The following is a 57,671-nucleotide window of genomic DNA, read 5'->3' on the forward strand; positions in this document are numbered from 1 at the left end:
TCAAGGTTCATGTTTTGCTTTATTTTAGCGTGTCACCCTGGCGACTTGTATAATACTACACCCTTATTTTTAAAAGGTCAACACTTTTTAATAAAAAACTTTATTTTTTTTATTACCAAAGTAAAACTTCCTATATTAATAACTAACAAATCTATTCACAAGCTAGTTCAATATTAGACCATGAACTAGAAAATAATTTTATCATAATTTCCTACAAAAAAATAATAGATCTTTAAAAAAACAAAAAACTCGGTAAAGAAACCGAGTTTTTAAAATGGGAAAAAGAACGGGATGGCTATCATCATCACAATAAACATAACAAGCTGTAACGGAACCCCTATTCTTACGAAATCCATAAATTTATAGCCCCCCGCTGTCATTACCAGTGCATTCGTAGGGGAAGCAATTGGCGTAGCAAATGCCATACTTGCTGCAACTGCGACTGCAATCATAAATGTTGTGGGACTAACCTCCATTGCAATGGCTGCACTCATGGCAATGGGTGCAAACAATACAGCAGTTGCCGTATTACTAATAAATTGACCGAAAATAGCTGTCAAAATATAAACTCCTATGAGTACACCGTATGGTCCGAAACCACCTAAAGCATTAATAATACCATCAGATAAAATGGTCATGCCTCCTGTTTTTTCTAACGCTGTCGCCATTGGTAACATGGCAGCTACTAATACAATACTTTCAAAATTCATATTGCTATAGGCATCTTCCATGTTTCTCAAGCAGCCTGTTAAAATCATAAGTACAGCACCAATCATCACAGAAATGACAGCAGGAAAAACTTCAAATGCCATCAAAATAATCATGAATAACATAATAATCCCCGCAATTCCAGCTTTGCCTGTAGCTGCTGCCACACTTGCGTGTTCTTTCGGCTGTCCTACAACCACGACATCTTGCGTTTCTCTTGCTAACAAAAGAATTTCATCCCATGCTCCCTGTACTAATATTGCGTCCCCAAATTTTAATTTGTGAGACACCATATCCTGAAGCTTGTAACCACCCTTACGATTAATACCAATGATATTTAGATTGTATTTTTCCCGGAACCCAAGGGAACTAACCGTTTCATTGATAAAGCTCGAATTCGGGGTAAGCAATACCTCTGCAATACCCAGATGCTTCGATACCAATTCATCGGCTTCTCCTTCAACTAATCCTTGCATCTCAAGATGATAATCCTCAACAAAACGCCGAATATCCTCTATTTCTCCTTGAACATATAACTCATCCTTGGCATGAATGACACTAGTTGGTCCTGCCATTTCTTGATAAGTCATCGGTAGTAAATTAATGCCCTCCTGTGATTTCCTATGAATTTTCATCATACAAAGCATATACTTAGCTGGTAGTTTTAATTCCGCTAACGATGTTTCAATAATAGGTGACTCCTCAGGGACGGAGATTTTAAATAGACGATTATTTAAATCATATTGTTTAATAATTTTTTTCGGTGAAAGTTTATAGCCTTCATTAGTCTGTGTACGGTTTTGATCCTTTGGTAATAAAATATTTCTTACAAGTACTAAATAGGAAATGCCAGCAATCATCCCCACGATACCAATAGGAGTTACTTCAAAAAAGCCAAGTTTGTTATAGCCTCGATCAACCAATAACTGACTGACAATTAAATTGGTTGGGGACGCAATCAGTGTCATCAGACCAGAAAGACTTGCTACATAGGAGAGTGGTAGTAGAAATTTAGAAGGGCTGACTTTCATACTTATTGCTATACTTACAACGATTGGCATCATTAAGGCGACAGTACCCGTATTACTCATAAATGCACCAACCGATCCTACAATAATAAGCAGTAGCACAAATAACTTCAGCTCACTATTGCCTGACCATTTTAGTAAGAGTTGCCCCGCCATGCCTGCCAGGCCCGTACGTAAAATCCCTGCACCCACGACAAATAACCCTGCAATCATTAAAACTACAGAGTTTGAAAAACCAGCTAATGCCTCCGAGGGCGTCAAAATATCCATAATGACAAATGCTAATAGTGACACAATTGCTACAAGATCTGCTCGTATTTTATTGGTCACAAATGCGAAAATTGTTGCTCCTAAAATAAGAAATGTTAATGTAAGCTGCACATTCATGAATTCCTTTCTAACATTAATCATTATTAAAAATTGACAGCAAAAAATTGTACTTCATTACTATTTTTATTATAGCTTACCCTGAGCTCTATATGATAAAATTCACCATCTTTTCAAAATTAAAATAAGTGTGGTAGTCATCCACACTTATAATGATAGCTTCACTATTTTATTTTTGGTAAAGATGATGTTCTTTAATATAGTTGTAACAAGCAGTAGGCAAGAGGTATCTCGGTTCTCCTCCCATTGCGAATTCTTCTCGAATATAGGTAGAGCTAATTTCCATCGCTAGCCCTTTATCGATAAGATGAAATCTTCCATCATCATTATTTCTTAAAATCGGAGAACGACTAATGGTTGAGAGCATATCAATGCCGTGTCGTGCCATTACAATAAATTTATTCTCCGCTACTAATGCGTCGCCCTTTTTCCATAAACCCGCACCAATATCCACTAGTAAATCAGCACCCATAATAAAATGCACCTCATCCTCTGGGTTCTTCTCTCTAAAGTATTTCATAGTGTCATATGTGTAGATATTCCAGCCTTCTTGATCCATTTCATAGGAATCTGCGATAAAACGATCGTCCTTAGCAATAGCTAACTGAAGCATATTCCAACGATGTGTATCAGCTGTTTTGATGGTTTTATCTTTGCGTTTATTTGAACAAGGCAAAAAAATAACCTTATCTAACTTACACCGATGTGCTACAGTGCTTGCTGTCCAAAGATGGACATTGGTAATAGGATCAAATGATGAACCATAAATACCTATTCTCGCCATCGTCTCTACCTCCTAGCAGTTACTTTTAAATACGTTGTGAAACCTTTTCTTTTATTGCCTGTATGCTTGCCATTTTATTGTCCCAACATACTTGACTTAAATCGACAGGATATTCTTCAGGATTCATTGTTCGTTTATACTCACACCACAATAAATGTAAGTTTTCCTGTACATATTTTTGTATTTCTTGAATAGTTGGCTCCTCATAAACAATATTTCCATTTTCTATAATACTTTCATGTAACTCTTTCGCCGTAAAATTTGTAACAAATTTACTAATATACGTATGAATAGGGTGGAACATTTTCAATCTTTCTTCTTGCTGTATGTTTTCATTATCTAACGCAATATAATCTCCTTCAGCATGACCATTCTCTGCATTAATAATACGGTAAACACGTTTACGTCCAGGTGTAGTCACTTTCTCAGGATTTGCTGAAATTTTAATGGTATCAACTAGTTCTCCACTTTCGTTTTCTATTGCAACTAATTTGTATACTCCACCAAGAGCTGCTTGATCATAGGCTGTAATCAGCTTAGTTCCGATTCCCCAAGCATCAATTTGCGCCCCTTGTGACTTTAAATGCATAATTGTATATTCATCCAAATCATTCGAAGCCATAATTTTAGTTGCAGTAAATCCTGCATCATCTAGCATTTTCCTTGCCTGTTTTGAGAGATAGGCTAAATCTCCACTGTCTAAACGGATACCAATAAAATTAATTTGATTCCCTAGCTCCTTCGCTACGCGGATAGCATTCGGAACACCAGAACGTAGTGTGTCATAAGTATCTACTAGGAAAACACAGTCTTTATGGGCTGCTGCGTATTTTTTAAACGCAGTATATTCATCTCGATAGGTTTGAATCATCGCATGGGCATGTGTTCCTGACACAGGAATACCGAATAATTTTCCTGCTCTTACATTGCTTGTTGCAGAGAATCCGCCTATATAAGCAGCACGAGTTCCCCAAATAGCAGCATCAAATTCGTGTGCGCGGCGGGTTCCAAATTCCATTACAACATCCTCACCCGTCACTTGTTTGATACGTGAAGCTTTTGTTGCAATCAGGGTTTGGTAATTAACGATATTTAACAACGGCGTTTCAATTAATTGAGCCTCTGCTAATGGTGCTTCAATTCGCAGGATAGGCTCGTTTGCAAAGACCAATTCTCCCTCTCTCATCCCCTTAATTGTCCCTGTAAATTTAAGTTCTTTTAGGTATTCAAGAAATTCCTCGGGATACTTCCCCTCTTCTCGTAAATATTGAATATCGCTTTGAGAGAAACCAAAGTTATTAATAAACTCAATCACTTTTTTCAATCCAGCGAAAACTCCATAGCCATTGCCAAATGGAAGCTTTCTAAAATATAATTCGAAAACAGCTTTACGTTGATGAACACCATCTTGCCAATAAGTTTGAACCATATTAATTTGGTATAGGTCCGTGTGTAACATGAAACTATCATCTACATATTTCATATTTTCCCCTCCATTCATGTCAAATAATAGTGGCACCTAGAGTATGCTCGAAATGATTTAACGCCCACTCATGTCCAGCTTCATTAAAGGAGGCGACAGCATTTTTATGAATGACGATATCGAACCCTTTATTATAAGCATCTACTGCTGTATGAAGAACACAAATATCTGTACAAACGCCGATTAAATGCAGCTCAGCAATTCCTCTTTCACGCAATTTCAATTCTAAATCTGTTCCTGCAAAAGCAGAATAACGCGTTTTATCAATGTAATAGACGAAATCTTGGTCTTTATTTTCTTCATATAATGAGTTTAATGCACCATATAACTCTCTACCTTCTGTATGACGAATATTATGAGGTGGGAATAGCTTTGTTTCTGGATGATAAATATCTCCCTTTTCATGAACATCTATCGCAAATACTGTAAAATCCCCCCTCTTAATAAACTCCTTTGTTAAATCAACATTTGCACGTTCGAGCAATTGCCCAGGCTCTCCGCAAGTAAGAGCCCCATCCGTCGCAACGAAATCCACTGTATAATCAATATTAATTAATGCACGCTTTTTCATCATTTCATCACTCCACTCTTTAATTAGTAATACTTAAATTACAAATTACTTTCTTTAAAATAAACAGGAAAGACGGATCTTTCCTAATGATAGATAGACTCTACCATTTCGAAATCATTAAATGTATAGAGCTGGGAAGGCCGGAACGAATTTCTTTTTGTTTTCTTCGGTTTTCCTTCTTCATCCAATGCTTTTTCGATAAATGGTAATTTAGGTGCTTTTGTAAAGAATACGGAATCGTTAGAGATTCGTGGATCTTCTCCAACTGTTAGAAGTACTCGTTGCAATTCTGATAATGTAAACTCTTGTGGTAAAAAGTTTTTAGCAACAGTTGTCTGAATCATATCCCTTTTAATAAAATGCAACGCATCGGAAATGATTTTTCGGTGATCGAAAGCTAATGGAAGCGTAAATACACTTTCTATATCAAACAGTTCTACATCGTCTGCATCATCATTCGCTTGACGTTGCTCAATATATGTCTCAGGAACAATGGCATAAAATGCATTTGAAATCATCCAACCACGTGGATCTCGATCGATCTCATCATAAACACCAAAATGTTGAACATGTAAACCTTCTACATTTGTTTCTTCTTTTAATTCTCTCTTTGCTGCGATAAAGGCAGTTTCTTTTTGATTTGCATCTACAAAGCCCCCAGGAAGTGCCCATTTTCCTCCTTCAATATTGGGATTTCCTTCAGCATCCCTAGTAGCACGCTTAATTAACATAATCTTTAGCGTCATGTTTGGCGGTGCTTTTTCCTCTGTTTTCTCTGAGGTAATTGTAAAAATAGCAATATCTGCGGTATATCCATCGGGTGTTTGATATTTTGAAGAATCATAATGAGCAAGCACTTCTTCTTCGGTACGAAATTTTGTCATTGTATAACCCCTTCTATAATTACAAGGTTCATGTAATTTGTAATTCGTTAATTACTATTTATTAGAATTATAATCTTTCATCAAAGCATTTGCAACTAATTTATAAAAAAAGCATAAATAAAGCTACTCCGCCTTATTTATGCCCATTATTATTATTGATCTTTCAGCAGAATTCCGTTTTGTACAACAACTTGCCCATTTTTGATTACTGTATGTGTATGATTCATGCCGTAGAAATATTGCAGTTGCTTGTAATTAGCAACATCAAGGATAAGTACGTCAGCTTTTTTATGTGCTTCAAGGGAACCAATTTGCTCGCCTCGATTTAGGGCATATGCTGCATTAATTGTTGTTGCCGTTAATACTTCCTCCAATGTCATACCCATATGCATGCAAGCTAAATTCATAATGAAGGGTAGGCTCATTGTTGGGGATGACCCAGGGTTAAAGTCTGTGGATATCGCCACAGGTACTCCCTCGTCAATCATTAGACGCCCTCTTGCAAAAGGTGCACGTAAAAAGAATGCAGTACCTGGCAGCAATACAGCAATTGTACCCGCTTCAGCCATTTTTCGAATTCCCTTATCAGAAGCAACTAACAAATGCTCCGCAGAAATGGCCTCTACTTCCGCAGCCAGCTCGGCGCCTTGATAAGGTTCGATTTCATCCGCATGTATTTTTGGCGTTAAGCCTAGTGCTTTTCCAGCCTCTAAAATGCGTCGGGATTGTTCGGGTGTAAAGACGCCTTTTTCACAAAATACATCATTAAATTCAGCCAACTCTAGTTCTGCTACTTTTGGCAGCATCTCATTGACCACCACATCCACAAATTCATCCTCACGCCCCTTATAATCACGAGGAACTGCATGGGCTCCCATAAACGTGCTAATGACATCAATATGATGTGCAGCTTGTAATTCTTTTGCGACCTCTAGCTGTTTCTTTTCCGTTTCCCAGTCCAAGCCATACCCTGATTTTGCTTCAACTGTTGTTACACCATGCTTTAAAAATACATCTAAATGCTGCATCGTTTTTTCATATAATTCATCAAAGCTTGTTTCTCGTGTACGCTTTGTTGTAGCATGAATGCCACCGCCTGCATTCATGATTTCCATATAGGTAGAACCATTTAATCTCATATTAAACTCTTGCTCGCGTGTTCCACCATGCACCAAATGTGTATGACAATCCACTAAGCCAGGCATAACAATCTTACCAGTAGCATCAATCGTTTCTGCCTTCTTTATTAATTCTGGGAAGTCAGCTTCTAGTTGCTCATACGCTCCTACTGCTACAATACGCTCTTCTTCAATTAGAACACTGCCATATTCTATTACTGCAATTTCCTGCATTTGTTCTTTTGTACGTGGTCCTTGTACATTACTTTTCAAGGTAATTACTTCATTTGCATTTTTTATTAGAATGGTCACTTCACATCACCCTTTAACATTGGTATATGGACACCTTTGTTTTTTGCTGTATTGATAGCAATATCGTAGCCTGCATCAGCATGACGAGCAACGCCCATTCCAGGGTCTGAAACCAATACACGTGCAATTTTTTCAGCGGCAAGCTCTGATCCATCTGCTACTAAGACTTGACCTGCATGCTGTGAATAACCCATTCCTACACCACCACCGTGGTGTACGCTTACCCAGCTTGCACCACTCGCAGTATTAACAAGAGCATTTAAAATTGGCCAATCCGATACCGCATCCGAACCATCTAGCATCCCTTCTGTTTCACGATTTGGTGATGCTACAGAACCTGAATCTAAGTGATCGCGGCCAAAGACAATTGGTGCTGATAATTCACCATTTGCAACCATTTCATTGACCTTTAATGCAAAACGATGACGATCACCATAGCCCAACCAGCAAATGCGTGCAGGTAGCCCTTGCCATTTCACCATTTTTTGTGCCATATCAATCCAATTGACTAGACCCTCATCTTCAGCAAACATCTCTTTTGCCAGTGCATCTGTTTTATATATATCCTCAGGGTTTCCTGAAAGCGCCGCCCAACGGAATGGGCCCTTTCCTTCACAGAATAACGGACGAATATACGCTGGTACAAAGCCTGGGAAATCAAAGGCATTTGTCACACCCATTTCTTTGGCATAGGCACGAATGTTATTCCCATAATCAAATACTTCTGCGCCTGCCTCTTGGAACTCTAGCATTGTACGAACATGCTCTGCCATTGTTTCTTTTGCTTTACGCTCATATGTTTTTACATCCTCTTTGCGAAGTTTTAGCGCTTCTTCAAAGGTCATGCCATTAGGTACATAACCATTAATCGGATCATGTGCAGATGTTTGGTCTGTCACAAAATCTGGAATAATTCCACGATTCAACAACTCACGATTAACATCAGCACAGTTACCAACAAGGCCAATGGACGCTGGCTCATTTTGGTCACGTAATTTATTAACTAATGCAATTGCTTCATCTACAGTTTCTACAATATAATCACAGTAACCTTCTTTGATTTTACGTTCAATGCGAGCACGTTCAACTTCAACAACTAAGATTACAGCACCAGCCATTTTCCCTGCTAATGGCTGTGCACCACTCATACCGCCCATACCACCTGTAAGGATGAATTTACCACGTAAATCAGCAGTGCCAAATACCTTTTTGCCTGCTTCTACAAAGGACAGATAAGTTCCTTGTAAAATTCCTTGAGCACCAATATAAATCCAACTCCCAGCAGTCATTTGACCATACATCATTAAATCTCTTTCTTCTAATTCATAAAAGTGATCCCAATTTGCCCATGCTGGTACAAGGTTTGAATTGGCAATCAACACTCGAGGGGAATGCTCATGTGTACGGAATACAGCTACTGGCTTTCCAGATTGGATTAATAGAGTCTCATCATTCTCTAATTCTTTCAAAGATGCAATGATTTGTTCATAGCTTTCCCAGTTACGAGCAGCCTTACCAATACCCCCATAAACAATCAGTTCATCTGGATTCTCTGCTACCTCTGGGTCAAGATTGTTCATTAACATACGCATTGCTGCTTCCTGTGTCCATCCCTTACATGTTAGTTCATTTCCACGTGGTGCACGAATATCTGTCTTAAATACCATTAAAAACACGCTCCTTTTCCTATTAAAAAAATGTGAATGTTGCTGTCTAAAGCTATTAATAACTGAATATTCAGACTTAAATACATATAAATATTTTCAAAGCAGAGGCTACTCGGTGTATAAACCGAGCGACGCCTTTGCTCTTTCATATCAAAACTTAAACCAATTTACACATACTCATTTACTAAATCATTACTTGATAGTAAATATTTCGCCAATGCTTCAATTTCATCGCCAATTGGTTGATCGGCTAGTAATGGTGGACAAAATTCACGCACTTTCTTTAAGAATTTACTTGTAGTAGGAGATAATTGCTCTTCTGCCTTGTCTAAATGAATAGCCTGAGATGCACAAATCAATTCGATAGCTATAACGCGAGCAGCGTTGTGAACAATCTGACGTACTTGACGTGCCGAAGTTGTTCCCATACTTACATGATCCTCTTGGTTACCTGATGTAGGAATAGAATCCACACTCGAAGGATGTGCTAAAACTTTATTTTCTGAGACAATAGAGGCTGCTGTATATTGAGCAATCATAAGCCCACATTCAATCCCAGGGTTTGTTGCTAGAAACGGTGGTAGCCCTTCATTAAGTTGAGGGTTTACCATACGTTCTGTACGTCGTTCTGAAATATTGGCCCACTCACATACACCTATTTTCAAAAAGTCCATTGCCAAAGCTATTGGCTGTCCATGGAAATGCCCACCCGATAAAACCTCCCCGCTTTCTAAAACGATTGGATTATCAGTTGTTGCATTCATTTCTGTTTGAACACGGTCCTGTGCGTAGAAAAATGACTGCCAAGAAGCACCATGTACTTGCGGTATACAACGTAGTGAATAAGCATCCTGCATGCGAATTTCACCCTGCTTTGTCACACGTTTACTGCCATCGAGCCACTTACGAATACGCCCGCCTACTAGTTCTAACTCTGGATGTGGTCTTACCGCTAAAAGTGCTGGATCAAATGCCGAGGTAATGCCCTTTAAAGCTTCCAGTGTTAAGCTAGCAGCCATATCCGCTGCAAGACCGATTCGTTCAGCTTCATTGACCGTTAATACACCTATACCCGTCATAGCTTGTGTACCGTTAACTAATGCTAGCCCCTCTTTAGCTTGAAGTCTAACAGGGGTTAATCCTGCTTGCTTTAGCGCGTCACTACCACTCATGATTTCTCCGTTAAACTCAGCCTTTCCTTCTCCCACTAACACTAATGCCAAATGTGATAAAGGCGCTAAATCACCACTTGCTCCTACTGAACCTTGTGACGGAACAATTGGATGAACACCTTTATTAATAAGATTCAACAATAGTTGGACAGTTTCCTCACGAATGCCAGAAAATCCTCTGGCCAAAGCATTGGCACGTAACACCATCATTGCACGTACAACATCTGTTGGGAATGGTTCACCAACACCGGTTGCATCTGATCGTAATAAATTTAGCTGCAATAGCTCAATGTCTTCTTCTTCAATTTTTATATTGCTGAGTTTACCAAACCCTGTATTCACACCATAAATTGTTTGGCCTTCAGCTAAACGCTTTTCGATACGCTCTCTACTTAAACGAATACGTTCCAAACTCTCTGTAGCAAGCGCAACTGTTGCTTGCCCCTTCACGATTTCCTCTATTTGTTGTCTTGATAATGTATTGCCATCAAGCTCGATGATCGACTTCACATGACATCCCCCTATTCCCTATATGGCTATGTAAATAAATTATCTTCATTCATATTTTCGTAATATGAAAACATCAGTCTCAAACTTTTTAAGCGTTTTCATAACAAAAGTTGGCTTCTGCTGATGATCAATTACTCTATTTACATTGTACTAACTACCTTTTTCAGAATATAGAGAATTTTAATAGAGAAAACAAGACTTTTTTCAGATTACTATGTTATTTTTATTAATATAACCGTACTTTTATAGGAAACTAGAATATTTTAAGAAGGGCTGATGGTATGAAGCTGTTATTAATTGATCGCGATCCAACCGACCTAGCAGGAATAAAGTGGTTTTTACATACATATTTCCCCGGAGATGTTTTTATTGAAATGTGTACAAGTATTTCAGAGGTGTCTCATAGCATTAGACAATTTGAACCTGATGCCATACTGTTAAATATCGATATATTTCCTAATAATCGCCTAGCAGCTCTTTATCGCGATATACATAAGCTTTCTGGTGCCATTTTAGCAATGACAACTGAGCCATTATTTAAAAATGCTTTGAAGGCAATTGATTTACAAGTGGCTCATCTTTTTGTGAAGCCTATTGATTTAGAGCTATTAAAGAAAAAACTCACAACCATTTCTCTTCGCACACCACAGATTACAGAAGATGCTCAAGAGACTACAAACGATTCCTTTTATAATCAATTATTTTTAGATAATAAATCAAGTTCAATTGAGACAACATTACATTTCACAATGATTGAACCCGAGCATACTGAAACCTTCAATAAGCTTTACAATTGGCTTCAACAAACACCGATTCACTTTCATATGAAAACCTATCCTCTATCTAATAGAATCGTATGTCTTTTTCAAACAAATGATATAAGGATTGTGGAAAAAGATGTACGTACACTTATGAAGGAATGGCGTTTGATTAGTAATAGTTCTTTAAATATCGGCATATATGATGGAACACCTACAACCATTAAAACTATGTATACATTAACAAAGCGTGCACTACATCAAAGTTTTTATGAGGGCTTTGGCCATATTTTTTATGCGAGCAAACAATATGAAACTCAGCCCTTTGATCCCTTACTGACACCAGAAGAGCAACAATTACTAATAAGTAGTTTGGAAGATGGAAACCTAGAGGCCGTTAAAACATTTTTATATCGGCTTTCTAATGAAGGCATATATTATGAGCAAGACGATTTACGCATTCATTTGACGAGTGTCTTAGCACAAATTAGACGCTTTATGCTGAAATATAAATTACATGAAAAAGCGGTTATCGAACAACACTACCGTCAGCTATTTCATTTAATCATTGAGCATCCTATATTTTATACGATACTCAATGGGATTATTTCTTTCACGCAGACATTAATTGAGTTAGCAAGGGAAGCTCGAATAGAGAAACGAGCTGATTATGTTGAACTAGCTATAGAAATAATAGATCAACAATTTAAAGATAGCGCACTGTCTCTTCCCTTTGTCGCTCATAAGCTTGGAATAAGCCCCAATTATTTAAGTACAATTTTCTCAAGAAAACAAGGCTTGCCATTTAAGCGCTATTTACAGCAAGTAAGAATTCATCATGCCACAAAAATGCTGCGAGAAACTGATTTTGCTATTAGCGAAATCGCTCATTTAAACGGTTTTGATGACCCAAATTATTTCATAAAATTATTTAAGCAACAAATTGGTATTACGCCTAACCGATATAGAAAAAATTAAAAGATTGATTTTCAATTAGTTGATTTTATTTTCAATAAAAGATTTTATCATGATGTCATTATCTTGATCTTAATATGACAATTATCTATAAAATTGAGATTAAATAAAATAAATTTAAGTTAAAAACTATGTATAAACCCTATGTCTAGCGCATATATTTATAGTTTATACTTAAATATAAAAATTCTTTAACGATAATTATTATAATGTACTAGCAATTCTATTTTATATTTGTTATAGTTATAGACGAAGAGTTTGACTCACATTTTTTTCAGGAGGTAAACTAATATGACAAACGCAAATGATCGTAGCCGTCGCTTTACAACAGCAGGTGGTGCTCCAGTAGTAAGTAACCATGACTCTATGTCAGCAGGTCCACGTGGCCCTCTTTTACTTCAGGATGTATGGTTAGTTGAAAAACTAGCAAATTTCAACCGTGAAGTAATTCCAGAACGTCGTATGCACGCAAAGGGCTCAGGTGCATTTGGTACTTTTACTGTAACGCATGATATTTCACAATATACTAAAGCGAAAATCTTCTCAGAGATCGGCAAGAAAACTGAAATGTTCGCACGTTTCTCTACAGTAGCGGGTGAGCGTGGTGCAGCAGATGCAGAGCGAGATATTCGTGGCTTCGCCCTTAAATTCTATACAGAAGATGGAAACTGGGATTTAGTAGGGAACAATACACCTGTATTCTTCTTCCGCGACCCGTTACACTTTACAGATTTAAACCATGTGGTAAAACGTGACCCACGTACAAATATGAAAAATGCCAACTCTAACTGGGATTTCTGGACTTCATTACCTGAAGCACTTCACCAAGTGACAATTGTTATGTCTGACCGTGGTATTCCAGCTGGTTACCGTAATATGCACGGATTTGGTTCTCATACGTATAGCTTTATCAATGCTAATAATGAACGTGTTTGGGTTAAATTCCACTTCCGTACAGAGCAAGGCATTAAGAACTTAACTGGTGCCGAGGCTAATGAGATTATTGGTCAAGACCGCGAATCTTCACAACGTGATTTATATGAAGCAATTGAAAAAGGCGATTTCCCTAAATGGAAAATGTACATTCAGGTAATGACAGAGGAGCAAGCTCGTGAGCTACCATACAACCCATTTGATTTAACAAAGGTATGGTATAAAAAAGACTTCCCATTAATTCCTGTAGGTGAATTCGAGTTAAACAAAAATCCAGACAACTACTTTGCAGAAGTTGAACAAGCTGCATTCGCACCATCTAACATTGTTCCTGGCATCAGCTTCTCACCAGATAAAATGTTACAAGGTCGTATCTTTGCATATGCGGATGCCCAACGCTATCGTCTTGGTGTAAACCACTATATGCTTCCTGTCAACGCACCAAAATGTCCATTCCGTACTTTCCACCGAGATGGAGCAATGCGCTTTGATGGCAATCTTGGTTCGACATTAAGCTATGAACCAAATAGCTATGGTGAGTGGGAGCATAATTTAGACCATAAAGAGCCTGAATTACGTATTGATGGTCATGCAGGTATTCATGATTTCCGTGAAGACGATAATAATTACTTTGAACAACCAGGTAAACTATTCCGTCTATTGACTTCGGAAGAGCAGCAACGCTTATTTGAAAATACCGCGAACGATATGGCTTCTGTTGAAGAATTCATCAAACGCCGTCACATCCTTCACTGCTATCTAGCTGACCCAGCATATGGTGAAGGTGTCGCTAAAGCGATGGGTCTTTCCTTAGAAGGTATGGACCTTACAAATCCATATGTAAAACAACCAACAAACGTTTAATATTCCACTTTATTATTGATATCCAAATCCAACTTTTACTCCATGTGAATCCACTATTCACATGGAGTTTTTTTATTAAGAAAAGGCCTATGTCTATTTTTTTGACATAAGCCTTTTCTTTCATTATTGGTAAATTTGACTGCCTGCTTTTTTAAACTCCTCAGCCTTTTCTTTCATACCTTGATGGATCGCTTCAGTCGTATTCAAATCCTTATCTTTCGCATAATTACGAATATCCTGTGAAATTCTCATGCTACAGAATTTAGGCCCACACATAGAACAAAAGTGTGCTGTTTTTGCTCCCTCTGCTGGCAGTGTCTCATCATGATATTCCACTGCACGCTCGGGATCTAGTGACAGATTGAATTGATCACGCCAACGGAACTCAAAGCGCGCTTTAGACAGTGCATCGTCTCGTTGTTGTGCACCTGGATGACCTTTTGCTAAATCAGCAGCATGTGCAGCAATTTTATAAGTGATAACGCCCACACGAACGTCCTCGCGATTCGGTAAACCAAGATGCTCTTTCGGTGTCACATAACAAAGCATCGCTGTACCAAACCAGCCAATCATGGCTGCCCCAATGGCTGATGTAATGTGGTCATAACCTGGAGCAATATCTGTCGTGAGTGGTCCTAATGTATAGAAGGGCGCTTCCTTACAAACCTCTAATTGCTTGTCCATGTTTTCTTTAATCAAATGCATTGGTACATGACCTGGTCCCTCAACCATTACCTGAACATCATGCTGCCAAGCAATCTGTGTTAGCTCGCCTAGTGTTTCAAGCTCTGCAAATTGTGCCTCATCATTGGCATCTGCAATTGAGCCTGGGCGTAAACCATCACCTAAGGAAAAAGCAACATCATAGGCTTTCATAATTTCACAAATTTCCTCAAAATGTGTATACAGGAAATTCTCTTGATGATGATATAAACACCACTGTGCCATGATAGAGCCACCTCGAGATACAATACCTGTCACACGATTTGCTGTTAGTGGTACATAGCGTAAAAGGACACCTGCATGAATGGTGAAGTAATCCACACCCTGCTCAGCTTGTTCAATGAGAGTATCACGATAAACCTCCCACGTTAAATCCTCTGCTACACCATTTACCTTTTCTAAAGCCTGATAAATTGGCACTGTTCCCACTGGCACTGCAGCATTTCGAATAATCCATTCTCTAGTTGTATGAATATGTTTACCAGTCGATAAATCCATAATATTATCTGCGCCCCATCGAGTTGCCCAGGTCATTTTCTCAACTTCTTCTGCAATGGAAGAAGATACAGCAGAATTCCCGATATTCGCATTGATCTTTACATGAAAATTACGCCCAATAATCATTGGCTCTGCCTCAGGGTGATTAATATTAGAAGGCATTATAGCACGCCCAGCTGCAATTTCTGAACGTACAAATTCAGGATCCATATTTTCACGAATCGCTACAAACTCCATTTCAGGCGTTATAATTCCCTTTCGTGCATAGTGAAGCTGTGTCACATTTTTACCTTTTTTAGCACGCAAAGGCTTTCTCGCCAACTCAGGGAAGACATTTTCTTGAATACGCGGGTCATCAACATGACGAAAGCCATTATCCTCCGGTTTAATAGAGCGTCCCTCATATGCTTCTACATCCCCTCGCTCTTGAATCCATGCATTTCGTAAGGCAGGTAAACCTTTCGTAATATCTACTTGGTAGGCTGGATCTGTATAGGGCCCACTCGTATCATATACTCGAATAGGAGCATTTTCTTCATTTCCAAAACTGCCTGTTGTCGGACTTAATGCAATTTCTCGCATAGGTACTAGAATATCTGGGCGTGTTCCTTCCACATATACTTTTTTGCTTCCTTCAAAGCTGGACATAATGGTAATATTCTTTTCACTAATTACTGACATGAGCTACTTCTCTCCCTTAAATTTATTTTGATATAAGGACCGATTCTAGCTCACCCCAACAATCCAAAAAATAAAGGCCGAATCCAAAATAATTATTTGGATCCGGCCACGAATGTAAAGGTCTATTGATTGCATACTCTGCAATAGCTTCTTAACTTTCCCACGCTGGTATGAGCCAGATCAGGTCCAAAGGGTCAAGAAACTTCGTAGCGTTTCCCTCTCAGCCTGACTCATCAGACTCCCCTAGTTAATACTATTTAGTTTGATGCTAGTGTAGCAGATAATACTAAGAGATGGAAGTTATTTTTTATCTTACTAGGTAAATAATACTTCTGCAAAATAGATCACAATGGTTACAGTTATACAGCTTACAATGGTTGAAAATAAAACAGCTTGCGCGGCTGTTGCTGATTCTACATCATATTCCAATGCTAGACTAGAACTATTGCGGGATGTTGGAAAGGCACTAGCTATAAACAGTGATTGTGCGACGACTCCATCTAATCCCAATATATAAATAATGGCCAATGCAACAGATGGTCCAATAATTAGTCGCGTAAAACAGCTGATAAAGACGGTTTTATTAAACATTGATTTCATCTCTAGTTGTGATAATTGCGCACCTAAAGTAATTAGGGCCACAGCAATAAATCCATCTGCCACATGTTCTACTGGTATTTTGATAAACTGTGGAATACCGATATCAAAATAATTCATAGCGACACCTATAATCAGCGCATGAATAATAGGCATTTTAAAGAAATCCTTGATGATTGTCATACCTGACTTTGTAGAAGAAATTAAATTGTATAAACCATATGTATACGTAGTCATATTTTGAAAGATTACGAGCATGACCTGAATGGCTACTCCAATAGGTTGCGTGGCAAATATCATTTGAGCCACTGGAATACCGTAATTACCCGAGTTAATGAGCACAACACTATTTTTAAAGACAGCTGCCTCTGTTCTAGCTAAACCTAACCCTTTTGCCATAAAGTGACTGAGTATCATTTGACTACCGATAAAGAGTACAATAAATAATCCGACCTCTCCCAGTACAGTTAATTCCACATGTGTTTCATATAAATTTACAAAAACAGCTGCTGGCATAAAGCAATATGTAATAAGCTGAGACAATGCTTTTAAATTAAAGCGAAATTTCTTTTGTAGTATAGCGCCTATTACAAGTAACACTAAAATAGGTACAACAATTTGAAAGAAAATCATTCCGAGATACATCATATCAATGTCCCCCTTCCAGCGTTAATAGTATTGTTGAATTCCTTCTAGGTCAATTTCTCCGGCTTTCACCATAAAGAAGACTGCCTCTATATTGAAGGCAGCCTTTCTTTTTAAGCAAGCTTGAATCGGTTTACAACTTCTTGTAGCTCGTTTGAAATATCGTTCATATTTTGAATAGACTCTGCTACTTTTTGTAATTCTACTTGTTGATCCATTGCAGAAGCACTTACTTGTTCCGCAGAGGCTGCTGTTTGCTCTGAAATAGCCGAAATACTTTGGATAGCCATGATTGCCTGATTTTTATGCTCTAACATGCTAGATAGTTTATTCATTAATTCACTAATAGAATTTGCAATTGAACCCGACAAGTCACTGCTATCTTTAAATGCTAGTTGCGTGCTTTGTACGGACTCATTTTGAGATTGCATTAAATCTGCATTAGATGCAATCACAGCAACCGTCTGCTGAGAATTTTCAAGAATACTTTCTACTGTACTCTTAATAATTTCTGTTTCATTCTTAGATTGTTCTGCAAGCTTTCTAACTTCCTCTGCAACTACAGCAAATCCTTTACCATGTTCACCAGCACGTGCAGCCTCAATACTTGCATTTAAAGCTAGCAGATTAGTCTGCTCGGTAATGCTTTGAATCGAAGCAATAATCTGATTAATATTGGCAATATTAGAAGCTAATGATTCCATTTGCTGCTGGATACGCCCATTCATTTCATTTGTCTCCATATTACGTTCTCTTAAACTTTCAACCTCATGCAATCCTTTTTCCGTTGTTACACCTGTTTTATGAGATAGCTCATCCATTTCATTAGAAAGAGCCGTAATAGCATCAATCTGATCTGATAAATCCATCATTCGATAATTTGTTTCTTCTGTATCCTCTGATTGCTTCGAAGCTCCTTGTGCAATCTCGTTGATAGCTACGGAAACCTCCTGACTAGAAGCAACTACCTCATTAAATGCCTCATTTACCTGATTAGAAGATTGGTTCAATAACCTCGTGGAATTTAGTACAGTTTGAATCGCACTATTGGTTTTATCTAACATATTATTATAGGCCACAGCAACTGCACCAATTTCATCAGGCTTAATATATCGCTCTTCTACCTTTTGTGTTAAATCCCCTTCGGCTGCAGTTTCAATCGATGCACGTAAAAATTTAAGTGGTTTTAATTGTTTATAGATGAATAACACACTTGCAGCTGTCATCAAAACCACCATAATAATGGAAGCAATAATCGTAAATACAAATACATGATTATATGTTTCTAGAATCTTTGATTCAGCTAACACGACTTGAACAGTCCATGTTTCGTCAATACCCTCTAAAATCATTGGAGCAAAAACATTATAGGCCTTTTCCTTCAGTTGATTAGAGTCAACGTACATACTTGTTAGTTCACCATTTTCCATTGTCTTACTAATACTTGTCCAAGTAGGATCCTCTTGCATATTGCGCCCAACTAGCTCATCACCAAAGCTGTTAGCTGTTAGCACACCTTTATTCGTAATAATTGCCGCATAACCGCCTTCTGGGGCATTCGATTTTGTTAAATCATTTAAAAAATCTATTGATACATCGGCAGTCAATACACCGAAAAATGTCCCGGAAGCATTGATTAATGGCACTGAAATGGTTGTCATTAATACGGATTGACCGTTTACATTATAATCATAGGGCTCTGTCAAAACTGCACGTCTCTCTTCTTTTGGCACCCAATACCATTCAGAAATACTCTTATCATCAATACCTTCGATTAGAGCAGTCGTGATATCATTTCCGTTCTTATTTAAATAAGGGATAAAGCGATTTTTAGTATCTACTAAAGAAGCCTCAGTTGGTTCTAAAATAATAGATTCTTGCTCAAAGATTGCTCCTACTCCAAGAATGTCATTATTGCTAGCTAAATTGTTTTCCATTATGTCTATGACACCTTTGGTAGACAAAGTATTATTCTTCTCCATGCTTTCTATGATACGCTTTGTTGTTTGTAATGTCGTATTGGCTTTCTTAAATCTTTCACTCATAATAGCTGCAGAGGATTCAGCAGTTTGTAATGTTCCATGCTCTGCGTCTTCAACACTTTGCTTTTTTATAATAATTCCCGTTATGACAGTATAGGATAAAAATAAAATGAGAAATAATCCTATTATAAGGGAAGAAAGTTTTAAGGCAATTCCTCTTGATTTTTTCATAACTAACACCCCCACTTTTATACTAATAATAATGGATGGATGATTGTATCACAATAAAATATTTAGCGAATAAAGTAGAAAATTTACAGAATTATAGAGAAAAATACCGATACTTCACCAAATATTTATTTTTCAATACAAAGGACTAATGACTTATTTGAATTGAGATTCATAGTAAAACACTCTCTTCGAATTCTAAATTATAGAAGAATATGATATATTAACTATTAAATAGAATGATTGGAGTGACTTACATGAAAAATAAAGCGCTATCAACATTAATGGCCACGGCTATTACAGCGACACTAGTATTACCAATGTCTACTGCCAATGCCGCATCATCTCAAATTCAATCAAATTCATATGAGACACATGTAGCAGCAGCAAAAAAAGTAATAGGTGAATCCGTAACGATCAAAAACATTACAAAAGATACTGTAATAACATCTAACGGCACATTTAGAATTCAATCGGCATTAAAGCCCCTATTTGATACTTCAAATAAAACAGCATTAACCAATGCCCGAGCTACAATTGTAGTGAAAAATGGTCAAATTACGGACGTTACCTCATTAATTTTAAACAAAGCAGGTACAAGCAAAAAATCTGTCTATTTTGATGGAGGTGACGCACAAATCTCTGGAGACCTCACTGTTAACGCGGACTATGTAAAAGTTCAAAACGTTAGTGTGGATGGTCAGCTTATCATTACCAACCGAGTAAAAAAAGCCGTTACACTCAATGAAGTAGCAGTAGATGAAACAATTACACTAAAACCAATTGTCACGAAAAAGGTAAGTTGGCTATATGTTACTTTAATCGATATGAAATCATCAAACATCAATTTGGGACGTACTAAAGTCAATGTATCTTCTGACCAAACTCTTGCCAAAGTAGATCTGGTTGGTAAAGTGGAATCTTTTGAAGCAATGACTAATATAGAAAAGCTTACAATTGATGTAGCGAAAGATTTCAACCTTTATGGTGAGGGTAAAATTGAGCAAATCTTTGTAAAGGGCGGTACTAAAGTAGCTTTAGATTCAGGACATCTGGTAAACAATGTACAAGTAGACAATAAAAATGTCTCCGTGACACTACCTGTTATTGATAAAAAGGAACTTAATACATTAATCGCATCACCACCATATGTACAAGTATCTGTAAACGGCTATGATATTTTAAATACGGACAAATGGACAACACAAGCAGACCGTACAGTGTTTGATTCTGCTGTAGCAAGTGCGAGAGCTGTAGCAAATAATTCAAATGCCTCACAAGAACAGGTGAAAAATGCCATTAATCAGTATAAAAATGCACTAGCAGTCTACCAAGCTGCTCAGAAGAGTGGTACAAAATATGGTTATGGTGATAAAGCTTCTCTTCAATCTTTAATTAATTCTGTTCAATATGTTACTGTTTCTTGGGACGGGTCAAATGTACCTTATAATTCTCCTTGGACTACACAAGCAGAAAGAAACGCAATAGAATCTGCTGTTTCATCTGCCCAAGCAGTTGTTAATAATTATTATGCCACTCAAACGGATATTGCCAATGCCATCAATAATTTAAACAATGCTATTTGGACTTATAAGAATGCTAATAAGTACGGAAATAATGGGTATTATGTGGATAAAGCTAATTTACAAACAAGTGTTACTGCTGCGTATTATGAACTTCAAAATGTAACAGTTTCTACAAGCGGAACTGGGGTAGATGTTACTAACGGAATAAGATGGACAAAAGCTGTTGATCGAAGTAACTTTGAGGCTGTAGTTCAACAAGCACAATATATACTAAATGATCCTAATGTGTACCAATATCAAATTAATGACATGTATAACACCTTAAACCAAGCAATAGAAACTTATAGAAAAGCACAAAATGTAGGAACTATTAGCAATTAGGTTTTGCTATGTTGTCAACACCTAAATCTCTTTTAGTATAACGAAGGACTCTACCTATTGTAGAGCCCTTCACTATTTAATAATTCTTTTTTAACTAAATGAATTCATTTGCAACATTGTATTCATTTGCTTCACCTTCGATACCAATCCTCCACCTCCTCACTCGGTTCCACTGCCAAATGCTCTTGAGGCATCTTTTTTAACAGCCAATATTGCTCCTCAACGGCGGCTGTATTATTAAGTAGATCGTAAAGTTTCATTAAAGTAAAATAACCAACCTCTGCATCTTTAATCTATTAACTTCTTATATTATTTTTCCAAAATAACAAAAATCTCTATAACAATAGGCAATTTTAAATTATTCTACCATTCAGAAATATACATCTTCTATACCATACATCTAAAAACCTCTTCAATCTTATTTCATGGTAGATATTAAGCATATTTGCATATGGTATTTTAAAGCAAAGGTACTTGAAGAAGTTGTAATGTTCCCTTTGTCTCTCCAACCTTTTTCTACTTACTGAGCATTTGCAATATAAACAGCACAAGTTCAACTAATAAATACAAAAAAGATTCTAGACTATGTTAAGATTAAATCAACACCATATATTGTATATATTCCCTTCAATTAACCAAGAACATTAAACACAGGAGGATTCTACATTATGAAATCTAATAAGAAACTTGTCTTACTATCTTTAGTGGCAGTTCCTTCGCTTCTTTACACCGCGCCAGCATCGGCTACTGAAATATCAAAGCCAGCCTACATACTTGCTAACTACAATGCTAACGTGGCAAATGTTGTACAACTAATTAACAACATTAACAATACAACTGCTACCTTCCAAACAAATTTAGAGGCAGCTTTGAAGGCTTACAATGCTTTAACAGAAACAGAAAAACAGTATGTTACGAACTACTCCACATTGTCAGCACATCAGCAGACAAGAATTGCTTATCGTAAGCTTGCTACACAAATTGAAGAGAAATTGTATTCTGTGGATTCTACGGCCCCTAATTATTATCAAAATGTTACTGAAACAAAAGATTGGTATAATACCCTGAATGCAGCGCAAAAAACCTTTGTAAGTGCATCTGCGCAAAAAATTCTAACTTCCTACATCGCGCCAAATACATCTGTTGACAAGGTGGTCAATAAAATTCAATTGATTAATTCATCTCGTCTCTCGTTCCATAAAGATGTAGCCAATGCTCGAGCAGAGCTTAATGCATTACGTAGGTTTTCAAATATTTCTTTACCTGCAGGTATCGAGCAACAATTACTTGATGCAGAACAGTTGGTTGTAAAGGATAAGGCAGTAGCTAAAGAAGTTGAAAACGCTATTGCAGCTTTATCACCAAAAACATCGACAGCTCAGGATGTGCAGGCAGTCAAAACTTCTTTTGAAGCATTAACACCTGTTCAGCAGCAACTCGTCCCAAATGTATGGACTTTAGTGGATTTTGTACAAGGAACACATACACTTCCTACAAAAGATAACATCCCTAAAACACCTGTTTTATCTGATGTAGCAGCTGTCCCAGGGAAAACTACAGCTATGACAAAAAATAAAAATATCTATAAAGCCAAAATTAATGTAGCCTCATCAGAAATTGACACGGAACGTTATATTCTAACAACAGAAGATAAAATGACCATCATTATTCCTCCACTTTATACACTTATCGATGAAGATGAAGGGGTTATGGATATTCAAGTAACAAAAAAGGCAAACCGAATTACTCTTCAAGCTACATTGAATAAAAAACCAGTAACCTTTGATGCAAATATGGAAATCATAATTGAAGGCTTACCAGCTAATTCTACCTTCAATCGCTCAAATGGCTTTGGCAAGCAAGTTCCAGCTGACTTTATCATCAGTGGAAATCGTCATATTATCCAAACTACTACTCCTGGCACGTTCCAAATCGTAAGAAATTAAATTAAAGCACTAAAGAAACAATGTTGGTTTCTTTAGTGCTTTCTTTTTGAAAAATAATCTCTATTATTACAAGTGCACTTTAAAAAAGAATAGACAAAGTCAAATAATCAAACTTATCTCATCGTAAATAAAAATATAACCGATCCATAAATGTTATGTATCAATAAACATTTATGAGGTAAACCATCCATTTTTAACTTATTTAGTTGTAGCAACTAGTTGATCCACAATGAAATCTAGCTGTTTTGATAATGAATAAATGTCGTTGTAGTAACAAAAACCAAAATCCATTTCGATAAGCCTTCCTTCTTTAATGGCAGGAATATTAGCCCAAACTGGATGATCTGTTAAATCTACCATTCCTTCATAAGATGAGCGGAACACATAATCTCCTGCATAATCTGTTAATACTTCTAAAGAAACATCGATTGCCTCATTGGTGTTGTTTTTATCATCTATTTTCTTTTGAATAATATCTGGTGCTTTTATTCCTAAATACTCATAAATAGCTTGAGAACCACGTCCAAAGGTATAGCTTGTTACAACAGACATTTTTCCTTTGCCACCTTCCATAATACTAACCGTTCTATCTGAAATACCTGCCTCTTCTAGCTTCTCTTGGCTATCCTCTACTTTTGTATAGAAATTAGCTAAAAGCTCTTTTGCTTCTTTCTCTTTCCCAAGTACTTCACCAATCTTTGTTAAACGTTCATCTAGTGAGGTTGAGAAATCGATCATGACAGTAGGTGCAATTTTCTCCATTTGATCGTAAAGCTCATTCTTACTTGGGATAATGATGACATCAGGTTTTAATTGGATTACCGCCTCGACATTTGGTTCAAACCATTCACCTAAACTTTCAACTGTTTTTAATTCTTCCTCAAATGCTGCTCCCTCTTGTATTTTAGAAGAACCCACTGGTGTCACATCAAATGCTAGTACATCACCTGTATAATACATCACCACTACTCGCTCAGGGTTAACAGGTATTTCTACGTCTCCTTTCATAGTAGAGACAGTTTTTGTTTGTGATTCGCTTACTGTTTGAGTGGTAGAGGCTTGTTTTTCCCCGCCCTGTGTACTGGTTGATGCCCCACTACTGCAAGCACTTAATAAAAGCGTCAGACATAGAAAGAGTGTTGTAAAAGCTGATAATCCTCTTTTATTCATTGGTTCATACTTCCTTTCATTATATTGATAACCATTCTCAATATAATCTTGGAAGCTCCAATCGACAATGGAGTATCTTTCAGACATTGAAGGACTATCTTTTATCAGATCACTTACTTTTTGCTTTTGACGGAATTTTGTAGGAGAAACGCCTACTCTCTTTTTGAAAAGTCTACTAAAATAATAGACATCACTATAGCCCACACCCATAGCGATATCGCGTAAGCTAGCATTTGTCTTCTCAAGCAAAATAGAAGCTTTTTCAATCCGTAGTTGAATTAAATATTCAATCGGGCTGCAACCTAATTGTTGCTTGAATTGAATGGATAAATGAGATGGACTATAGCGCAATGCCTTCGCAATGGATTCTAAGGTCAATGGCTGTGCATAATTTTGCTCTAGATAGGCTTTAATCTGACTAGAGACATTTAGTTTTTGAATGTCGACATTGTCCTGATCTAGCTGCATGAAAATTTCATTTAATAATTGATAGAATAGCGATTTAACAGTAAATTTGCTGAGGCTATTGGCATTTTCCCACTTCTTATACATAAAATATATTTTTTCAAACATTGTAATAGGCGAGTTAGGAACAAGACTGTATTGATAGTTGAAAGGATTATTTGTTTGTAACGCCCTTGCTATCATTTTATTTGAGGTTAAAGGAATGGAAGCTCGATAAAATATTAAAAAATATTCAAAGCCTTTGTCTGTAGCCATTATTTGTAGTGTGGTGCCCTTTCCACCGTGAATAAGGTGAAAGCCCTCTAGTGTATAGTTTATTAAATCGATTTGAACTTCCGCACCACCACCTGTGGCATAAAGAAACATATTTGCAGGCAATTTATATGATTTTCCGATTTCCTCAGGTTTGAATAGCTCATATCTTATATCGAGCACTTTGATCGTTGCGTGATTCCAAAGAAATAGAAACTCCTCTTTTGGTAGCATCCTACATCATTCCTTCCAATTCTTCACTACCTACAAGTTTATTATAATTGATAATCATTCTCAATATAAACCTGTATAAGCATAGAAAAATCACTCAAACAATCCAATGCCTGAGTGATTTTATAGAATTTCATTTAATTTTGTTTAGTATGTTGTACTAGCATTTTCAATTATTTAGCTTATTTTTTATTCGTGAGCCAGTTTGTTAATTCCTCTACCTGAGCCAACACGGCTGTTGGGTCATAATACCATGAACGCTCCTCAGGCCAAACATAAAGATGATCATTTTTTACTGCTGGCAAGCTACCCCATATTGGATCTTTCTTAAAATCTTCAACTGTACGATCATCTGAAGTCAAAATAATGTAGTCTCCCGCATAATCTGCCAGCACCTCTTCGGAAATTTCAGCCCACTGCTTTTCCATCATTTCATCTGCTACTTTAGCAGGTGGTTTGCGACCAAGTGCCTGATAGACTGGTTGCCCACCACGTCCAAAATTATCACCATATGCATAATACGTTTTGCCTGCGTCCTCCATAATAGAGAAGCTTGCATCCTTTGGAATAATCGCATCTACCTGTGCTTTGGCATCGGCAATCTTTTGATCATATTGCGCCAGCCAATCCTTAGCTTCTTGCTCTTTGCCAAGCAACTCTCCGAAATAAGTAAGTTCTTCGTGCGCATCCTTTAATTCACCATAGGGAATGACAACTGTAGGAGCAATTTTACTTAAAGCATCATAATTTTCCCCATTGCCAGTAATAATCAAGTCAGGTTTGAGCGCGATAATCTTTTCAATCGACGGTTTCCCATAGTCACCGATTTCTTCTACATCTTTTAATGCATCCTTTAAATAATAGTTTTCAAGTGCTAACCCAGGAGCTCCCACAGGTTTCACATCTAATACAAGCAAACTTGCAATATACTCCTCTGCTACAATACGCTGAGGACTAGTCGGAATAACAACCTCACCATTTGTCGTCTGAACAGTTTTTGCCTCTGCTTCTTTTGTATCTTGCACTGTAGTCGGACTAGAATTTTTCTCCTTTTCTCCACAAGCCGTTAACAGAAGTAATATTAAAAGAAATAGTGGCGCTATGAATTTTCTATTTTGTGTCAGCAATTTTTTCCCTCCATACATGCCAGTTGATAATCATTCTCACTAATTGTAGAAGAATGTAAAATAACTGTCTATGTATGAAAGTGATTTGTTGCTCTGTATATTTATGATGTTAATACTTCCATTAATTTTTGTAATTGCATAGCTGTAGATAATGGGTCATAGCCATAAAATAATTCATACTGATTCAAAAAGTACACCTGTTTCTTTTGCACCGCTGTAAGTGACTGCCATTTCTCCGAATGTAATACCCTCAAGAGATGCTCTTTTCCAAAATCTTTTGTAGGAAGAGCAGTGACGAATATATAATCAGCTTGAAAATAAGCAATATCTTCAATATCTACTGTTAAGTAACCTGTTTGTTCAATATTTCGTGTGACAATCGCAGCTGGTCGACTAAAGCCCAAATCTTCGTACAGTATATGACTCCCTCTTCCATGACTACTATTTAAACAATATGCCTGATGACTACCTATTTCCCAAACAATAGCAGTCCCTCTTGCTCCATGTTGTTGGTCAAGAATTTCGTTACACTGCGCTATCTGTTCATCATATTGCTGGAGCCACCTCTTACATACTTCTTGTCTATCAACGATATGGGCAATCAACCCAAATTGCTCTCGCCAGCTTAATTCTCTACATGGTAGCTCGAATATAGGAGCTACTGAAAGTAATAATGGTTTTTCGTCACCACCACTGTAGTTAATAATGATATCAGGACAGGATGCGGTGATTGCCTGATAATTTGAAGCAATATCATACTCATAGCCTTTTAGTTTATGCGTATTAGGGACAGGCTTGATACCCTCTAGAAATGGAGAGTATACACCCAACACCGGCGTAATACCAAGAGCTAGTAAGCATGCTGTATGATTGGTATTGAGTGCAAGGACACGCTTCGATTTCTGATAATAGACTGTTGGTGATACACCTACTTTTTCTTTAAATTTCCGACTTAAATAAGTTCCTTCATTGTAGCCAACTTCCTCGGCAAGCTCATCTAATTTAGGCATTGTAAACAATAGCCTTTTCTGTGATTCTCGTATTCTTAGCCATGTTATATATTCACTATATGTATAGCCTGTGTGCTTATGAAACGTACGAGAAAAATGCTCTGGACTTACTTGTGCTTTTTTGGCCATCTGCTCTCTTGTTAATTCTTCACGGAAATGTAGATGAATATAATGAAGTACTTTATCAATCCATAGTCCTTCTTTTTTTTGATTATTTTCACGTAAAAGGCTGTATAGCACTTCTAGCATTTCACCAAATAATTTTTGTAAACGAAACGGATTATTGCTCTCAGTGTTTGCTTCTTTTTCTACTTCTTTAGCTAATTTCATCAGTCGATAGGAGCATTGCTCAATTAAGATAGAAGCTTGCAATAAACGATCAATTTTGTAGCCATAAACACGATATTGAATGATGATCCCTCTGCTTTCACATGTTTCTAGAAGATGAAAATCGTCAGTATTATCTAAAAGCATAACAGAATTTGAACTAAGCCTAATGTGCCTACCTTGAAGCGTACACTCTATATATCCCTCATATACTATGACCATAAATGGGTAGGTGAATTGTGTTTCTATGTCACTTAACATTTCATTTAATTTCACTATTTGTATAGGTTGATAAAAAATATGGGACAGTAGCTGATTGTCTTTGTACATTTAAACTCTATCTCCTAAACATCAAATTGATATTGATTATCATTTTCATTATAATGAAATAGAATGATAGAAATCAATTGAAATAGGAGGCTTATAGCTTTGAAAAAATTTATAAAAAAGAATGCCTTTTTAACTGGCATTTTATTTATTTCCATCCTTTTGGCTGCATGCGGAACTCAATCTTCTTCCACAATAGAGAAGGCAAAGGAAGAAAACTCCAATCGAGTATTAACAGATTCAATAGCACATGAAGTGACCATTCCTAAAAATCCCCAACGCATCATAGCTCCTTATCTAGAAGATCACCTTGTAGCATTAGGTTTAAAGCCCGTTGCACAATGGTCCGTAAAGGGTGGGACTTCTATCCAAGACTATCTCCAGAATTCATTAAAGGATATTCCAACAATTGAATTCGATCTTCCCTATGAAGTTGTGACAAGCTTTAATCCAGATTTAATTGTAATCGGTTCTCCTGAAATTGCTGAAGGTGAAAAATATAAGCAATATAGCAAAATTGCACCTACGTATGTGATGGGAACGGAGGATAATAATTGGCGCAATAAACTATTAAAAATGGGCGAAATTTTTGGTCAAACAGATAAGGCAAAGGAAGTTCTAGCAGATTATGATCAATTCGCTAAAGAAGCAAAAGAAGAAATTCACAACAAAGTCGGGAAGCCTTCAGCCACTGTGATCTGGAATATCAAAAATTCAATCTATATGGTAAGTGACACAGCTTCTAGCGGTGTTGTTCTTTATGAGGATCTTGGGTTACAAACGCCAAGCCTTGTGAAAGAGATGTCAGCTTCTGCTGCTGGTGATTGGTCGCAAGTTTCTTTAGAAAAATTCGTTCAAATAGATGCTGACTATCTTTTTGTTATTAACAGTGATAGTGCAGGTAGCTCTGAATTGCTAAGCGATCCTCTGCTAGCTAATATACCTGCCATTAAAAATGGTCATGTTTATGAATTCGAATCAAGTTCGAGCTGGTTATATTCAGGTGCTATAGCCAATCGTCAAATTATTGAAAATGTATTGGATAGCATAGTGAAATAAAAAAATCCCTTCAGTTTTGTTTAAAAGCTGAAGGGTATTATTGTGATCTGTATCTGATAAAGTCTCGAGGATTCAGCCCATATTTCTCCTTAAAAACCGCAGCAAAATGGCTCGGATTAGAATAGCCAACAGCATTCGCTACTTCCATAACATTCATTGTCCCGCTTTGTAATAAATAACATGTCTTCTCCAAACGTTGTTTTTCTGTATAGAACTTGGGAGCTTTATTGTACAAAACGCTAACAATACGACAATTAGTGTCAAAACTCCGAAAATTAGCCATGCTCCTCTCCAATTTAACTCAGGAAGTTGATAAGCAAGAAAGTACGATCAAACCTGATAAAAACATCCCTATCCCGGCTCCACTCATTAACAGTCCCATGACCGTGCCTCGTTTCTTAGGATACAGGTTAATAGCTATCGATAGTAGTGGCAATAGACAAGTGTACTCCCAGCACCTGCAAGGAACAGTGTGATGGCAGCCAAACCAGAAATTTGCAACAAACACCCGTCCTACCCTAAAATGACACAGGCTCCCCCTGCTAACAGAACATTTTTTGCACCAATGTGCGTTGTAAGTATTCCGGCACTGTTAGTAAATAACCTAAAAACAGCATTGTTCCTAAGTAACCAGATTGAGTGGTCGTGAAATTCATTCCCTCCTGCATAAACGGCAATATAACTGCATATACCATGCGACCAAATCCCGTAGTTGTAACAATTAATAGCATTCCTGTTATGACAAACATCCAATAATTTTTTATTTTTAACCCCCTTTCATTACACGAATCTTAGTCCAATGAAAAGTCCATTCTCCACCAATGGAAGGATACTTATACGGTAAAACGGATTTTAATTTAAGGTTACAGTTAGATTTTTGGATAAACCTTAATGGCCCTTTTTCATTTTATCCATTGTTCTAGGTCACTGACTAATTTATGCTAGCCTATATCGATAATGATTATCATTTACGGAGGAAGAGACATGAAAAAATTAAAGCGACATATGCTCATTTATAGCTTATTATTACTGGTTAGTATCATACTAGCTGCTTGTGGTTCTACCAATGAAGAAACAAAGAAGGAAGAGACAACAACATCAGCATCAACCACTCGTGTTTATAAGGATTATTTAGGTCATGAGGTTGAAATTCCTGTAGATCCTGAGAGAGTGGTTTATCATGGAGAAGGATTCGGTGATTTACTTGCATTGAATATCAAAACAGTCGGTGCTGGCTTCTCTTGGATTACAAATTACGCTTGGGAAGATCGCGTAGAAGATGTGGAGGACGTTGGTTTTCCTATTAATGTGGAAAAAACATTGTCATTAAAGCCTGATCTTATCATTATTGGTACTTCAGATGAAAAAACATATTCACAGCTTTCTAAAATCGCCCCTACTATCGTGTTTGATACTTTTGCGCCCTTAAACCAACGTTTAACAGAGTTGGGCGATATACTTAATAAAAAAGAAGAAGCAACTCAATGGATGGATGCTTATACAGAAAAAGCGGATAAAATGTGGGAGTCGCTTGTAGCTGATGACATCATTAAACCAGATGAAACGGCATCGGTTTTAACATATTATCCAGGAGATCGATTATTTGTCATGGCACGTGCTGGACTTTCTCAAGTTTTATACGATTCAAATGTGCTTAAGCCTGGCGACAACATACAAAAAATTCTTGATGATGGAACAGGCTTTGCTGAAATCTCCACAGAACTTCTTCCTGAATATGCTGGTGATCGAATTTTCATCCTCACACCAGTGGATGATGAAGCAAAACAATCGACAAAAGAAATGATGGAAAGTCCAATTTGGAAGAACCTACCGGCAGTGAAGAACGGTCATGTCTACACATTTGATATTGAAAAAAGTGATAGCGATGCCTCAACAAGAGAATGGCTGTTATCACAATTACCTACTATGTTAAAAAAATAACTAACAAGAGACATTTCATCTTTGTTGAAATGTCTCTTTACTTTTTATACAATACAGTTAATTGATAATCATTTTCATTTACTAAGGAAGTGAACAGATGGAAGACAATAAATCAGCTTCTATTAACAATGATTTACTATTTCATTTAGAAGATATTGACTGTATTTCGCAGAGCTATCCGTTTATCTCGACTTCTCATCATACGATGATACTTTTTACAAATGGCTGTGGGACATTAACGATTGATGATATACCCTATTTGGTGACGAAAGGAAAAATTTTTCTTGTTCAGCCCCATTCTATGATTGATTTATCGGATATAAATCATGGTTACCGTTTCTATAAAATTGCCTTTTCAGCCTTTCAGCTAAAACATAAGCACCCTTCCCCACATCTAGGATCTATTTTTTCTGATGAAGTGGAATATACAATTTATCCGTATACACGATTAATTCGTCTTAGCGAAAATCTGTATAATTTAAATCCTAAATTGGATTTTCTTAAACAACAAGGAGTCTTGTATGAACTCTTAAATTTATTATTTGAACATCAGCTTCATATGAACTACCAGTTGACAATGACAAAGGCGGTTGAAGAAACTATCGACTATATACATAACTATTTTCAACAGCCTTTAACAGTGAAAAAGCTAGCGGAACTCGCTCGTATAGCTCAATGGCAATATAGTACGATCTTCCAAACCTTAACTGGGAAGAAACCACTTGATTATATTACAGATTTACGTCTTACAAATGCCAAGGAATTATTACTACAAACAAATGAGCCATTAAAAGATATTGCGCAGCAAGTGGGATTTGATGATGAATATTATTTTAATCGCCGCTTCCGACAGGTAATTGGAATACCTCCAAAAGAGTTTGCACGACAATATAAACAAAAAACTGTTGTAAAAGATTGGACAGGACACGAGGTAGCCATTCCTCGTTCACCGCATCGTGTTATTTATCATGGAGAAACGTTTGGGGATATGTTGATTTTTGATGTGCAGCCAATAGGTGGTAACAAAAACTCTATTAGTAAATCCTTCTATAAAAACCATGTTCCTTATATTCAAGATGTTGCCTTTCCAATCAATCTTGAAAAATCTTCGAAGCTGAACCCTGATTTAATTATCTTTACAAATAATGACGAACAGCAATATCAAGCACTATCTTCTATTGCACCAACAGTTACCCTAAATTCGTGGGATTCATTGGAGGAACGCGTTCTTTTATTAGGGCAGTGGCTTAGCCAACAACAGCGTGCAGAAGATTGGCTAGAATATTTTAAAATCCAAGAAAATACTATGTGGCAGCAGCTACAAACAGTGATAGAGCCTGGTGAAACAGCATCTGTTTTGACTTTTGATCATGGCAAACGTCTTTTTATTATGGGCTGTACAGGTCTATCCCCTGCTCTTTTTCATCCAGATGGTTTTCAACCTCACCCACAAGTCAAAAAGCTACTTCAAGCAGGCGAAGGGTATAGAGAAATACCAATAGATCACTTACCTCAGTATGCTGGTGACCGTATCTTTATGTTGTTATCTGATAAACCCGAATCGCAAATGGCTACGATGGAATTGATTAATAGCGATATTTGGAAAGGACTCCCTGCTGTACAAACTAACCATGCTTATTTAGTGGATGCAACAAAGTGGAATTATGGAGATGCCTTTACAAGAGAGAAGTTACTCGGTGCATTACCAAAACTATTGGTTACTGCCAAGTAATTCTCATACTTATAATAAGGGGTGACATTTATATGAAAAAGGGAAGTATAACAGATACGACAACTCAAATATCATTAAAGGATATTCGAGATTATATTGCTAAAAACCATCATCAACCTCTCACGATTAAGCATCTAGCACTCATTTCGGGTCTGAGTTCCAGTTACTTTGGAGAGGCATTTAAAAAGGCATTCGGTCAAAGTGCCACAGATTATTTAACGGCGCTACGTATCGGACATGCCAAGCAATTACTGCGTGATACCGATTTATTACTTCGTGAGATTGCTAGAAAAGTAGGTTACAGTGACGAATTTTATTTTAGCCGAAAATTTAAAAAGGAAGTTGGGATTTCACCTTCTGCTTATAGTGAGATGGCTCGCCAGCGTATTTCTACTTTTTCGGTCTCGGCTACTGGAAATTTATTAGCGCTTGGTATCATACCAGTTGCGGCTCCGCTGAATGCTAAATGGAGTCCTTATTATTACAATCATTATCAAAAGAAAATTCCCGTGCATGTTAATATATTTGATACAGAATCAGAGGATAACTTCAAAAAATTAGCCTCCGCTAAGCCAGATATTCATATTTTTCAAGAGGAACCCTCCCTCTCCATGCTTAATTGGCTTCAAACTATTGGCATCAAAAGTGTCTTTATACAAGCGAAGGATTGGCGAACACAGCTGAGAGAAATAGCTGTAGCTGTTAAAAAGCAAAGCGTAGGTGAGCACTTCATTCAAACATATGAACAAAAGGTATTACAGGCGAGATTAGAAATTAATCAAGTTGCTGAAAATGATACGTTTGCTGTTCTTCGTTTATGCGGTGATCAATTATTTATGTATTGTAATAAAGGGATTCAGGATGTACTGTATACAGATTTACAGCTTCGCTCTGTCGATACTCACCAACAAACATATAATGAGCATATTACACTTGATCAGCTAGTAAATATAGACCCTGACCGTTTGCTATTTATCATTTGTCCCGATTCACCAACCCGAAATTATTGGCTTACTCTACAATACCTTGATCGTTGGAAAGAGCTCCGTGCTGTAAAAAATGGACATGTCTATGTTTTACCTTCGAATCCTTGGTTCGAATACTCAGCTATTGCTATAAACCGAATGCTAGATGAAATGTTACTTATGCTAACCGGAAAAAATCCAAATCCTTTTCCTGTCCCCGTCCATGGTAACGTATCAGACAGTGATTTATAATTCCATTTGAGAATGATTATCACTGGAAGGAGACTTTGATGAACAATGAAACAAAATTGTCCTATTCAATGTCATACAATTATAAAATCTGCCTATTTATCAGCGATGTTTTTGCTAACTATCGGCATACTTTCCGCCTGCAATACCCAATCAAGCAATAAAGTGGAACAGGTAGAAACGCAGGCATCCTCAGAAAGTACAAAGGAGCAAAGTATTTATCCGTTAACACTAAAAGATGAGGTTGGTAATGAGGTAACACTACCAGCTAAGCCTACTAAAATTTTTGCACCTGTCATGGAGGATTCATTACTAGCTCTTGGTATCAAGCCTACTATGCAATGGTCTAATGGTGTTAAGCCACAGCTTTATTTACAAGATCAGCTACAGGGTATACCAGAAATTAGCTTTGCAAGCGGTCCCCCATCAGCCGAAGCCATTATGGCAGATAAACCAGACTTAATTATTTTGCACAATTCATTTTATATGGAAAATGGCAACTATGAAAAATATGCAAAAATCGCACCAACCTATGTTTTTAATAATGCTGCAAGTGATTTAGAAGGCTCTATTAAAGTTTTAGGGCAACTACTTGATGAAACAGACAAGGCTGAGCAAGCCATACAGGATTATCAAGAAAAAGTAGATGTAGCAAAAACAAAGTTATCCTCTATAACAGAGGGAAAAAAATTGCGTTAATTCGCTTTAATGCAAAAGGTATGTTTTTCATGACAGATGAGTATTTTAGTGGGTATGTCTTAACACATGAATTAGGATTTGAACAAAGCAGCTACGTGAAAAATGGTGCCTTCGAAGTATCATTGGAGATTCTACCTGAACTGGATGCCGATTATATTTTCCTAATCAATGATGGTAATCTTGGGGATGAATTTTTAAATGAGTTGAAGAACAGTAAAATTTGGCAAAGTACAGCAGCCTTCAAAAACAATCAAGTATTTGAGACATCCGAGGATTACTGGCTAAATGGCGGTATTCATGCTCAAGCAAAAGTGATAGAAGATGTATTGGAGTTTTTAGCGCCATGATAACAATGACAAAGAAACCTTATACATCAGAAAACTACTTTGAAGTTGCCATGACATCTCGTCAACAGCTAGATTATCGCATTTTAATTGCAAGCCCAACAGATGAACCACCAGCAGATGGTTATACTGTCATCTACGCCTTAGATGGGGACGCCCTTTTTCCAACACTTGCAGAGGCAGTGAAATTACAAACACGTAAACCAAAAGGCTATGATCCTATTCTTGTTATTGGCATCGGTTATCCCTCAACGGAACCTTTTGATATGGAGCGACGCTGTCTCGATTTTACACTACCTGTTAACAAAGAACATCTGCCACCACGTCCAGATGGAACGCCTTGGCCTCCAAATGGCAAAGCTAATGAGTTCTTAGATTTTATTGAACATGAGCTCATGCCTGCTATAGCAAAGGAATGGCCTATCAATAAAAAGAAGCAAGCGATTGTTGGTCATTCTTTAGGCGGTCTTTTCACACTATATGCTTTATGTGCAAAACCTCACTTATTCAGTCACATTGTAGCTGGCAGTCCCTCTGTTTGGTGGGCTGACAATGCAGTACTAAAAGTAATAGACAGATGTTTTGATGATTGGAACGGTCAGCATGCTATCAATCTCTTACTCACAATCGGTGCTAACGAGTTGAAAGATATGTTAGAGGGAGCTGATCTAGCGGCTGAACGACTGAAGCATTTAAGCGACCAAAACATTCATACTAATTATGTGAAGTTTGATGAGGAGGACCATGTGAGTGTCCTACCTTGTATGCTCGGCCGGCTTCCCCGGTTTTTGGATACGTAGTAGAAAAAACCCAAGTGGTAATCATTCCACTTGGGCATTTTTATAACATTTACTTCTCTTTCTCCAAAAGTTCCTTAAGCATGCTAGCGATTTCTTCAACTTGTGATTCTACAGCAATTGGATCATAAGGCCAGAAACGCTCTGGGTTTAAGTTGAATACGCTATTATTTTTAACTGCTTCAATTGTCAATTGTAAAATTGTGAGGAACAAGTCATGTTAGTTCTAAGATCATTTAACCAAGAATAATGCTTTTTTAAACTAAATACCTTATTAATTTTTCGCATTCTTTATTTTCTTTTTACGGATAACCTTGAATAAAATGGTTACGATTATTATGATCATTATAAAACTTAAATACGGGATCCACCATTTAATAGTTTCAACTATTCCCTCCGATAATCCAAAACCCATTAGAAATTCAGTCATATTATCTACTCCTTTTATTTAAGTCTATTGTCTAAAATTACCTGTTTTGCACTCTGATAAGTTGCAATGAAATATATTACATATAGCAACAAAATAATACCAAAGCTTAAAAACATATTCTGTTTGATAGAGACTTCAAAAAATGGTTCTAATTTTTCTAATACAACCTTAGTAGTAAAGATTGATATGAAACTAGCTAAAATTAAAGGTGAAATAAAATAAAATCCAATTTGTCTAAATAACAACCTATTAATCATTTTTTTATCTGCACCAATTTTCGATAATGTTAGGTATCTTTCTTTGTTATCCTGGGTTTCTGTTAATTGCTGTAATGCTAGTATGGATAACGTGACAATCATTAAAATTATTCCTAAGTAACTGCTAATAAAAGCTATTACTCCAAATACGCCAAAGTAAGTGTCTTGTATCACACTCTTAGTTACATAATAAATCTTTCCATCAAGAGATTTTTCAACCCATTTATTATTCATTATTTTATAGACCGTGCCCTCTATTTCTTGAGAGGGAAAAACACCATTCAATAAGAAACTATCAGGATTCATATAATTTTTCATATTGTCTGGAACAACCACTGTTCCTACATCATTTGCCCTGGTTGAATTTGTTAAGTAAGTAATATTGCCAAATATTTTTTTGTTTGCAGGAGTGAGCTCCTTATCACCAATTCTTATTTTTCCTTCTTTATTTAAGAAATATTGAATATGTTTATTAAAGGGTTCATAGTTTGCATTAATAATGAATTTATTTTCTCCTAACTGAATTCCCTCTTCTCCAGATAGTTCCAATATTTTATTGTAATCTGTTTCAGTTATTAAAGTAACTTGTGACATAAGTATCTCTTGTTCTAAATCAGATAGTTTTACTTGTTGCTCTTTAAACAATTCTCCATAAGTTAAATCTGCATTAAACAACATTATCTCTACATAACTTTTAAGATTTTCTTTAAGTGGAATGCCATCTTGTTTTGCTGTTTCTAAAAGATTTTTGTTATCCTCATATGGTTTTACAATTGTTAAGTCAAATGGGGTTGCCGTGGTAACTTGTTTATTCATAGAACTTGTAACACTAAATCCTGTACCTAGAACAACTAGTGAAGCTATCAGTAATGCACTTAAGATACTTATTACTAGAAAATTGATTTGCATTTTACTTCCGAATTGTCGAAACAAAAATGAATTTAGTTCTTTAAAATACAGCTTTTTGTTTCTTTTAGCCAAGAACACCATCACACTGGAAATGGTATAATAAAACAAAATAATACCAACACCAAGAAGCGAGACTATCACAGTTAAATAATTCTTATCAAGTCCTAATTTCATTAACAATAGTATTCCAGTAGTTATTAAAGTAATTGCTAATAAAAAAAGGCTACTTGTCGCCCATTTGTTATAGACCTTTAACTCTTGATTTTTACGATTCGCAGTTAATAAATCGATAAGTTTAATGTTCATAATATTACGAGTATTAAAAAGTGCTACTATAATATAAATAATTGAAAAACTTATAATAGTTTCTTTTATAGCTTCTTTTGATAACAACAATTTATATCCTACAGCATCACCTACAAACATTTTTAAAGCTAATATCGAAATAACTTGTGACATTAAAAATCCTAGCCCAAGGCCTATAATTAAAGCAAATAACCCTACCAAAAAGGTCTCACCTACAAAAATAAAGGATATCCGCCATTTACTCATCCCTAATGTCATATAAATACCCATTTCTTTTTTTCTTCGCTTCATTATGAATTGATTGGCATATATGATGAGAAAAGCAAAAACAATTGCAATAAACCTTGTTAAAAGTCCAATATACGTAACTAATGCATCCCCAAAAATCTCCATAGAATAATTTAAATCATTTAAAGCTGGTTGTGATGATACTGAATTAAATGCATAAAATAGGCTGACACCTAAAACAAGAGTTAGAAAATAAATAGCATAATCTTTAATACTTCTGCCTACATTTTTATATATCAATTTAAAACTCATCATTGATATTTCCTCCTAGTAGTGCAACAACCTCCATTATTCGATTAAAGAAAGTTTTACGATCATCTTTTCCTCGTATTAGTTCATTAAAAATTTCTCCATCCTTTAGAAAAATAATCCTTCTGCAATAACTAGCATTATAAGGATCATGAGTAACCATCAAAGTTGTGGCATCTTGTTGCTGATTTAATATTTCTAAATTTTTCAGCAACATTTTAGCAGATTTACTATCAAGAGCCCCTGTTGGCTCATCGGCTAATAATAATGTAGGCCTTGTAACAATGGCTCTCGCTGCCGCAATTCTCTGCTGTTGTCCTCCTGACATTTGATATGGGTATTTGTACAATACTTCCTTTATATCCAAAGCGGCTGCAACTCTATCGACTTCATGTTCAATTTCATTCACTGGATAATTAATTATAGATAATGCCAAAGAAACATTTTCAAAAGCAGTTAGTGTATCTAGTAAATTATATTCTTGAAATATAAAACCTAACTTCTCACTTCTAAATTTTGATAATTTATGGCCCTTTAATTTTGTGACATCTTCGCCATCTATAAATACATGACCAGCCGTAGCAGTATCAATGGTTGAAATACAATTAAGTAAAGTCGATTTACCACTTCCACTTGGTCCCATAATTGCTATAAAATCGCCTTTTTGCACTTCAAATGAAATGTTTTTTAATGCATGGGTTACATTACCCTTATTACCATACACCTTTTCAATATTTTCAACTTTTAATATTGTATTCACTTCCCAATTTCACTCCTTTTATGGATGACTTATCCTTTTGCTACCATAATATTACCATTTAATGAATTAACAAAAAATCGATTATTGTATCATAATATTACCGTTTTGTAAGTTTACTTACTATGCACTATAATATAATGAAAAGGTATAAATTATGGAAATAAAACCATTCATTGGTTCGATTAAGGGGAGATTAAAAATGAAAATATTCATTATCGAGGATGATCCAATTATCAGAAAGGAACTTTTTGATTTTCTAGAGAGATATGGGTATGAATGCATAAGTGGCGACGATTTCACAAAAATTGTAGAAGATGCTCTACAAAGCATGCCGCATTTAATTATTTTAGATCTTAACCTTCCTTTTCAAGACGGTTTTCAAGTGTGTCGTGAAATTCGGAAAGTGTCTTCTGTGCCCATTATTATAGTAACTAGCCGTGACACTTCCTTTGACGAACTATTAAGTCTTCAAATAGGAGCAGATGACTTTATTACAAAACCATATGATTTACAAATCCTTTTAGCTCATATTCAATCCGTTTTAAAGAGAACTTACGAAATTTCCAAAAGTGCTATCCTTTCTTATAAAGATTTAACACTGGAAATATTAAAGAGCAAAGCTATTTATAATAATATAGAAATAGAACTTACAAAGAATGAATTATGCATTCTTAGATTATTGATGATGAATAAAGGAAACGTAGTTTCTAGAGATGAAATAATGAATGAGCTTTGGCAAAACGGAGATTTTGTTGATGAAAATACCTTAAATGTTAATATATCGAGGTTAAGGCGCAAATTGGAATCGATCGGTTTAAAAAAATATTTATTAACGAAGAGAGGACAGGGTTATCAGTTATGAGTTTAATTGAATTTTTTAAGGAAAAACAGTTAGCAATACTTTTTCATTTACTATCTTTGCTAATTATCTCTAGTGTCCTCTACTTGTATAATGAAAATGGAAGTTTAGTAATAGTAATAGATTTAATTCTTCTATTCTTCTTTTTCACACCAATTATAGTTAAATACTATCAATTAAGTAAATATTATAATGAAATAAAAAATATTTCAAAACAAATCAAAGAAAAAACATACATCGCAGATATTGTAGAGGAACCCCCTTTTTTTTCAGGGAAATTCTTCTACAACATCTTAAATGAAGCAACAAAATACATGAATGATTGTATGTTCTCTTTGAAAAACTCTCAACGTGATTATACCGACTACATTGAACTTTGGGTGCATGAAATAAAAACACCAATCACTGCACTAAAGTTAATTATAAGTAACCATAAGACACCTGAAAACATCCTTATTCAAGAAGAACTATTAAAAATAGAAGGTTATGTTGAACAAGCTCTATATTATGCAAGAAGTAGTACTTTAACTCAAGATTATAGAATAGAAACATTTACCCTTGATAAGGCTGTAAATTTAGCCATTAAATCATTATCTCTAAGTATTATACGTGCCAATGGTAGTATATATAAGGATAATCTTGATTTGAAAGTCACATCTGATTCAAAATGGATTATTTTTATTTTAAAACAATTAATAGATAATGCTATCAAATATCGTCATAATCCACTTAAATTATCCTTTATTGCTAAAAAAATAGAAAACGGTACTTTATTGTTAATATCAGACAATGGTATAGGTATAGCTTCATCTGATATTGAGAGAATTTTTAAACGTGGGTTCACGGGAACCAATGGTAGAAACTATGTTAAATCTACTGGTATGGGTTTGTACCTTTGTGAAACCTTGTGCAAAAAATTAGGGTTACGCATAAGTGTAGATTCTCAAGAAGATACTGGCACTACATTTAAAATATATTTCCCTGATAAACTACGATTATTCCAAGAAACTAAATAAAATATTATATAGAGTTTATTTATTTCAAATCTCTTTTTTTGATAATATAGAGACCTATTATATAAATTACTACTGAAAAGAAGCTTAAGTAAATAATATCATCAATATTGTAGTATAGAGTAGAAAAACCATCAGAAGCAATGTAAAATGGTGTATTCTCCATAATCGTCTTCATCCAACTGTCATCTCTTTCTACAATTTGTATACCAATGTTATATAAAAAAATATATAGAACATATCCAGTTATTAATGAGTAAACGCGATTAAACGTAATAGAAATTGTAAATATACCTACTGATAAGATAGAAGCGAAATAAACTATATATACAATCCAAACTGAGAATAGCGTACTTAGGATCTCCATACTAGAGAAATGTTTACCTATGATAAGTTGAACAGTTAATCCAATTAATATATTAAAAATGCCATATAAAGAAGTATAAAATAAAAATGAAACACTTTTAATATGAATTATTTGACTTCTACTGAACATACTACTAAATACCATTTTCGAAGTTCCAAAACTAAACTCGGATCCTATCATATTACTGCCTAAGTAAATAAAGTAAATTTGTATAATAAATAAGGAAATACCAATATTTCCGCTTAACTCTACGCTTTTACTTAAGTTCATCTGATAATAAAGAACATTATCAATAATTGTAGCAATAAATAATATTATTAAAAAAACGTATGTTGATGTATCAAATATTTTTTTTATTTCCATTCGGCTTATAGAAAACATACCAGTCATATTATCAATCTCCTAAATTTCTCTTTTATTAATAATTATTAAAGATACTAAAAATAATACTAAGCCTGTTAATGCTAAACAAATATTATTTGATATTGATAAATTATTATATTGCATTCCCTTATAAACCAAAGCCAGTGGATTCTCTTTAATCCAAAGAGCTAATTTTGTTGTAGAGTCTAATTTTATTAGAATAATACCTCTAATCATACTCTCAAATGAAAACATAGAAATAATGGAAACTATTGTTGCAATTTGACTGAACGTAATAAACCCAATGATGAAAGATAAACTTGAAACAAAAAAGGAAATAAGTAAATAATTTGTTAGATTAGTAAAAATATCGTGTGTAAGATTATTCAGAGTAAATTTATTATGTTCCCATACCCACAATAAATTGGCTAGTAATCGGTGAATAGTTCCAACAATACATCCGATTAAAATCAATGAAAGTAATTTTGATAGGACTATATTTATACGTGATAAAGATCCTGTGAATATTATTCTAGAAGTTTTTAATGAAAACTCTCTGGACATAATAAAAGAAGGCATAATGAGAATAATATAGTACGAAATATCACCAAAGTAATTGTAATATGTATCCAAATCCGAAGGGGATGGATACATGGGCCTTTTTAGATAAATTGTAATAGTGTATAAAACTGAAATAAATAAACTTGACCAAATGCCGTATCTTTTGAATAATTGTTTAACCTCTAATATTGATATTCTTAAAGTGCTATTCAATCTTATTTCCTCCCATTAACTCAAAAAATCTCTTTTCTAAATCTTTGCGAAGTGGATAAATAGCATTTATACTAATTTTATTTTTTACTAAATCTACTATAAGAGAATCAGAATCTTTATAAAGATATTGAAATTTTACTTTATCTTGATCTATTTCTATAAAAGGTATGTTTTGTATATCATTTAAATAGTTTTTTACCATTTCTATTTTTTTAGTTTCTATGATAAATTCATGTAGCTCTCTATCAGTCTGTTTTTCTGTTTTTAAATCAATATAATCTACTACTGTTCCCTTCTTCAAAAACAAAACTTTATCACAAACAGCTTCAATTTCTGATAAAATATGGCTGGATACAAGAATTGATATCCCTCTTTCTTTTGAAATTTTTCCCAATATTTCTCTTATTTCAGCAACTCCTTCTGGATCTAAGCCATTTGTGGGTTCATCTAAAATCAATAATTTAGGATTATTAACTAATGCCTGTGCAATTCCTAGCCTCTGTTTCATTCCTAAAGAATACCTTTTTACCTTCTTATGAACAAAACCTTCAATCCCCAATAAATGGATTACAGATGAAACATTATCTCTATCATATCCCCCTGAAACCTCTGCAAAATAAATAAGGTTATCCATTCCACTCATATGGGGATAAAAACTAGGGTATTCAATCAGTCCTCCAATACGTTTTATATGTTTTAAAGGCTGCTTTTCAATATCAAACCGAACCTCCCCCTCAAACTTCGTTATTAATCCCATAATTATTCGCATAAGGGTTGTTTTCCCTGCACCATTTGGTCCAACTAAACCTATTACTTCACCCTTTGGAACTGAGAAAGAAACATTATTAATTACTTTATTATTTCGATAACTCTTTGTGATATTCGACAATGTTAAAATATTACTCATTTCTTTTCCCTCCTTGTAATGCATCTTATCAATTACCCACAATAACGTTACTGATTTTCCATAAAAATGGTTTATATTTATATTTTATTAAAATAAGTATTTATTGTAAAATAATAACATTTATAAGAGATTACTCTTCATTAAAAAAGATATAGCAAATTGTAATTTAGTAGTCTTTCTCCCTAGCTGAAAAGAGGCTGGGACATAACTCATTTTATTGAGAAAAAGGAAAAAATGAATGTTAGTTTTGTGGTTTATTAAAGTATATGTATTCTAATAACGAAAAAAAATGTTAGACCAAACTTGTAAATGGTCTAACATCTTTTCTTTTGTCCCAGCCTTTTGTTGTAACTTTACTGTTTTCAGGAAAAACTAAGGTCTAACCTAGACTTTCCAATATGCTTATTTTGTTAGCATATTTGGAAATTCTTCTAGAAACATGTTACTCGTTGTCATATCATCATAATTCCATTTATCCTCTATGGAATGCACTTTATTATTCTTCACAGCAGGTAAGGAGTTCCACAATGGCTCTTGTTTTAATTCCTCAAATGCCTTTTGATTCTCCTTATCTCCCGAATTCAATTTGATTGAGCTGTACCTATACCTTTCCACGGTAAACAAAAATAAAACCATAAGAAGGCATCTTATAAGAGTGTAACGTTTCCCCCATTCTCCAAACTTGTTGCCTAACATCCAACACTTTGATAGCAACATCATTCCACAGGTAAATATGGTCCACAACATTCATATTGCACTTACTCTCTATCCACTTTGCTACTATCACTATAATTGAAAATAATTATCAAATAAAAACCAAGCTACGATAGATTGTAGTTTGGTTTTTGAAAGTTTCTATGCTATTTATTTTTTTGCATACTACTAAAGGCATCTTCTATAAAGTCAGGCTGTTTCTCTAATAAAACTTACAATAATTGTTTTTTGTATAAACGTTGGAACGAAAAATACATGATATTCGAATATCAATAGTTTTCGATTTTTCTTTTATTTCAATATAGTTAGAAAAATCAGCAAAGGTTAAAATTATATTTTACAGGCAAATTTATTATTTTTTACTGTAATTATTACCTTTTAATTAATGTATACTGCAATGAACCATTTTCATCCATTACTACATTTCCATACTTATCAACTGTTAATAGATAAACCCTTTGCCCCTCCATGAATATTGCGTTGCTTCCTGTAGCTTTCAAAGATAATCTGAAACTTGCTTCTGATTGATTTTGTTGTTGTGGACTTGTCGTTAATAACTTTTTACCAGCCTGTGTAATGCCTTGAGTCCATTTTCCAGTTTCAATACTATTAATAATATCTTCTTTTGTGAGAACTTGAGAAGCTGAGTTAGTAACAGCGTAATAATATGTTTGTTCCCATGAAAGCTCTGTGTTGATTTCAACACTTACTTCCATAGTTGGGGATGTTTTAACATCGCTTCCACCTAAAGTTCCTGTTAGATATGCTTCTATAATTTTATTGTTTGCATTTGGTTTTGGATATTGATACTTTGCAGCCAGCTTACTAAATTTCCAACCACCTTTATCTGTTGCAGTAGCATTTACTGTAATGTCGAAGCTTTGCGTTACTTCATTAGCAAACTTAATAATAAGTTGACGAGGCTCCCACTCTTTTTTAGCTGAGGTATCTTCCCATTCCCATGTATAAGTAGGTGAGATAGCATTGTCTGTTTCAGGATCAACTAATTTAAAATCAGAACCATTTAAATCAACTGCCTCAGAAAAAGTTACCTCAAATGTTTTACCATCGAGCTGTTTTACGATTGGATCTTCGACCTTTGGTGGTGTGCCATCAGAGAAGAATTTATATGCCATTATCCCCTTATCAGTTTCACCTTGTGTCAAAGTTATTGTTTTATTTTGGTTGTCATCATAAGTATAAACTTTTGACTCTGTTCCAACTTGAAGCATCGTTGCATTCTTATATCTATCCTGAACTGCAACATATAGCTCGTAGTCCTGATGAGGCTCTAGGGTAAAGCTAATTTCATTTGTATCCTTTCGCATAGTACTAGTGCTTCCTCTTTCAATAACCTCCTCCGCATTAGTTGGTACAGGAACTGATGTATCACCAACCTTTCGAAGAATATAATAATACGTACCCTCTTCATCAGACATAAATTTAAAGGTAGCCTTTTTATCGCCTTCAGCTATCTTAATAGAGGTATTTTCAATCTTTGGTGCTAATTTATCATTAATAACTTGCTTTGTTTGAATATCTGATATATTTCCTGAACGGTCACGCAATACCATATAAATAGAATAACTCTTAAATGAACTTAAAGGTGGATATTTATTTGGTAATGGAATTGGAACCTTTTGATCCCCCAATTGTGCTGGTTTATCGCCGCCTCTCCCGACAATTTCCACCATCTCTGATCCAACTTGAAAATTGGATGCATTTGATTGAACTGCCTCAATAAAGCGAAAACGATCTTCAGAAGTTAGATTTAGTCCTGATTCCATTATTAAATAATGATAGGTACCTGCCTTAGTAGCATTAAATGTGAGCAAGGTTAAATCCTTTGCAGCATTGATTTCAGGTTCCCCTTTAATAGTAAGGATAGGCAATTTACTATCTTTGTGTAAATATTCAGCCGTATTCCTAGGTGGATTACTATTAGGCGGTATATTATTAATATTTTCAAATTCAATATCAGCTAAATCTTTAACATTCGGTGAAATAGTTACAACTAGATTATCTCCATTAACAAAGCCTGTTAGTGATGGGATAGTAAAAATAAGTCTTTTTTGAGCTTTATTATAGACAACTTTTGTAGGGTGGATCGGTTGCTGTACTCCTTGGTTAACTATTCCAGTCCCTGAAAGATCATAGTTCTCTATTTTTTCGGCAGAAATAGAATCTAAATCTTCGCTCACTGTAAGATAAAATTCATTTTTAACTGCATCTAGTAGAACAAGCTCTCCTCCAACAACATATGGGGGAATATTATCAAGTGCAAGAGTTGTAAACTTTTCTACAACAGGTTTTTCAGAAAAATTACCTGACTCATCTTTCATAACAACGTAAAGCTGATATTCTATTTCTGCATCTAATCCAGTTAGAATGTCTTTTATGCCAAGTTCACCAGCTTTTGCTTTGCCTTTTCCTGTTGGGTTAGCAAAGATGTCAGCCGTTGTTGGGTCGGGAGCTGTTGTATATTTGCGAACATAGTAGTAATAGTCCCCAGGCTCAGTTGCTCTAAATGTGAATTCAGCACGTGTACCTCCATGTAAAGCAGATATCTTTAGACCTTCTACTTTTGGCGGAGTTCCATCTTTCATTTGGAATTCTTGAGAAACTATGTCCGATGCATTTTTCGAGCCATCCACAACCATGATGTAGATAACATATTCTTTTTTCTCACCTAAATTAGAAACCTTAATTGAGTTTGTTCCTTTGATGGCTGCCGCAGTTCCATGTGCTACGTTCTTATTTGAGAGACGGTTAACCATTTCACTTTTATTTGGTGCCTCTGCGCCCTTTTCACGCACAATATAATAGTACGTACCGACTTCATCAGAAGTGAAATCTGCTTGAATTTCGCTACCATTTAGTACTTTTACATTTGTAATACTAATGATTGGTTTTGTTTTATCATCAGGATTTTGATTCTCATTTTCCTCTTTATCAATTGGTTTGCCATCTGGATCAGTAATATTGCCTATATTATCTTTATCATCGAGGAAATCGTCGAAGATATTATTTGGTGATCCATCCTTAGGTAAGATGACCTTATCAATATACGTATAATCTCCAATATCAATTTTGCCATATGAATTATCAACAAATAATGTGCCAATTCGTCCATCAATATACAGCTCTAGATCTGTGTAGCTATTGTAATTGATCCAATCGATATTTCCTGAACCATAAATTGTAAGTTTTGTTTCTGTATTTAAATTTAACGTACCAATATCACCTTGAATTTCAAACTCACGCACATTTCCAATGATGTCTACACGTGGTAGTTTTGTATTTGTTTCAATTTTTGTACCTGTTTGAGATACTACTAGTCGAGAAACACTGCTGTTATAAAATTCTAGGTACTTCTCAACGTTTTTCATTTCCTCTTTTTCTTTAGACCAGTTAACAAATGGCTTATCATTTTCAGTATTTGGTTTTGTCCAATTTTGAAGATCGTTCGAATTGTTATTTGACGAATCATCGCCTTTATTGTTATCTGGGTTTGACCAATTAATAAATGAAATATTGTTACTTGCCACACGACCAAGAGCTAATGGTTGATTGTAAGTAGCCCCTAAATGCAATGGTGGGCGAACGGTTTCGTTGACAAACATTGTCCCTGTCAGCGTCATATTCGAGAATTCTATATAATTACCATTTACTACAATCGTTGCACCAAAAGAACCGTAATTTCCGTCAAAATCTAGAGAACGTGTGCTTGTCCCGCTTGCATTAAGGGTCAATTTTGAAATGGAGCGAATTCCCTTACTCGATAAATCCCCCTCAATGAATGCACCTTTTAACACCGGAGCATTATATTCGTTAAAAATATGAGCAAGACTCTCTGGAATTGTATATGACTGGCCATTTATATAAACTGCGTCATCATCCACATTTGTGATTTTGTAAGATGTTTCATTATTTTTCTTCTCTTGTGAACCCACTACAAACGAAGCAAACTGTCCGCGAGTAACAGGATCAAATGGAGAAAATGTAACAGGAGTTGTGCCCTTTGTAATATTCAAATCGATTAAAGTTTGAATATAGATGGCATTGTTTGTTTTGCTATTCACATCTTTAAAAATATTATTGTACGTAGGGGATACCTCTAGATGGAATCCAACTACAACCATTTTGGCTAGTTCCCCTCTAGTCAACACTTCATTCGGCATAAACATGCCATTTGAATAGCCCGACATAATACCTGCATTTTGCAATGCCGCTACGTATTTATAATATTGATTGCCCTTTGGAACATCCTTATAGTAAGGATCTTGGATATTTTTTGTATCCAATTTTAACGCCGTTGCCAGCATTTTCGCTGCCTCTCCACGAGTTACACTGACATCAGGACGGAAAGTATTATCCGCAAAACCGCTCATTACGCCCTGAGAATATAGTTTTAATATTTCATTATAATTGTCCGAGTATTGGTTAATATCCGTAAAGGGAGAAGTAGCCGCTGCTGCATTTGGTGGAGGTACTACAACAGCAATCCCACTTGAAGCAAATACTGTTGCAATCAAGGCTTTATTTACTTTTTGGATTTTAGATTTATCCATTCCACTCTTCCTTTCGTTTATGTATTTTGATACGTACAAATATCATTTGCTCATATCCTTTATATCGACCAAAGACTAGTGAACCTTCATAGATAAATCTAAAATAGTAGGGTAAATTTCTTCTAGAGTTAGAGACTAAAATACGATTTCTTTACTATGCGAGTCCATTAGCTTTCCATCACTGAATATTTAAAAATTCATAGTTTGCAATACATAAAAAAGAAGCCATTAAAGATAGATTCATAATTGGCTTCTCTTTATTAGATATTAATTTTGGACTTTTAAAAGTTCGGTTAGTTTAAAAACACTAAATTATTTCATTTTTATATATTACCTTGTTTACATTATGCCTAACAGTCTTATGACCTGCTTTTATACCTTTACCAATAGCAATCAGCATAACATCTAGATACCTATCAGAAATATTTAAGATCTCTTTCAATTTCTTAGAATCGTAGCCTGACATCGTAATTGTGTCAAAACCAGCTTCATTGGCTAACAAAACTAAGGACATTGAGGCAAGACTTACATCTCTAGTTAACTCTAACTTTAGATCTTCTTTTGTCTTACTTTCATAATAATTTATTGCAGCATTCGCAAGATAGTCTCTTAATGATTCATCAAAATAACCTGCCTGGTACCCCTCCTCATGAATTTTAATAATATTACCTTTGTTAAATGCCTGATAGTCGCCCAACATGACGATTAACGTTGAAGCTTCTACTATTTGCTGTTGATTAAAAGCTATAGGTAGTAATAAATTTCTTAAGTTCGCATCCTCGATTATTAAGTATCGCGTTGCTTGAATATTATTTCCGTTAGGCGACTTACTTGCACTTTCAACTAAGGCAGTCAATGTTTCTGAACTAATTTTATAATTTGAATCATAATGTCTAACTGAACGTCTTTTTTCTAAAATATCTTTTACACTCATTATGAACAACTCCTAAGTTATTATTGTATTGCGCCTCTAATTATAGTAAGCAATAATAAATAAGAAAATAACGCACAAAAAAGTGGTATAGCCACTTTTTTGTGCCTATTTAGGAGAGGAAGCACATGGTTAACTATAATACAGGAATCAATATTTTTATGGATATTGCAGGTGGCAAATGGAAAGGATTAATACTATTTTTCTTGAGTCAACAATCAGTAAGGACGAAAGAGTTTTATGAATTAATACCCGGAATTACGCAAAAAGTTCTAACCGATCAATTGAAGCAGTTAGAAAGAGACGGACTTGTTCGGAGAGAAATATTTAAAGAAGTACCACCAAAAGTAGAATATAGTTTAACAGATTTAGGAGAGTCATTTATACCCGTTTTAAATACAATGTGTACATGGGGAAATGATTATGCACGTTTAAAGGGAATTGCCAAGGAGCAACAAATTTGTTGTCATCAAAAGGAAAGCTAAGTTTTCCTTAATGGCTCCTTGTACTAATCACCTTTCTATAATTCGTATCAAAACCACAGCTTGTCACTTCGTTAGAATATCCCATAAAATGTAAAAAAGCCAAGGAGCATCGGTGCTCGCTTGGCTTTTGACGATATATAGGCATACATCTAGTCGTACTTGGGGTGTCATAAGGGAAAGGGGGATAACCTTACGTCTTGTCAAGTCGATCAAGAGATGTGGCCCGAGTTACATATCATTTGAACATAATTTAAAAGTCATGTGGCTGATGACTTATATACAGCTTGCCCAAATGATGTTTGCATTAATCATTACCCCAAAAATTAGGGTTGTAAGCTCTTTTGTTATATTTTTTTATTCCTTTTTTGAGACTCCAACTTTTACCTGATTTCGCCCTTCTTGTTTCGCAAGGTAAAGTGCGTCATCAGCCGCTTCAATTAGCGCTTCAGTTGTATGTGCCATTGCTGGATAGGCAGCTATTCCTGCAGATAATGTTATTGGTCTACCACATGGACTGACCGTATCGGCCAAAGTTTTTCGTAATTGTTCTGCGACTAGTGTGGCTTCCTCTATCGTCGTGTTCGGCAGAAGTATGACAAATTCCTCGCCACCGTAACGGCAACATACATCGCCTTCACGAGCTACTGATTCCATTTGTCTAGCCAAAAATTGTAAAACTTTATCGCCTACTGCATGTCCATATGTATCATTCACACTTTTAAAGTGGTCTAAATCTAACAAAATAATGACATGTGGTACCTTACTTGCTAACCATTCAGCAAGCATTGAATCCATTGTACGTCGGTTCGTAATCCCAGTCAGTGGATCAACAGTAGATTGATCTTTGAAAAAGGAGACCTGTCCATGTAGAAACGATAAACTTCGAACCAATGCATTCTTCAAAGAATAGGCTTCAAAGTACCATCCACTAACAGATTTTAAACCTTCTACATTTTTCTTATCTAAACTTTCTTCTGTTAATGATGCTAATTGTTGTAAGGGATTCGCAATACGTGTTGCAGCCCAAAGTACAATGATAATGGAAACAAACATAAGAGGCACAGATTTTATAATGACCTCCTGTACACGATCAAATGAAGGGGCTAATGCTACTTCTAAAGGTTTCTGCGCAACAACTCCCCACCCTGTCGATGCCACTGCACTATAGCCAGCTAGCATTTTCACTCCTTTTGTATTCTCAATTAGTTGGGCACCATCCTTGCCAGATGTAACAGCTTGAACGACTTTATTTTTTGTTACAATGTCATTAATACGACTTGGATCTTGATGATAGATAACTCGTCCTTCTGAATCAACTACATATACGTAAGAACCATCCTTACTATAATGTTCTCCCAACAAGGTTTTAAAGGCATTAGGTTCCTTTAAATAAATAGTGCCAGCAATCATTCCTAGATATTCATTGGACTCCGAGAAAATAGGATGCGATATAAAAATGATGAGCCGCCCTGTCATCGCCTCATATGGCTTAGAAATAATTGGTGTCTTTTTGGCTAATGCCTCTTTAGCGCCAATTGATGTTAAAATCTCTCCTTTAATTTCTATAGATGGCGGAGAGACAGATAAAACAAGTCCCTTTGCATTTGTTATAACCACCGAATTGAACATTTGATTTTGCAATCTCAAACGCTCTGTTTCCTGATTCAATACTTGTTCATCATCCATTTTCGTTCTCACCTGATCCGCGCTATAACCTAATATTTGGAAAGCTTCGTGTAGATAGGAATCAGCAGTTGAGGCCAATTTTTGAGCATAAACTCTATTCGTTTCTAGCGTATTTTCCTTAATGGAATCAATGTTCATCCTATAGCCGCCCCAAACACTACCTATGCTTGTTAAAAAGAATGCTGCCATTGCTACGCCCATTATAAGATGCTTTAATTTTAATCGGTGCGATTTCATTTTTCCCCTCCTATTTATGATTTTTTATATGTATATTTTGAGAGATTCTTAAACAATTAGTGCCTATTATAAGCAAAGACTCCTATAGGTAAAAGTAACATGTATTAATTGTGTAAGAAGAATCCAACACACCTCTAGGATTGTATCAATAAACGAGGTTGTATCATATAGAATCTGGCAAACAAAATTCCAACATTTTAGTTATTTAGATTAAAAATTGCAACAGCTGACGCTAATTATCTGAAATTTGATAGAAAATCTAAATTCTAAATTTTTTTACTTTTATTGTTATTCTGACATATAAAAGTTGAAACGTTTATTTTATAATAAAAATTAGCATAGGCAAGTTAAGATTTAATCTGTTATAATACTCATTAAAATATAATAAACTGTAATAATACAGTATATAGAATTCGCTTTTCACACAATGGGGATTATGAGAAAAGCGCTACTCGCCATCATCATCCAGATGGTTGTGTAGCCTACACAAAAAGGGGTTGGAAGATTTGGGTATTTTAAAGGGGTTAAAAATTCTCGATTTTTCTGCATTACTACCAGGACCAATGGCGACAATGATATTTGCTGATTTAGGAGCAGATGTCATCCATGTTGAATCTTCAAAGCGGGTTGATTTAACGCGAATTATGCCTCCCTATGACGATGATCACGAGGCATATATCCATCAACATTTAAATCGATCAAAAAAATCTATAACGCTAAATTTAAAATCACCAGAAGCTATCGACATTGTTAAATCACTTGTACAGGAGTATGACGTTATTATCGAAGGATTTCGACCTGGTGTAATGCAGCGACTTGGCATCGGCTATGAAGCGCTTAAAGAAATAAATCCTAAGGTTATTTATTGTGCGATTACTGGCTACGGACAAACAGGGCCTTATAGTAATCGACCAGGACATGATAATAACTATCTATCCTTAGCTGGCTTACTCGACTATTCCCGCCATAAGGATAAAAAGCCTGTTTCCATGGGCGTTCAACTAGCTGACATAGCTGGAGGGACAATGCATGCAGCAATAGGTGTGCTGGCTGCTGCCCTTCATCGTGAAAAAACAGGAGAAGGACAGTTCATCGATATTAGTATGACAGATGCTGTCTTTTCACTTAATGCTATGTATGGTGCAGCATTTATTGGAGGTGGACGTGTACCACAGCCAGAGCAAGAAATTTTAAATGGAGGCAGTTACTATGATTTTTACAAAACAAAGGATGGGCGCTTTTTCTCTGTCGGTAGTTTAGAGCCTCAATTTCGCAAATTGCTATGTGAAGCACTCGATATTCCCGAATTGATCGATAATACCTTCAATGACTCCTACTATACGCAAATTCGTTTTAAAGAGGCTGTTCACGATGCCTTCTTGTCCAAGACATATGAAGAATGGCTTGAAGTGTTTAACGAGGATTTTGAAGGTTGTGTAGAGCCAGTTCTAACATTTCCTGAAGCATGTGAACATCCACAGCTAAAGGCACGAGAAATGATTGTGACTATACCCAAAAGCGATGGCACTATGCAAAAACAAATTGCCTCTCCGTTTAAATTTGATGGTACGCAGCCTGAATACAAGCATGTTGGTGCTAAATTAGGCGAGCATAATGAGGAAGTTTTACTATCTCTGGGCTTTAATGCTGAACAAATCAAGGCTTTGAAGGAAAAAGGTGTTTTAGAGTAAAAAAAGGTGTCTAATACTGTGATGTATTAGACACCTTTTTTATACATACGCACTAATAAACATACGTAGGTTTTCAAAATGATCATCTATTAGTAGATATTTTTTGTAAATCTCCATTAACTTTTCAAAAAGCTCGTACTGCTCTGTTACAAACAAAACTCTTAAAATATTTAACATATGCAGGGAGGCACTTTGTGCTACAACATAGTATGGTGCATTTGGTTGACGATAATTGCGTCGCCACTCTTCCACAGACAAACCAATATGTTGTAGAGAGTTATTCACATGAAGTGCTATATCCTGTTGAACATATGCTTCAATTGCAATAAGCTGTTCACTACTAAAGTTTTTTTGTACTAATGAAGAATTAATTTTTTTATTCGATGCTAAAACATGCTCTTTTAATAAAAGTAAGCCATCCTCATAACGTGCCATTTTTACATAATGCTCTAGTAGAATGGCATATAAATTTTCTAAATAATTTAACTGATAATTTTTAATAATGGCAGGTGGTGTTGGTTTACGATTTGGTAATAGCTCTTTATACTCTAGTAATATTTCAATGGCATAATTATTTATTCGTTCATCCTCTAATAAATATTCACCATAATGTATAACCTTTTCACTCTGCTGTTCTCTATTTGCTATATGAAATAAAATATAGGCAATCAACACTTTTTCCTTCTCTGATAGTGCATACATTGAGTAGCGCCATTCCGCTTCAAATGAGGTAATAAACGATTTGACACTATTAAAATCACCTTCTGATAAGCAATAATGAGTAACAATTTGATAAAGACGTAACTGTTTCTTTGCCAAACAGCTAGCATTATGCTTATCCACATGAGTTATACACTTATCCAGTATCGCTTTATAGTTATTCACAAAGTTATCCACATGTTCACAATTTTCTCTCACAGAATGCTCGAAATGTCCCATTATTTCATAAAGAAATGTGAATTGCTCTAAAGGTTTGTGGATAAGCAGTGAATAAACTTTTTTTGTGAAAAGCCAATGCCAAAAAGATGCATGCTCTTTATACATCATATGCACTAAATATTCATCTTGAAATTTATATAAAATAATTGATTGTAGCTCATTAACTGGCATAGCTATTTGCATTCGTTTCCCAAAGACTAACCAAATTAATCGTTCTAAGTCTATTGTATGTTGTGCAAAAAGCTGCTCAAAAAAAGTATCTTTACCTTTTTGAGTATAGAAAAAAGTACTGAGACGCTCATTCACAAATTTTGAATCTAAACCATATTTGTCAAAATATATTTGCATTTCTGTTGATACATGACCCCAATATTTACGTGCTGTGGAAAAGGCAATATTCTTAGCCGTTTCTTCGTTTACTAAAAATAGATTGGGTGAAAGCGAAGTACCAAGTATTTTTGGATCTTCTTGCAGATTTAACTCTGCTTCCAACCAAGTTGCTAGTATATTTTCAGCACCCTTTTTACTTTTTTGTTTATAAGCCATGAATAATTGCTCATCACAGTCCAACAGCATAAAAATGGATCCTCCCATCAATTTCTACCAACAAAGATCTTCCCCTATCATTCAAATACATGATTTTTACACTCTTTCTTCAATATAACAAATCTTAACTAACATATGCTAAAAAAATATGGGTATGCATAGCAAAAACGTTAACAATATAAAAAACCACCTATATAAGTGAACACACTTTATAGATGGATATCATCTTTACCAAAACAACGGATATTTTCTTTTTTCTCGTAAATTATTGATCAACAAACCGAAAAATACAATTATGACTGCTCCAATTAATACAGGGGTTAGTAAATAACTCCAACCATAACCTCCTAAAATAATAATTATAGGATTGGCGCCTGCTGGAGGATGTATGACACCTAAAAAGGCCATAAAAAATATAGTTAATCCGACACCAAGACTAATAGACAATATATTGGAGCCTAGTAATGAATACATGGCCAACCCGATAAATGCCGAAATAAAATGACCTCCAATTATATTTCGGGGCTGGGACAAAGGTGCATTCCAGACGACAAATACAAGAACGCAGCTACCGCCTAATGATGCCATTAACCAAGGTGAATTGGTAATGTTAGTTAACCATAGCAACACAAAAATGCATATTAATCCTCCTATTGCTCCAGTAAAGGCATCAGCAAAATTTGTTCGAGATGGAGCATGACCTCCTCCTCTCATTTTTAATATAAAAGGTTTTATACTATTCTTTTTCTCTATTTTGTTTTCCACACCTATAATTTCTGTCATTAGACACCAACTTTTCTCTTCTATACTCATCTGTTTTATATAAGGTCCTGTTATTCATTTTTAAACTTTAACTATTATATCAACACAACAATAGATTTCAATCCAAACTTCAAATTTCAGACAAACATTTACTTATCTGACTTGTAGCTCATACAAAAAAGCAAACTTTTAAAAGTTTGCTTTTTCAAGAAATCATTATTAGTCATATTGTTTTTTAATAGTTTTATATATTCTTACCTTTTTCAATACAGTTTTAGGTACTTGGAAAGTGGCTGTGACAACCCCTGGATGGCGTCCGATTTCAATGGAGCCTGTGATAGTTGCTCTATTTAAAACCTCTGGTTCGCTCATCTCAAATAGCTTCGCAGCTCGACTAATCGCGTTATCAGTCGCCTCATTTAACGTTTTACCAGAACCAATCACCGACACTGGGAATGCATCCTCTACCTGTTTAACACCAAACTCCTCCGCTAGCTCACGTGCGCGACGTTTTTCTTCCTTGGTAAAGGGTTTTGCTGTATAAGGTAAGTCTTCTACATTTGGTAGTAAAATTGGGCCTTCCAAAGCTACTTTCTTCAATACCTTAACTTGAAGCTGCACAATACCCGCTACATCGGTTGTATGTCCTGCAATCTCGCCGTCCCCTTGCATAGCATGCATGTCTCCAATATATACACCACCGCCTGGTACCTTGACTGGACAAATAATAGTCGCACCTTCTCGTACTCGGCTGATATCCATATGTCCATCGGTACGATGTAAATCCAATTCTTCTTGAGTAAAAGCATATTCATGTGGTGCTCCAATTAAAAATGAACCAAAGTCACCTGCATTATGTGAATCAGGCATCGCTTTAGAAGGGGTTGTCCCAAGCTGACCTAAAAATGGTCGCATTCTCGCCAATACACCTACTAAGTCGCTTGGAGCCAATGCAACAACAGGATTTTGTACAGAATTTTCAGGTGTTCTCATGTAGTTTTTAGCATCAAGTGCAATTCGTCTAGCACCCTCTCGTCCAACAGTTACACCCATTTGCCCTTTATGATCGAGTGCCATCGTATAGCCGTTTGTCATTTTAAAGGGTGCCGTTTCTGTATCACATGTAGAACATCGAATTGCATGTGGGCCTATTCCTTTTACAACTGTGCTTGGATGAAGCTTGCCACAGCCTGGACATTTTACAGAAACAAACGGATCACCAATGAATCGATCTACAATTGCTTCATCATGGCCAGACGAAGTTGCAAGAGATGTGACCTGAATAGATTTAATTTTTATAACAATGGCGTCACCCACCTCTGCTCCTTCTACAAACACGGGCTTCGTTACTTCATGTCCTCCACGAATAGTAGGAGTAAGCATGGGTCCCCAACATCCAGGTGTTGTATTGGCAATAATCGTTCCACCATCCTTAAGCGGCCCTAACATCTTCTGTGATGGATCTAAAATACCATCAATAAACTCATTTACGAACAATGTTTCAGCGGCTTGAGGTTGCTGTATAAAATCATCACTTTCTACCTCTTCTTTTTCTAGCACATGCATGTCGT

40 protein-coding genes, 1 pseudogene and 1 riboswitch (1 of these 42 running past the window's edge) are annotated in these 57,671 nt (G+C 35.6%); of the genes and pseudogenes, 14 read left to right on the forward strand and 27 right to left on the reverse strand.

The genetic code is table 11. The annotated features are described in order from the left end of the window. Nucleotides 1–269 precede the first annotated feature (269 nt). From B3D98_RS15495 to hutH, 8 genes are all read right to left on the reverse strand, one after another. Nucleotides 270–2,123 carry an SLC13 family permease gene (locus B3D98_RS15495; protein ID WP_115673041.1) on the reverse strand — a complete coding sequence of 618 codons (1,854 nt, stop codon included), beginning with the start codon at nt 2,121–2,123 and terminating at the stop codon, nt 270–272. 169 nt (nt 2,124–2,292) lie between these two features. Next, complete coding sequence (gene nadD, locus B3D98_RS15500; protein ID WP_048390705.1) at nt 2,293–2,907, reverse strand: nicotinate-nucleotide adenylyltransferase; 615 nt, start codon at nt 2,905–2,907, stop codon at nt 2,293–2,295. A 25-nt stretch (nt 2,908–2,932) separates the two neighbouring features. After that, entirely contained in the window at nt 2,933–4,390 is a 1,458-nt protein-coding gene (locus B3D98_RS15505; RefSeq protein WP_054548939.1) for a nicotinate phosphoribosyltransferase, read from the reverse strand. Between the two features lie 19 nt (nt 4,391–4,409). Further along, complete coding sequence (locus B3D98_RS15510; RefSeq protein WP_054548938.1) at nt 4,410–4,964, reverse strand: cysteine hydrolase family protein; 555 nt, start codon at nt 4,962–4,964, stop codon at nt 4,410–4,412. 80 nt (nt 4,965–5,044) lie between these two features. Next, complete coding sequence (locus B3D98_RS15515; protein WP_048390712.1) at nt 5,045–5,845, reverse strand: NUDIX domain-containing protein; 801 nt, start codon at nt 5,843–5,845, stop codon at nt 5,045–5,047. Nucleotides 5,846–5,997: 152 nt separating this feature from the next. Then, nucleotides 5,998–7,275 (reverse strand): imidazolonepropionase, encoded by a 1,278-nt coding sequence (hutI, locus tag B3D98_RS15520; RefSeq protein WP_054548937.1) that lies wholly within the window; start codon nt 7,273–7,275, stop codon nt 5,998–6,000. Then, complete coding sequence (hutU, locus tag B3D98_RS15525) at nt 7,272–8,942, reverse strand: urocanate hydratase (protein ID WP_004233805.1); 1,671 nt, start codon at nt 8,940–8,942, stop codon at nt 7,272–7,274. The genes hutI and hutU overlap by 4 nt, the downstream gene beginning before the upstream one ends. Before the next feature lie 167 nt (nt 8,943–9,109). After that, entirely contained in the window at nt 9,110–10,624 is a 1,515-nt protein-coding gene (gene hutH, locus B3D98_RS15530; RefSeq protein WP_048390715.1) for a histidine ammonia-lyase, read from the reverse strand. 281 nt (nt 10,625–10,905) lie between these two features. Between hutH and B3D98_RS15535 the strand changes: the two genes are divergently transcribed. After that, a complete protein-coding gene (locus B3D98_RS15535) occupies nt 10,906–12,360 on the forward strand; it encodes a response regulator transcription factor (RefSeq protein ID WP_288584097.1) in 1,455 nt (484 codons plus the stop codon). 288 nt (nt 12,361–12,648) lie between these two features. Next, entirely contained in the window at nt 12,649–14,154 is a 1,506-nt protein-coding gene (locus tag B3D98_RS15540; RefSeq protein WP_048390717.1) for a catalase, read from the forward strand. A gap of 123 nt (nt 14,155–14,277) precedes the next feature. Here B3D98_RS15540 and thiC read toward each other — a convergent pair whose 3' ends face one another. The 3 genes from thiC to B3D98_RS15555 form a co-directional block, all read right to left on the reverse strand. Continuing rightward, nucleotides 14,278–16,056, reverse strand: a complete 1,779-nt coding sequence (gene thiC / locus B3D98_RS15545; protein ID WP_288584099.1) for a phosphomethylpyrimidine synthase ThiC — start codon at nt 16,054–16,056, stop codon at nt 14,278–14,280. A 140-nt stretch (nt 16,057–16,196) separates the two neighbouring features. Further along, a riboswitch (TPP riboswitch) is annotated at nt 16,197–16,311 on the reverse strand. Between the two features lie 60 nt (nt 16,312–16,371). Further along, entirely contained in the window at nt 16,372–17,301 is a 930-nt protein-coding gene (locus tag B3D98_RS15550) for an AEC family transporter (protein ID WP_048390721.1), read from the reverse strand. A gap of 110 nt (nt 17,302–17,411) precedes the next feature. Next, on the reverse strand, nt 17,412–19,511 hold the full coding sequence (locus B3D98_RS15555; protein WP_288584101.1) for a methyl-accepting chemotaxis protein: 2,100 nt from the start codon (nt 19,509–19,511) through the stop codon (nt 17,412–17,414). Nucleotides 19,512–19,765: 254 nt separating this feature from the next. On the opposite strand from B3D98_RS15555, the gene B3D98_RS15560 reads away from it, so the two are divergent. Both B3D98_RS15560 and B3D98_RS15565 read left to right on the forward strand, forming a co-directional pair. Next, a complete protein-coding gene (locus B3D98_RS15560) occupies nt 19,766–21,415 on the forward strand; it encodes an S-layer protein (RefSeq protein WP_288584103.1) in 1,650 nt (549 codons plus the stop codon). A gap of 668 nt (nt 21,416–22,083) precedes the next feature. Next, a complete protein-coding gene (locus B3D98_RS15565) occupies nt 22,084–23,361 on the forward strand; it encodes a hypothetical protein (RefSeq protein ID WP_288584106.1) in 1,278 nt (425 codons plus the stop codon). Nucleotides 23,362–23,559: 198 nt separating this feature from the next. Here B3D98_RS15565 and B3D98_RS15570 read toward each other — a convergent pair whose 3' ends face one another. The 3 genes from B3D98_RS15570 to B3D98_RS15580 all read right to left on the reverse strand — a co-directional run bounded on the left by B3D98_RS15570 (nt 23,560) and on the right by B3D98_RS15580 (nt 28,273). Further along, nucleotides 23,560–25,482, reverse strand: coding sequence for an AraC family transcriptional regulator (locus B3D98_RS15570; RefSeq protein WP_288584108.1), 1,923 nt, complete (start codon nt 25,480–25,482; stop codon nt 23,560–23,562). A gap of 179 nt (nt 25,483–25,661) precedes the next feature. Then, on the reverse strand, nt 25,662–26,606 hold the full coding sequence (locus B3D98_RS15575) for an ABC transporter substrate-binding protein (RefSeq protein ID WP_048390736.1): 945 nt from the start codon (nt 26,604–26,606) through the stop codon (nt 25,662–25,664). Between the two features lie 101 nt (nt 26,607–26,707). Beyond that, nucleotides 26,708–28,273: an AraC family transcriptional regulator gene (locus B3D98_RS15580; RefSeq protein WP_288584110.1), complete on the reverse strand. Its 1,566-nt coding sequence runs from the start codon at nt 28,271–28,273 to the stop codon at nt 26,708–26,710. A gap of 99 nt (nt 28,274–28,372) precedes the next feature. Here B3D98_RS15580 and B3D98_RS15585 point away from each other — a divergent pair, with 99 nt between their 5' ends. After that, nucleotides 28,373–29,329 (forward strand): ABC transporter substrate-binding protein, encoded by a 957-nt coding sequence (locus tag B3D98_RS15585; RefSeq protein ID WP_288584112.1) that lies wholly within the window; start codon nt 28,373–28,375, stop codon nt 29,327–29,329. Nucleotides 29,330–29,366: 37 nt separating this feature from the next. Here the strand turns inward: B3D98_RS15585 and B3D98_RS15590 are convergent, their stop codons facing one another. Next, nucleotides 29,367–29,612, reverse strand: a complete 246-nt coding sequence (locus B3D98_RS15590) for a helix-turn-helix domain-containing protein (RefSeq protein WP_288584114.1) — start codon at nt 29,610–29,612, stop codon at nt 29,367–29,369. Between the two features lie 259 nt (nt 29,613–29,871). Beyond that, on the reverse strand, nt 29,872–30,078 hold the full coding sequence (locus tag B3D98_RS15595; RefSeq protein ID WP_288584116.1) for a YbfB/YjiJ family MFS transporter: 207 nt from the start codon (nt 30,076–30,078) through the stop codon (nt 29,872–29,874). A 235-nt stretch (nt 30,079–30,313) separates the two neighbouring features. Between B3D98_RS15595 and B3D98_RS15600 the strand changes: the two genes are divergently transcribed. The 5 genes and pseudogenes from B3D98_RS15600 to B3D98_RS15625 all read left to right on the forward strand — a co-directional run bounded on the left by B3D98_RS15600 (nt 30,314) and on the right by B3D98_RS15625 (nt 36,059). Further along, the gene (locus B3D98_RS15600) at nt 30,314–31,270 is read left to right on the forward strand and encodes an ABC transporter substrate-binding protein (protein WP_288584119.1); all 957 of its coding nucleotides are present in this window, start codon (nt 30,314–30,316) and stop codon (nt 31,268–31,270) included. Between the two features lie 97 nt (nt 31,271–31,367). Further along, nucleotides 31,368–33,002, forward strand: coding sequence for a helix-turn-helix domain-containing protein (locus tag B3D98_RS15605; RefSeq protein WP_288584121.1), 1,635 nt, complete (start codon nt 31,368–31,370; stop codon nt 33,000–33,002). Nucleotides 33,003–33,034: 32 nt separating this feature from the next. Beyond that, nucleotides 33,035–34,219 carry a helix-turn-helix domain-containing protein gene (locus B3D98_RS15610; RefSeq protein WP_112117067.1) on the forward strand — a complete coding sequence of 395 codons (1,185 nt, stop codon included), beginning with the start codon at nt 33,035–33,037 and terminating at the stop codon, nt 34,217–34,219. A gap of 45 nt (nt 34,220–34,264) precedes the next feature. Then, nucleotides 34,265–35,262 (forward strand): annotated as a pseudogene (locus tag B3D98_RS15615) (ABC transporter substrate-binding protein). After that, nucleotides 35,259–36,059, forward strand: a complete 801-nt coding sequence (locus tag B3D98_RS15625) for an alpha/beta hydrolase (RefSeq protein ID WP_288584128.1) — start codon at nt 35,259–35,261, stop codon at nt 36,057–36,059. Before B3D98_RS15615 ends, B3D98_RS15625 begins: the two are co-directional and overlap by 4 nt. Before the next feature lie 441 nt (nt 36,060–36,500). Here the strand turns inward: B3D98_RS15625 and B3D98_RS15630 are convergent, their stop codons facing one another. After that, the gene (locus tag B3D98_RS15630) at nt 36,501–38,501 is read right to left on the reverse strand and encodes an FtsX-like permease family protein (RefSeq protein WP_054548921.1); all 2,001 of its coding nucleotides are present in this window, start codon (nt 38,499–38,501) and stop codon (nt 36,501–36,503) included. After that, nucleotides 38,488–39,255: an ABC transporter ATP-binding protein gene (locus B3D98_RS15635; RefSeq protein WP_009373595.1), complete on the reverse strand. Its 768-nt coding sequence runs from the start codon at nt 39,253–39,255 to the stop codon at nt 38,488–38,490. Before B3D98_RS15635 ends, B3D98_RS15630 begins: the two co-directional genes overlap by 14 nt. A 199-nt stretch (nt 39,256–39,454) precedes the next feature. Between B3D98_RS15635 and B3D98_RS15640 the strand changes: the two genes are divergently transcribed. Next, nucleotides 39,455–40,117 carry a response regulator transcription factor gene (locus B3D98_RS15640; protein WP_004233853.1) on the forward strand — a complete coding sequence of 221 codons (663 nt, stop codon included), beginning with the start codon at nt 39,455–39,457 and terminating at the stop codon, nt 40,115–40,117. After that, nucleotides 40,114–41,130: a sensor histidine kinase gene (locus B3D98_RS15645; protein ID WP_054548920.1), complete on the forward strand. Its 1,017-nt coding sequence runs from the start codon at nt 40,114–40,116 to the stop codon at nt 41,128–41,130. The genes B3D98_RS15640 and B3D98_RS15645 overlap by 4 nt, the downstream gene beginning before the upstream one ends. A gap of 19 nt (nt 41,131–41,149) precedes the next feature. Here B3D98_RS15645 and B3D98_RS15650 read toward each other — a convergent pair whose 3' ends face one another. From B3D98_RS15650 to B3D98_RS15670, 5 genes are all read right to left on the reverse strand, one after another. Further along, the gene (locus B3D98_RS15650; RefSeq protein WP_054548919.1) at nt 41,150–41,884 is read right to left on the reverse strand and encodes an ABC transporter permease; all 735 of its coding nucleotides are present in this window, start codon (nt 41,882–41,884) and stop codon (nt 41,150–41,152) included. A gap of 12 nt (nt 41,885–41,896) precedes the next feature. After that, on the reverse strand, nt 41,897–42,631 hold the full coding sequence (locus B3D98_RS15655) for a hypothetical protein (RefSeq protein ID WP_288584138.1): 735 nt from the start codon (nt 42,629–42,631) through the stop codon (nt 41,897–41,899). After that, entirely contained in the window at nt 42,624–43,538 is a 915-nt protein-coding gene (locus tag B3D98_RS15660; protein ID WP_054548918.1) for an ABC transporter ATP-binding protein, read from the reverse strand. Before B3D98_RS15660 ends, B3D98_RS15655 begins: the two co-directional genes overlap by 8 nt. Before the next feature lie 1,085 nt (nt 43,539–44,623). Then, nucleotides 44,624–48,823 carry an S-layer homology domain-containing protein gene (locus B3D98_RS15665; protein ID WP_288584139.1) on the reverse strand — a complete coding sequence of 1,400 codons (4,200 nt, stop codon included), beginning with the start codon at nt 48,821–48,823 and terminating at the stop codon, nt 44,624–44,626. 307 nt (nt 48,824–49,130) lie between these two features. Next, a complete protein-coding gene (locus B3D98_RS15670) occupies nt 49,131–49,757 on the reverse strand; it encodes a nitroreductase family protein (protein ID WP_115673053.1) in 627 nt (208 codons plus the stop codon). Between the two features lie 125 nt (nt 49,758–49,882). Here B3D98_RS15670 and B3D98_RS15675 point away from each other — a divergent pair, with 125 nt between their 5' ends. Further along, on the forward strand, nt 49,883–50,239 hold the full coding sequence (locus tag B3D98_RS15675) for a winged helix-turn-helix transcriptional regulator (protein WP_048390751.1): 357 nt from the start codon (nt 49,883–49,885) through the stop codon (nt 50,237–50,239). Between the two features lie 354 nt (nt 50,240–50,593). Here B3D98_RS15675 and B3D98_RS15680 read toward each other — a convergent pair whose 3' ends face one another. After that, nucleotides 50,594–52,162 (reverse strand): sensor domain-containing diguanylate cyclase, encoded by a 1,569-nt coding sequence (locus tag B3D98_RS15680; protein ID WP_288584140.1) that lies wholly within the window; start codon nt 52,160–52,162, stop codon nt 50,594–50,596. A gap of 506 nt (nt 52,163–52,668) precedes the next feature. On the opposite strand from B3D98_RS15680, the gene B3D98_RS15685 reads away from it, so the two are divergent. Then, the gene (locus B3D98_RS15685; protein ID WP_048390754.1) at nt 52,669–53,853 is read left to right on the forward strand and encodes a CaiB/BaiF CoA transferase family protein; all 1,185 of its coding nucleotides are present in this window, start codon (nt 52,669–52,671) and stop codon (nt 53,851–53,853) included. A gap of 39 nt (nt 53,854–53,892) precedes the next feature. On the opposite strand, the gene B3D98_RS15690 is transcribed toward B3D98_RS15685, so the two are convergent. The 3 genes from B3D98_RS15690 to B3D98_RS15700 form a co-directional block, all read right to left on the reverse strand. Next, nucleotides 53,893–55,368: a hypothetical protein gene (locus B3D98_RS15690; RefSeq protein ID WP_288584141.1), complete on the reverse strand. Its 1,476-nt coding sequence runs from the start codon at nt 55,366–55,368 to the stop codon at nt 53,893–53,895. A gap of 198 nt (nt 55,369–55,566) precedes the next feature. Then, nucleotides 55,567–56,121 (reverse strand): HPP family protein, encoded by a 555-nt coding sequence (locus B3D98_RS15695; protein WP_048390759.1) that lies wholly within the window; start codon nt 56,119–56,121, stop codon nt 55,567–55,569. A 198-nt stretch (nt 56,122–56,319) separates the two neighbouring features. Continuing rightward, on the reverse strand, nt 56,320–57,671 hold the 3' portion of the coding sequence (locus B3D98_RS15700; RefSeq protein ID WP_054548908.1) for an acetamidase/formamidase family protein. Its footprint extends 7 nt past the window's final position; 1,352 of the gene's 1,359 nt are visible here — the last part of the coding sequence; the start codon falls outside the window, past its right edge — the gene reads right to left on this strand; it ends in the stop codon at nt 56,320–56,322.

It is taken from the genome of Lysinibacillus sp. UBA5994 (assembly GCF_002429725.1).
GTDB lineage: Bacteria > Bacillota > Bacilli > Bacillales_A > Planococcaceae > Lysinibacillus > Lysinibacillus capsici.

Bases quoted from the DNA above. Each gene is read 5' to 3' on its own strand.
- B3D98_RS15670 (WP_115673053.1), bottom strand. From the start codon at position 49,757: ATGAGTGTAAAAGATATTTTAGAAAAAAGACGTTCAGTTAGACATTAT.
- B3D98_RS15515 (WP_048390712.1), bottom strand. From the start codon at position 5,845: ATGACAAAATTTCGTACCGAAGAAGAAGTGCTTGCTCATTATGATTCT.
- B3D98_RS15495 (WP_115673041.1), bottom strand. From the start codon at position 2,123: ATGAATGTGCAGCTTACATTAACATTTCTTATTTTAGGAGCAACAATT.
- B3D98_RS15555 (WP_288584101.1), bottom strand. From the start codon at position 19,511: ATGAAAAAATCAAGAGGAATTGCCTTAAAACTTTCTTCCCTTATAATA.
- B3D98_RS15650 (WP_054548919.1), bottom strand. From the start codon at position 41,884: ATGACTGGTATGTTTTCTATAAGCCGAATGGAAATAAAAAAAATATTT.
- thiC (WP_288584099.1), bottom strand. From the start codon at position 16,056: ATGTCAGTAATTAGTGAAAAGAATATTACCATTATGTCCAGCTTTGAA.
- B3D98_RS15560 (WP_288584103.1), top strand. From the start codon at position 19,766: ATGAAAAATAAAGCGCTATCAACATTAATGGCCACGGCTATTACAGCG.
- B3D98_RS15590 (WP_288584114.1), bottom strand. From the start codon at position 29,612: ATGGCTAATTTTCGGAGTTTTGACACTAATTGTCGTATTGTTAGCGTT.
- B3D98_RS15695 (WP_048390759.1), bottom strand. From the start codon at position 56,121: ATGACAGAAATTATAGGTGTGGAAAACAAAATAGAGAAAAAGAATAGT.
- B3D98_RS15600 (WP_288584119.1), top strand. From the start codon at position 30,314: ATGAAAAAATTAAAGCGACATATGCTCATTTATAGCTTATTATTACTG.
- B3D98_RS15565 (WP_288584106.1), top strand. From the start codon at position 22,084: ATGAAATCTAATAAGAAACTTGTCTTACTATCTTTAGTGGCAGTTCCT.
- B3D98_RS15550 (WP_048390721.1), bottom strand. From the start codon at position 17,301: ATGATGTATCTCGGAATGATTTTCTTTCAAATTGTTGTACCTATTTTA.
- B3D98_RS15505 (WP_054548939.1), bottom strand. From the start codon at position 4,390: ATGAAATATGTAGATGATAGTTTCATGTTACACACGGACCTATACCAA.
- B3D98_RS15510 (WP_054548938.1), bottom strand. From the start codon at position 4,964: ATGATGAAAAAGCGTGCATTAATTAATATTGATTATACAGTGGATTTC.
- B3D98_RS15680 (WP_288584140.1), bottom strand. From the start codon at position 52,162: ATGAAATCGCACCGATTAAAATTAAAGCATCTTATAATGGGCGTAGCA.
- B3D98_RS15665 (WP_288584139.1), bottom strand. From the start codon at position 48,823: ATGGATAAATCTAAAATCCAAAAAGTAAATAAAGCCTTGATTGCAACA.
- B3D98_RS15540 (WP_048390717.1), top strand. From the start codon at position 12,649: ATGACAAACGCAAATGATCGTAGCCGTCGCTTTACAACAGCAGGTGGT.
- B3D98_RS15595 (WP_288584116.1), bottom strand. From the start codon at position 30,078: ATGTTTGTCATAACAGGAATGCTATTAATTGTTACAACTACGGGATTT.
- B3D98_RS15610 (WP_112117067.1), top strand. From the start codon at position 33,035: ATGAAAAAGGGAAGTATAACAGATACGACAACTCAAATATCATTAAAG.
- B3D98_RS15645 (WP_054548920.1), top strand. From the start codon at position 40,114: ATGAGTTTAATTGAATTTTTTAAGGAAAAACAGTTAGCAATACTTTTT.
- B3D98_RS15535 (WP_288584097.1), top strand. From the start codon at position 10,906: ATGAAGCTGTTATTAATTGATCGCGATCCAACCGACCTAGCAGGAATA.
- nadD (WP_048390705.1), bottom strand. From the start codon at position 2,907: ATGGCGAGAATAGGTATTTATGGTTCATCATTTGATCCTATTACCAAT.
- B3D98_RS15580 (WP_288584110.1), bottom strand. From the start codon at position 28,273: ATGTACAAAGACAATCAGCTACTGTCCCATATTTTTTATCAACCTATA.
- B3D98_RS15630 (WP_054548921.1), bottom strand. From the start codon at position 38,501: ATGATGAGTTTTAAATTGATATATAAAAATGTAGGCAGAAGTATTAAA.
- B3D98_RS15660 (WP_054548918.1), bottom strand. From the start codon at position 43,538: ATGAGTAATATTTTAACATTGTCGAATATCACAAAGAGTTATCGAAAT.
- B3D98_RS15570 (WP_288584108.1), bottom strand. From the start codon at position 25,482: ATGCTACCAAAAGAGGAGTTTCTATTTCTTTGGAATCACGCAACGATC.
- B3D98_RS15675 (WP_048390751.1), top strand. From the start codon at position 49,883: ATGGTTAACTATAATACAGGAATCAATATTTTTATGGATATTGCAGGT.
- B3D98_RS15625 (WP_288584128.1), top strand. From the start codon at position 35,259: ATGATAACAATGACAAAGAAACCTTATACATCAGAAAACTACTTTGAA.
- hutU (WP_004233805.1), bottom strand. From the start codon at position 8,942: ATGGTATTTAAGACAGATATTCGTGCACCACGTGGAAATGAACTAACA.
- B3D98_RS15690 (WP_288584141.1), bottom strand. From the start codon at position 55,368: ATGCTGTTGGACTGTGATGAGCAATTATTCATGGCTTATAAACAAAAA.
- B3D98_RS15605 (WP_288584121.1), top strand. From the start codon at position 31,368: ATGGAAGACAATAAATCAGCTTCTATTAACAATGATTTACTATTTCAT.
- B3D98_RS15640 (WP_004233853.1), top strand. From the start codon at position 39,455: ATGAAAATATTCATTATCGAGGATGATCCAATTATCAGAAAGGAACTT.